The 56,461-nt window shown below is 67.1% G+C and carries 55 protein-coding genes and 1 other RNA gene (2 of these 56 only partly in view); 31 read left to right on the forward strand and 25 right to left on the reverse strand.

Going from position 1 to position 56,461, the window contains the following annotated elements; all coding sequences use genetic code 11:
• Positions 1-220 carry the 3' portion of a CynX/NimT family MFS transporter gene (locus tag EV580_RS16895; protein WP_133692371.1) on the forward strand. 1,004 nt of this gene lie to the left of the window's left edge, so 220 of the gene's 1,224 nt are visible here — the last part of the coding sequence; the start codon falls outside the window, past its left edge; it ends in the stop codon at positions 218-220.
• Between the two features lie 11 nt (positions 221-231).
• Positions 232-1,161, forward strand: a complete 930-nt coding sequence (locus EV580_RS16900; RefSeq protein WP_166654753.1) for an NAD(P)H-dependent flavin oxidoreductase — start codon at positions 232-234, stop codon at positions 1,159-1,161.
• On the opposite strand, the gene EV580_RS16905 is transcribed toward EV580_RS16900, so the two are convergent.
• Positions 1,148-2,251 (reverse strand): NAD(P)H-dependent amine dehydrogenase family protein, encoded by a 1,104-nt coding sequence (locus EV580_RS16905; RefSeq protein WP_133692372.1) that lies wholly within the window; start codon positions 2,249-2,251, stop codon positions 1,148-1,150. The two genes, EV580_RS16900 and EV580_RS16905, sit on opposite strands and share 14 nt — an antisense overlap.
• A gap of 115 nt (positions 2,252-2,366) precedes the next feature.
• On the opposite strand from EV580_RS16905, the gene EV580_RS16910 reads away from it, so the two are divergent.
• The 4 genes from EV580_RS16910 to EV580_RS16925 are packed head-to-tail and all read left to right on the forward strand — an operon-like array spanning position 2,367 to position 6,506.
• Complete coding sequence (locus EV580_RS16910; protein WP_133692373.1) at positions 2,367-3,347, forward strand: LLM class flavin-dependent oxidoreductase; 981 nt, start codon at positions 2,367-2,369, stop codon at positions 3,345-3,347.
• A 2-nt stretch (positions 3,348-3,349) separates the two neighbouring features.
• Complete coding sequence (locus tag EV580_RS16915; protein WP_208114641.1) at positions 3,350-4,411, forward strand: NAD(P)H-dependent amine dehydrogenase family protein; 1,062 nt, start codon at positions 3,350-3,352, stop codon at positions 4,409-4,411.
• 5 nt (positions 4,412-4,416) lie between these two features.
• The gene (locus EV580_RS16920) at positions 4,417-5,322 is read left to right on the forward strand and encodes an LLM class flavin-dependent oxidoreductase (RefSeq protein ID WP_133692375.1); all 906 of its coding nucleotides are present in this window, start codon (positions 4,417-4,419) and stop codon (positions 5,320-5,322) included.
• Positions 5,319-6,506 (forward strand): cytochrome P450, encoded by a 1,188-nt coding sequence (locus EV580_RS16925; RefSeq protein WP_133692376.1) that lies wholly within the window; start codon positions 5,319-5,321, stop codon positions 6,504-6,506. The genes EV580_RS16920 and EV580_RS16925 overlap by 4 nt, the downstream gene beginning before the upstream one ends.
• Here EV580_RS16925 and EV580_RS16930 read toward each other — a convergent pair.
• Positions 6,493-7,716: a TetR/AcrR family transcriptional regulator gene (locus tag EV580_RS16930; protein WP_133692377.1), complete on the reverse strand. Its 1,224-nt coding sequence runs from the start codon at positions 7,714-7,716 to the stop codon at positions 6,493-6,495. The genes EV580_RS16925 and EV580_RS16930 overlap by 14 nt on opposite strands.
• A gap of 144 nt (positions 7,717-7,860) precedes the next feature.
• On the opposite strand from EV580_RS16930, the gene EV580_RS16935 reads away from it, so the two are divergent.
• From EV580_RS16935 to EV580_RS16945, 3 genes are read left to right on the forward strand one after another with little or no spacing between them, the layout of a single operon-like run.
• Positions 7,861-9,336 carry an aldehyde dehydrogenase family protein gene (locus EV580_RS16935; RefSeq protein WP_133692378.1) on the forward strand — a complete coding sequence of 492 codons (1,476 nt, stop codon included), beginning with the start codon at positions 7,861-7,863 and terminating at the stop codon, positions 9,334-9,336.
• Between the two features lie 11 nt (positions 9,337-9,347).
• Entirely contained in the window at positions 9,348-10,616 is a 1,269-nt protein-coding gene (locus EV580_RS16940) for a cytochrome P450 (RefSeq protein ID WP_133692379.1), read from the forward strand.
• Positions 10,613-11,494 carry a mycofactocin-coupled SDR family oxidoreductase gene (locus tag EV580_RS16945; protein WP_133692380.1) on the forward strand — a complete coding sequence of 294 codons (882 nt, stop codon included), beginning with the start codon at positions 10,613-10,615 and terminating at the stop codon, positions 11,492-11,494. The genes EV580_RS16940 and EV580_RS16945 overlap by 4 nt, the downstream gene beginning before the upstream one ends.
• 6 nt (positions 11,495-11,500) lie before the next feature.
• Here the strand turns inward: EV580_RS16945 and EV580_RS16950 are convergent, their stop codons facing one another.
• Positions 11,501-12,124 (reverse strand): TetR/AcrR family transcriptional regulator, encoded by a 624-nt coding sequence (locus tag EV580_RS16950; protein ID WP_133692381.1) that lies wholly within the window; start codon positions 12,122-12,124, stop codon positions 11,501-11,503.
• Positions 12,125-12,293: 169 nt separating this feature from the next.
• On the opposite strand from EV580_RS16950, the gene EV580_RS16955 reads away from it, so the two are divergent.
• Positions 12,294-13,082 carry a spirocyclase AveC family protein gene (locus EV580_RS16955; protein ID WP_133692382.1) on the forward strand — a complete coding sequence of 263 codons (789 nt, stop codon included), beginning with the start codon at positions 12,294-12,296 and terminating at the stop codon, positions 13,080-13,082.
• 4 nt (positions 13,083-13,086) lie between these two features.
• On the forward strand, positions 13,087-14,259 hold the full coding sequence (locus EV580_RS16960; protein ID WP_133692383.1) for a cytochrome P450: 1,173 nt from the start codon (positions 13,087-13,089) through the stop codon (positions 14,257-14,259).
• Here EV580_RS16960 and EV580_RS16965 read toward each other — a convergent pair.
• On the reverse strand, positions 14,246-14,866 hold the full coding sequence (locus tag EV580_RS16965) for a DUF2306 domain-containing protein (RefSeq protein WP_133692384.1): 621 nt from the start codon (positions 14,864-14,866) through the stop codon (positions 14,246-14,248). The genes EV580_RS16960 and EV580_RS16965 overlap by 14 nt on opposite strands.
• A 55-nt stretch (positions 14,867-14,921) precedes the next feature.
• On the opposite strand from EV580_RS16965, the gene EV580_RS16970 reads away from it, so the two are divergent.
• On the forward strand, positions 14,922-15,557 hold the full coding sequence (locus tag EV580_RS16970; protein WP_133692385.1) for a TetR/AcrR family transcriptional regulator: 636 nt from the start codon (positions 14,922-14,924) through the stop codon (positions 15,555-15,557).
• Here EV580_RS16970 and EV580_RS16975 read toward each other — a convergent pair.
• Positions 15,554-17,002: an aldehyde dehydrogenase gene (locus EV580_RS16975; protein ID WP_133692386.1), complete on the reverse strand. Its 1,449-nt coding sequence runs from the start codon at positions 17,000-17,002 to the stop codon at positions 15,554-15,556. The genes EV580_RS16970 and EV580_RS16975 overlap by 4 nt on opposite strands.
• A 95-nt stretch (positions 17,003-17,097) precedes the next feature.
• Positions 17,098-17,334, reverse strand: coding sequence for a hypothetical protein (locus EV580_RS16980; protein ID WP_208114630.1), 237 nt, complete (start codon positions 17,332-17,334; stop codon positions 17,098-17,100).
• A 169-nt stretch (positions 17,335-17,503) separates the two neighbouring features.
• Between EV580_RS16980 and EV580_RS16985 the strand changes: the two genes are divergently transcribed.
• The gene (locus EV580_RS16985; protein WP_133692387.1) at positions 17,504-18,898 is read left to right on the forward strand and encodes a glycoside hydrolase family 183 protein; all 1,395 of its coding nucleotides are present in this window, start codon (positions 17,504-17,506) and stop codon (positions 18,896-18,898) included.
• On the opposite strand, the gene EV580_RS16990 is transcribed toward EV580_RS16985, so the two are convergent.
• Genes EV580_RS16990 through EV580_RS17000 form a run of 3 tightly spaced genes read right to left on the reverse strand, consistent with a single transcriptional unit; the run spans position 18,895 to position 21,835 of the window.
• Entirely contained in the window at positions 18,895-19,287 is a 393-nt protein-coding gene (locus tag EV580_RS16990; RefSeq protein ID WP_133692388.1) for a VOC family protein, read from the reverse strand. The two genes, EV580_RS16985 and EV580_RS16990, sit on opposite strands and share 4 nt — an antisense overlap.
• 23 nt (positions 19,288-19,310) lie before the next feature.
• On the reverse strand, positions 19,311-21,020 hold the full coding sequence (locus EV580_RS16995; protein ID WP_133692389.1) for an amidohydrolase: 1,710 nt from the start codon (positions 21,018-21,020) through the stop codon (positions 19,311-19,313).
• On the reverse strand, positions 21,020-21,835 hold the full coding sequence (locus EV580_RS17000; protein WP_133692390.1) for an oxygenase MpaB family protein: 816 nt from the start codon (positions 21,833-21,835) through the stop codon (positions 21,020-21,022). Before EV580_RS17000 ends, EV580_RS16995 begins: the two co-directional genes overlap by 1 nt.
• Before the next feature lie 93 nt (positions 21,836-21,928).
• On the opposite strand from EV580_RS17000, the gene EV580_RS17005 reads away from it, so the two are divergent.
• The gene (locus EV580_RS17005; protein WP_286171609.1) at positions 21,929-22,843 is read left to right on the forward strand and encodes a cobalamin biosynthesis protein; all 915 of its coding nucleotides are present in this window, start codon (positions 21,929-21,931) and stop codon (positions 22,841-22,843) included.
• Here EV580_RS17005 and EV580_RS17010 read toward each other — a convergent pair.
• The 3 genes from EV580_RS17010 to EV580_RS17020 are packed head-to-tail and all read right to left on the reverse strand — an operon-like array spanning position 22,797 to position 24,779.
• Positions 22,797-23,618, reverse strand: a complete 822-nt coding sequence (locus EV580_RS17010; RefSeq protein ID WP_133692392.1) for an SURF1 family cytochrome oxidase biogenesis protein — start codon at positions 23,616-23,618, stop codon at positions 22,797-22,799. The two genes, EV580_RS17005 and EV580_RS17010, sit on opposite strands and share 47 nt — an antisense overlap.
• Positions 23,618-24,115, reverse strand: a complete 498-nt coding sequence (locus EV580_RS17015) for a low molecular weight protein-tyrosine-phosphatase (protein WP_133692393.1) — start codon at positions 24,113-24,115, stop codon at positions 23,618-23,620. Before EV580_RS17015 ends, EV580_RS17010 begins: the two co-directional genes overlap by 1 nt.
• Complete coding sequence (locus tag EV580_RS17020) at positions 24,108-24,779, reverse strand: HAD-IA family hydrolase (RefSeq protein WP_166654754.1); 672 nt, start codon at positions 24,777-24,779, stop codon at positions 24,108-24,110. Before EV580_RS17020 ends, EV580_RS17015 begins: the two co-directional genes overlap by 8 nt.
• A gap of 44 nt (positions 24,780-24,823) precedes the next feature.
• Between EV580_RS17020 and EV580_RS17025 the strand changes: the two genes are divergently transcribed.
• Genes EV580_RS17025 through EV580_RS17035 form a run of 3 tightly spaced genes read left to right on the forward strand, consistent with a single transcriptional unit; the run spans position 24,824 to position 27,680 of the window.
• Positions 24,824-25,879, forward strand: coding sequence for a Nif3-like dinuclear metal center hexameric protein (locus tag EV580_RS17025; RefSeq protein ID WP_133693101.1), 1,056 nt, complete (start codon positions 24,824-24,826; stop codon positions 25,877-25,879).
• The gene (locus tag EV580_RS17030; RefSeq protein WP_133692395.1) at positions 25,876-26,607 is read left to right on the forward strand and encodes a zinc ribbon domain-containing protein; all 732 of its coding nucleotides are present in this window, start codon (positions 25,876-25,878) and stop codon (positions 26,605-26,607) included. Before EV580_RS17025 ends, EV580_RS17030 begins: the two co-directional genes overlap by 4 nt.
• Before the next feature lie 2 nt (positions 26,608-26,609).
• Positions 26,610-27,680 carry a bifunctional RNase H/acid phosphatase gene (locus tag EV580_RS17035; protein ID WP_133693102.1) on the forward strand — a complete coding sequence of 357 codons (1,071 nt, stop codon included), beginning with the start codon at positions 26,610-26,612 and terminating at the stop codon, positions 27,678-27,680.
• 3 nt (positions 27,681-27,683) lie between these two features.
• Here EV580_RS17035 and EV580_RS17040 read toward each other — a convergent pair whose 3' ends face one another.
• Complete coding sequence (locus EV580_RS17040) at positions 27,684-28,250, reverse strand: helix-turn-helix domain-containing protein (RefSeq protein WP_133692396.1); 567 nt, start codon at positions 28,248-28,250, stop codon at positions 27,684-27,686.
• Between the two features lie 46 nt (positions 28,251-28,296).
• On the opposite strand from EV580_RS17040, the gene EV580_RS17045 reads away from it, so the two are divergent.
• Both EV580_RS17045 and rnpB read left to right on the forward strand, forming a co-directional pair.
• Positions 28,297-28,917: a class I SAM-dependent methyltransferase gene (locus EV580_RS17045; protein ID WP_133692397.1), complete on the forward strand. Its 621-nt coding sequence runs from the start codon at positions 28,297-28,299 to the stop codon at positions 28,915-28,917.
• Positions 28,918-28,936: 19 nt separating this feature from the next.
• Positions 28,937-29,337, forward strand: an RNA gene (rnpB, locus tag EV580_RS17050) — RNase P RNA component class A.
• A 14-nt stretch (positions 29,338-29,351) separates the two neighbouring features.
• Here the strand turns inward: rnpB and EV580_RS17055 are convergent.
• Positions 29,352-31,571 (reverse strand): fibronectin type III domain-containing protein, encoded by a 2,220-nt coding sequence (locus EV580_RS17055; RefSeq protein ID WP_133692398.1) that lies wholly within the window; start codon positions 31,569-31,571, stop codon positions 29,352-29,354.
• Positions 31,572-31,821: 250 nt separating this feature from the next.
• On the reverse strand, positions 31,822-33,327 hold the full coding sequence (locus EV580_RS17060; protein ID WP_133692399.1) for a CYTH and CHAD domain-containing protein: 1,506 nt from the start codon (positions 33,325-33,327) through the stop codon (positions 31,822-31,824).
• Positions 33,328-33,440: 113 nt separating this feature from the next.
• Between EV580_RS17060 and EV580_RS17065 the strand changes: the two genes are divergently transcribed.
• Entirely contained in the window at positions 33,441-34,481 is a 1,041-nt protein-coding gene (locus tag EV580_RS17065) for an ABC transporter permease (protein WP_133692400.1), read from the forward strand.
• Here the strand turns inward: EV580_RS17065 and EV580_RS17070 are convergent.
• The 3 genes from EV580_RS17070 to EV580_RS17080 are packed head-to-tail and all read right to left on the reverse strand — an operon-like array spanning position 34,478 to position 37,817.
• On the reverse strand, positions 34,478-36,478 hold the full coding sequence (locus EV580_RS17070) for a 5-oxoprolinase/urea amidolyase family protein (RefSeq protein WP_133692401.1): 2,001 nt from the start codon (positions 36,476-36,478) through the stop codon (positions 34,478-34,480). The two genes, EV580_RS17065 and EV580_RS17070, sit on opposite strands and share 4 nt — an antisense overlap.
• Positions 36,475-37,086 (reverse strand): urea amidolyase associated protein UAAP2, encoded by a 612-nt coding sequence (locus EV580_RS17075; protein WP_133692402.1) that lies wholly within the window; start codon positions 37,084-37,086, stop codon positions 36,475-36,477. The genes EV580_RS17070 and EV580_RS17075 overlap by 4 nt, the downstream gene beginning before the upstream one ends.
• Positions 37,083-37,817 carry a DUF1989 domain-containing protein gene (locus EV580_RS17080; RefSeq protein ID WP_133692403.1) on the reverse strand — a complete coding sequence of 245 codons (735 nt, stop codon included), beginning with the start codon at positions 37,815-37,817 and terminating at the stop codon, positions 37,083-37,085. Before EV580_RS17080 ends, EV580_RS17075 begins: the two co-directional genes overlap by 4 nt.
• A 148-nt stretch (positions 37,818-37,965) precedes the next feature.
• Between EV580_RS17080 and EV580_RS17085 the strand changes: the two genes are divergently transcribed.
• Positions 37,966-38,580 carry a TetR/AcrR family transcriptional regulator gene (locus tag EV580_RS17085; RefSeq protein WP_133693103.1) on the forward strand — a complete coding sequence of 205 codons (615 nt, stop codon included), beginning with the start codon at positions 37,966-37,968 and terminating at the stop codon, positions 38,578-38,580.
• Between the two features lie 10 nt (positions 38,581-38,590).
• Positions 38,591-39,373 (forward strand): enoyl-CoA hydratase/isomerase family protein, encoded by a 783-nt coding sequence (locus tag EV580_RS17090; protein ID WP_166654755.1) that lies wholly within the window; start codon positions 38,591-38,593, stop codon positions 39,371-39,373.
• Here the strand turns inward: EV580_RS17090 and panB are convergent.
• On the reverse strand, positions 39,370-40,212 hold the full coding sequence (gene panB / locus EV580_RS17095) for a 3-methyl-2-oxobutanoate hydroxymethyltransferase (protein WP_133692405.1): 843 nt from the start codon (positions 40,210-40,212) through the stop codon (positions 39,370-39,372). The genes EV580_RS17090 and panB overlap by 4 nt on opposite strands.
• Before the next feature lie 174 nt (positions 40,213-40,386).
• On the opposite strand from panB, the gene EV580_RS17100 reads away from it, so the two are divergent.
• From EV580_RS17100 to EV580_RS17110, 3 genes are all read left to right on the forward strand, one after another.
• The gene (locus EV580_RS17100; protein WP_133693104.1) at positions 40,387-41,784 is read left to right on the forward strand and encodes a WS/DGAT/MGAT family O-acyltransferase; all 1,398 of its coding nucleotides are present in this window, start codon (positions 40,387-40,389) and stop codon (positions 41,782-41,784) included.
• Positions 41,785-41,842: 58 nt separating this feature from the next.
• A complete protein-coding gene (locus EV580_RS17105; RefSeq protein WP_133692406.1) occupies positions 41,843-43,387 on the forward strand; it encodes an alpha/beta hydrolase in 1,545 nt (514 codons plus the stop codon).
• 122 nt (positions 43,388-43,509) lie between these two features.
• Complete coding sequence (locus EV580_RS17110; protein ID WP_166654794.1) at positions 43,510-45,042, forward strand: alpha/beta hydrolase; 1,533 nt, start codon at positions 43,510-43,512, stop codon at positions 45,040-45,042.
• Between the two features lies 1 nt (position 45,043).
• On the opposite strand, the gene EV580_RS17115 is transcribed toward EV580_RS17110, so the two are convergent.
• Together EV580_RS17115 and EV580_RS17120 are read right to left on the reverse strand one after the other, a co-directional pair.
• On the reverse strand, positions 45,044-45,985 hold the full coding sequence (locus EV580_RS17115; RefSeq protein WP_133692408.1) for an SPFH domain-containing protein: 942 nt from the start codon (positions 45,983-45,985) through the stop codon (positions 45,044-45,046).
• Positions 45,982-46,221 (reverse strand): hypothetical protein, encoded by a 240-nt coding sequence (locus EV580_RS17120; protein ID WP_133692409.1) that lies wholly within the window; start codon positions 46,219-46,221, stop codon positions 45,982-45,984. The genes EV580_RS17115 and EV580_RS17120 overlap by 4 nt, the downstream gene beginning before the upstream one ends.
• 96 nt (positions 46,222-46,317) lie before the next feature.
• On the opposite strand from EV580_RS17120, the gene glnA (EV580_RS17125) reads away from it, so the two are divergent.
• Genes glnA (EV580_RS17125) through EV580_RS17140 form a run of 4 tightly spaced genes read left to right on the forward strand, consistent with a single transcriptional unit; the run spans position 46,318 to position 52,147 of the window.
• Positions 46,318-47,658, forward strand: coding sequence for a type I glutamate--ammonia ligase (glnA, locus tag EV580_RS17125; protein WP_133692410.1), 1,341 nt, complete (start codon positions 46,318-46,320; stop codon positions 47,656-47,658).
• Positions 47,659-47,676: 18 nt separating this feature from the next.
• Positions 47,677-50,652, forward strand: coding sequence for a bifunctional [glutamine synthetase] adenylyltransferase/[glutamine synthetase]-adenylyl-L-tyrosine phosphorylase (locus tag EV580_RS17130; protein ID WP_166654756.1), 2,976 nt, complete (start codon positions 47,677-47,679; stop codon positions 50,650-50,652).
• Between the two features lie 5 nt (positions 50,653-50,657).
• Positions 50,658-51,284: a PaaI family thioesterase gene (locus EV580_RS17135; RefSeq protein WP_133692412.1), complete on the forward strand. Its 627-nt coding sequence runs from the start codon at positions 50,658-50,660 to the stop codon at positions 51,282-51,284.
• A 2-nt stretch (positions 51,285-51,286) separates the two neighbouring features.
• Positions 51,287-52,147 (forward strand): TIGR03619 family F420-dependent LLM class oxidoreductase, encoded by an 861-nt coding sequence (locus EV580_RS17140; protein WP_133693105.1) that lies wholly within the window; start codon positions 51,287-51,289, stop codon positions 52,145-52,147.
• On the opposite strand, the gene EV580_RS17145 is transcribed toward EV580_RS17140, so the two are convergent.
• The 3 genes from EV580_RS17145 to EV580_RS17155 form a co-directional block, all read right to left on the reverse strand.
• Positions 52,144-52,557: a DoxX family protein gene (locus tag EV580_RS17145; protein WP_133692413.1), complete on the reverse strand. Its 414-nt coding sequence runs from the start codon at positions 52,555-52,557 to the stop codon at positions 52,144-52,146. The genes EV580_RS17140 and EV580_RS17145 overlap by 4 nt on opposite strands.
• An 84-nt stretch (positions 52,558-52,641) precedes the next feature.
• On the reverse strand, positions 52,642-53,220 hold the full coding sequence (locus tag EV580_RS17150; protein ID WP_133692414.1) for a class I SAM-dependent methyltransferase: 579 nt from the start codon (positions 53,218-53,220) through the stop codon (positions 52,642-52,644).
• A gap of 49 nt (positions 53,221-53,269) precedes the next feature.
• Positions 53,270-53,992 carry a helix-turn-helix domain-containing protein gene (locus EV580_RS17155; protein ID WP_166654757.1) on the reverse strand — a complete coding sequence of 241 codons (723 nt, stop codon included), beginning with the start codon at positions 53,990-53,992 and terminating at the stop codon, positions 53,270-53,272.
• A gap of 106 nt (positions 53,993-54,098) precedes the next feature.
• Between EV580_RS17155 and EV580_RS34075 the strand changes: the two genes are divergently transcribed.
• Positions 54,099-54,362 carry a hypothetical protein gene (locus EV580_RS34075; protein ID WP_183518289.1) on the forward strand — a complete coding sequence of 88 codons (264 nt, stop codon included), beginning with the start codon at positions 54,099-54,101 and terminating at the stop codon, positions 54,360-54,362.
• Positions 54,363-54,451: 89 nt separating this feature from the next.
• Here the strand turns inward: EV580_RS34075 and glnA (EV580_RS17165) are convergent, their stop codons facing one another.
• Complete coding sequence (gene glnA / locus EV580_RS17165; protein ID WP_133692416.1) at positions 54,452-55,888, reverse strand: type I glutamate--ammonia ligase; 1,437 nt, start codon at positions 55,886-55,888, stop codon at positions 54,452-54,454.
• Positions 55,889-56,068: 180 nt separating this feature from the next.
• Here glnA (EV580_RS17165) and EV580_RS17170 point away from each other — a divergent pair, with 180 nt between their 5' ends.
• A protein-coding gene (locus tag EV580_RS17170; RefSeq protein ID WP_133692417.1) for an RDD family protein crosses the window boundary here: on the forward strand, positions 56,069-56,461 show its 5' portion. 72 nt of this gene lie beyond the right edge of the window; only the first 393 of its 465 coding nucleotides appear in the window; it begins with the start codon at positions 56,069-56,071; the stop codon falls past the right edge of the window.

Consider the following 56,461-nt stretch of genomic DNA (forward strand, 5'->3'; position numbering starts at 1 on the left):
GACCGTGATCGCATTGCGGTCGCGCACACCGGAGGACACCGTGCAGTTGTCGGCAATGGCACAGGGTTTCGGCTATCTGCTGGCCGGTATCGGCCCGTTCCTGTTCGGCACACTCCATGATGTGACCGGTGGCTGGACCGTACCGTTCATCATGGTGCTCGCCGTCTACTCGGTGCAGATCGTGCTGGGCGTGCTGGCCGGTCGCAACCGCTACGTCTGAGGGGAGGCACAGTGTTGTCGACGGATTGGTCGCGGTCGATCGGAATCGACGTGCCGATCGTCAATGCCCCGATGGGCGGCGTGGCCGGCGGCGCTCTGGCCGCCGCGGTCTCGCGTGCCGGCGGCCTCGGCATGATCGGGATGGGCAGTGCCGGCACCGCCGAACGGCTTACCGCCGAACTCGGCCACGTGTCAGATCTGGATCGTCCCTTCGGGATTGGGCTCGTGGACTGGGTGACCGCCAGCCAGCCCGACCTGCTCTCGACGGCGTTGGCGGCCGCCCCGACGCTGCTGTGCATCAGCTTCGGCGAAACCTGGGAGTGGGTGCCGCGCGCCCACGACGCCGGCGTGATCGCCGCGACCCAGGTGAGTGATCTCGCCAGTGCGCAGCGCGCGGTCGCGGCGGGCATCGACGTCCTGATCGCCCGCGGAGCCGAAGGGGGCGGGCACGGCGAACCGCTGATCGGCACACTGCCGTTGCTGACCGCACTACTCGATCATGTGTCCGTTCCGGTATTGGCCGGTGGTGGAATCAGTTCCGGACGCGGGCTCGCCGCGGTGCTCGCCGCCGGCGCGTCGGCGGCATGGATCGGCACCGCGTTCTGCGCCTGCCCCGAATCGCTGTTGTCCGACAAGGCCCGCGACGTGATGTTGGCGGCGGGGGAGACCGGCACCGTCGTCACCCGGGTCTTCGATATCGCGCAGGGCTACCCCTGGCCGGCGCAGCTGCCAGAACGCGTGCTGCGCAACAGCTTCAGTGACCGCTGGGACGGCGAGGAAGTAGCACTGGCCGAAGATCCCGGTGCGGTCGCCGAACTGGCGAAGGCCATTGCGGCCGAGGACTATTCGCTGGCGCCCATCAACGCCGGACAGGGTGTCGGGGAGCTGGTGGAGGTTCGGTCTGCCGCCGAGGTGATCGAAAGGCTGGCTACGCGGGAGTGAATGCGTGCCGCGGGATGGTCAGTGGCAGGTCCACCGAACTCACCAGACCCGGCTCAGCGGCGACGACATAGGGCACCGCATTGACCACGCGCATCGCGGTGGCCACCATCGCGCCCGCGCCCGATGTCATCGATTCGATGCCGGCCTTCTTGCGGTCGCGCAGCGTCACGTCGAATGTGCAGTCGATATCCGGTGTGCCCGTGACCACCACGCGATAGCCCAGGGCATTGGGCAGCGTCGGCCAGTGCGGTGCGACATCGGGAGCCAGCCGGGTGACGTGCTCGATCACGATCGCCTCGCGGCCGTCGACGATGCCGATCGCCTGCATCCGCAACGCACCGCAGGTGCCCGCCTCGACGGTGCCCATCGCCACCTCGAGCGTACGTTCGGTCGCCGCGCGGTCGAATGTCTCACGCACCTCTTGCAATTCGACGCCGAGCGCCTCGGCCACCATGCGGATCTGACCGTGCCATTCGCCCGCGATCGCGCCGGGAAAGCTGATCCACGGGGTGTAGTCCATCGGCCGGCCGAATCCCAGTGCGTCACTCATGATGTCGGGTACGCCGTAGTCGTCGTACAGGCCGATCTCGTAGGAGTGGATCTTCTCGATCTGCGACGACTGTGTGGTGAGGACAAGCGGCAGATAGTCGGCCGCGAAACCCGGCTCGATGCCCGACGCGTACAGGGTGGCCTGGCCCTGCTTCGCCGCGACGGCAAGCTGATCCCGCCACTCGGCCGGTTCGTAGGCATGCGGGTTGACCAACCGGGTGGTGCTCGTCGTCACCACGTTGAGCCCGGCACTCAGCAGCTTGACGTAGTCGGGGATATGGCCGGCATCGCGTTCGGGCCCGCTGGCCGCATAGATGACGCAGTCCGGCTTCAGCGCGATCAGCGCGTCGGCGTCGGTGGTGACGGCCAACCCGATCGGGTCACCGTTGGCCAGCTCACCGGCGTCGCGGCCGTCCTTGTCCGGCGAGTGCACCCACACGCCGACGAGGTCGAGATCGGGGCGCTGGTGGATGGCCCGGATCGCGATCGATCCGATGCCACCGGTCGACCAGACCACCACGCGGTATTGACCTTCAGCCATCACGACCTCCGAAACCTAACGTTTGATCCGGAACGTAACAGTCGTTCGTCGACAGGGTCAAGGAATCGGGGGATCTGAGGCTGGAAGGAACAAAGTTTAGGTTATTGTGAGGCCGATGTTCACCCTGCGGTTCGACATGCGCGCACCGGCCGGCTCTGCGCCGCCACGCGATCTCTATGCGGCCGCCATCGACATGTGTGAGTGGGCCGAAGACCGGGGCGCTGTGGTCGCCGTGCTGTCCGAACATCACGGCACCGAAGACGGTCACCTGCCCGCGCCTCATCTTCTGGCGGCCGCGATCGCCGCCCGCACCAAGCACCTGGCGATCCTGCTGGCCGCTGTGCCCATCACGTTCTGGGATCCGGTCCGGCTCGCCGAAACGATGAACGTCCTCGACATCATCAGCGCGGGCCGGGTCTCGTGGGCCTTCGGCATCGGCCACCGCACCGAGGAGTATGAGCATTTCGGCATCGATCCGCGTGGCCGGGGACGACTCGCCGACGCATCGCTGGATCTGGTGCGAAACCTGCTACGCGGGGAACCGATCGACCACGATGGTAGGCGTATCCAGGTGACACCACCGCCGCTAACGCCGGGTGGCCCGTACACGTGGATCGCCGGCGGAAGCCAGGCAGCGGCGCGGCGGGCGGCACGACACGGCCTGGGGTTCATCTCCCAGACCGCCACCCCCGGCCTCAAGGAGTTCTACGAGAACCAGTGCCGTGCCAATGGTTTCGAGCCAGGGCCGGCGCAGTTCCCGGCGCCGGGCGCCCCGACCACCGTCTTCGTCGCCGACGATGTCGACGCCGCGTGGCGCGAGCTCGGTTGCTACCTGCTGCACGACGCGACGATGGCCGCGTCCTACCGGCATGGCGACGATTCGGTGGCCAGCATCTCATGCGCAACGACCGTGGCTGAGCTCCGCGATGCCGGCGGGCCCTACCGGATTGTCACGACCGGTGAAGCGCGCGAGTACATCCGCGCCGGTCGCCCACTTCCGTTGCTGCCGCTGTGCGGCGGACTGCCACCGGATCTGGCGTGGCCGTATCTCGAACGGGCCGCGGCGGCGAGCCAGAGCGCATTGGAGGATCAGTGACACTGCGAACCGTGGTCTGGTCGACCGGCGGCGTCGGATCGATCGCCATCGACGCGATCCGGGGCAGGCCCGATCTGGAGCTGGTCGGCGTGTGGGTGCATTCGCACGAGAAGGCCGGCCGAGATGCGGGGGAGCTGGCCGGTGGCGACCCGATCGGCATTCGGGCTACCAGTGATGCCGCTGAACTCCTTGCGCTGCAGCCTGATTGCGTGGTGTACGCCGCGAGCGGTCCCGACCGCGACGCCGGGGCGGTACCCGACTACCTGAAACTTCTGGAGGCGGGCATCAACGTCGTGTCGACATCGTCGACCAGCCTGGTGTATCCGCCGGCGTACTACTCGCCGCAGTGGCGTGAGCAGCTGGAGCAGGCGGCCGAGGCGGGCCATGCGTCGTTCTACGCGTCCGGCATCTTTCCCGGCTTCGGCTCCGACCAGCTAGCGCTTCTGCTGTCGACCCAGTCCAAGACGATCCGCCAGGTGAAGGTCAGCGAGGTGGCGCTCAACGACCACTATCCGGTGGCAGACGTGATGATGAACGGCATGGGTTTCGGTCACCCATTGGACTTCGAACCGATGCTCAAGACCCCTGGCTTCATCGAGATGGCCTGGCGGGCACCGATCTATCTCATCGCGGCCGGGCTGGGGGTCGAGGTCGACGAGGTCCGGGGCACCCTCGACCGGCGACTGACCGACCGGGATATCGAGGTGGCGTTCGGCACCATCAAGGCGGGTACCTGCGGCGCGGTCAGCACCAGGGCGGCCGGAGTGGTCAACGGGCGCGAGGCGATCGTCGTCGAGCACATCATCCGGATGGCCCGCGATGTCGCACCCGACTGGCCCGCATCGGATTTCGACGCCAGCTACCACGTGGACATCGAGGGTGATCCCGATATCCACTGCTCGATGAACGTCGGTGCCGCCGAAGGCCACGGCGCGGGGCATGCCGCGATGTCGGCGACCGCGATGCGCGTGGTCAATGCGATTCCCTATGTGGTGGCCGCACCGGCCGGTCTGCTCAGCTCACTGGATCTGCCGAACACCCTGCCACGGTTCGCGATCGGCTGACGGGCGTGTTCTCGATCCGATTCGACATGCGCGCCCCGGCGTTCGGCGCCTCGACCACTGACCTCTACGCGGCGGCGATCGAGATGTCCGCGTGGGCGGAGAATCACGGCGGCCTCGCGGCGGTGCTGTGCGAACATCACGGTTCCGAGGACGGCTATCTGCCGGTACCCATGGTCCTGGGGTCGGCGATCGCGGCACGCACCGAACGGCTGCTGCTCACCTTGGTGGTGATCCTGCCGCTCTACGATCCGGTCCGGTTGGCCGAGGAAATTTCGATACTCGACATCATCAGCAGAGGGCGAGCCGCTTACGTCTTCGGACTCGGCTATCGCCCAGCGGAATTCGAGCACTTCGGCCTCGACGTGTCACGGCGTGGCCGACTGGCCGACGAGAAGCTGAGTGCGCTACGCGCACAGATACCGAACGGGCCGACGATGATGTGGGGTGGCGCGAGCCTGGCCGCCGCGCGCCGCGCGGGACGCTACGGGCTGGGTCTGCTGGCCAACGGCGCCGTCCCCGGCATGCAGGAGGCCTACGAGGCCGCCTGCCGGGAGCACGGCCACGAACCCGGCCCCACCCTGCTGCCGCCCGCGGACACGCCGACGGTCACGTTCGTCGCCGACGACGTCGATGCGGCGTGGGACGAAATCGGGGAGTACCTGTTGCACGACGCCCGGATGTACGCGCAGTGGAACGAGGGCAATGACACCTCGGCAGGTATCTCCGATGCCCGCACCGTTGCGGACCTGCGCGACAACTTCCCGTCCCACCGCATCATCAGCGTCGCCGAGGCCGCTGAGATCATCGGCGGCGGTGGGATTCTCAACCTGTCGCCGCTGTGCGGCGGGATCCCACCCGCCATCGCGTGGCCCTACCTGAAACGGGTGGGCGCACTGAGGAGCAGCCAATGACCGCCGTCGATCTGTACTACGACCCGTTCGATTTCGCGATCGACGACGACCCGTATCCGATCTGGAAGAGGATGCGGGACGAAGCCCCGCTCTACTACAACGACAAGCACAACTTCTATGCACTGAGCCGGTACGACGACGTCGCCCGGGATCTGCACGACTGGAACACCTACCGATCCGGTCGCGGCACCACCATGGACGTCATCACGAGCGGTCTCGAGGTACCGCCCGGGGTGATCCTGTTCGAGGACCCGCCGTTGCACGACCTCCATCGCCGGTTGCTGTCCAAGGTGTTCACGCCGCGGCGGATGGATGCCATCGAACCGCTGACGCGGCAGTTCTGCGTGCGGGCCCTCGATGCGCTGGCCGGGACGTCACGTTTCGACGTCATCGGCGATTTCGGCGCACTGATCCCGATGCGGACGATCGGCTACCTGCTCGGCATCCCCGAGGAAGGACAGCAGGAGATCCGCGACCGTACCGATGCTCAAATCACGTTGAAGGACGGCACCTTTCAGACCGTTTCGGCGAGCTCGTTCGAGAACGCGTATCAGCTGTTCGCCGACTACATCGAGTGGCGGGCCGAGCATCCCTCCGATGACCTGATGACGCAGTTGCTCAACGCCGAGGTCGAGGAGCACGGAACGCTACGGCCGCTCACCCGGATCGAAGTCCTGACCTACACCAGCATGATCGCGGGGGCGGGCAACGAGACGACCACCCGGCTGATCGGGTTCATCGCCCAACTGCTGGCCGAGCACCCCGATCAGCGTCGCGAACTCGTCGCCGACCCCAGTCTGATTCCCGGCGCCATCGAGGAGGTGCTGCGCTACCAGGCGCCGTCGCCGGTCCAGGCCCGCTACGTGGCCCACGACACCGAATGCCACGGCCGGCGGATCCCGGAGGGCTCGGTCATGTTGTTGCTCAACGGTTCCGCCAACCGCGATGAGCGGCACTACCCGCGCGGCGAAGAGTTCGACATCCACCGCACCGGCGGACACCTGTCGTTCGGGCAGGGTCTGCACTTCTGCCTCGGCTCGTCACTGGCCCGCATGCAGGCGCGGGTGGCGCTCGAGGAGATGCTCACGCGCTGGCCGGAGTGGGACGTCGACCTCGACAACGCCGCCATGGCTCACACGTCGAGCGTTCGCGGTTGGGGAACGCTACCGATCATCGTCGGGTGACGCCGCGTATCGAGGTGTCGCGAACATGAATCTGCGAAGCCCTGGTCCCGATGGCGCGCAGGATGTTCTCCGGGATCCAGCTGATTTCGATGACCGCCCGGGCGAGCATCTGGTTCGACGGGCTGTCGATGCTGATCTCGCCCGATCGAATACCCTCGGCCAGAATCGATTTCATCTGGCTGACGCGCGTCGAAAACAGCCAGCCGGGGCTCGAGGTATCCGGCGGGGACTGGCGCATCCATGCCAGCTGAATGCGGAATTCGTCACCGAAGCGATCCAGCACGTTGGTGTGAATCCACGACATCGCATCGATCTTTTCCAGCGGTGACGAGTCCGATTGCAGCACCTGGGTCCACCCGGGCGAGATCTTCTCGCCGAATTCTCGCATGATGTCGGCCAGCAGCTGATCCTTGGATCCGATCAGCCGGTACACGGTTCCGGTGCCCAGCCCGGACGCCGAGGCGATATCCCTGATCGTGGTGAATTCGAAGCCCTTGCGGCCGAATTCGGCTCGGGCGATGGCCCGGATCCGCTCACCGTCGTCGGCGGGGTCGGTCCGCTCCTGCCACGATCGCACCACCTCGTCGGCCGCGCGGTAGGCGGCCGACGCGTCGAGTGCGGCGTCGGTGACTGCCTCAGCGGCCAAACCCTCCAAGAGGATTCGGCAGAACAGCGCGGCGAGTTTGTCGGCGCCCGCGTTGTGCCGGATGACGTCCAGGCCGACGTGCAGCATCGTCTGGACGAAGCGGTCGGCGAAAACCGGAAGGTCGACGTCCGGGCCGACGTATCCACTCCACCGCGCGGCCCGCAAGGTCTGCAGGGTGGCCTGAAGGATCGCCGTCGGCCGCTGCTGGGCGAGAGCGGTCAATTCCGGATCCGGCGACGGGAACTCGTAGAACGTCATCTGCAACGCGGCGCGGTGGGTCACCGCGCACTGGGCGATCGCCGAACCGAGATCGACGAGGCGGTCGAACATCGACGATGTGGCCTCGTCGTCGAGCCGGCTTTCGGCCTGTGCTGCGGTCCGATCCAGATCGTCGTGATATCGGCGGAGCAGCTCGACGAGGATCGCTTCCTTGGACTCGAAATGGTGGTACAGGCTGCCCGCCTGGATGCCCGCCGCGTCGGCGATCTCCTGCAGCGACGTTCGCAGTCCGGACACGGCGATCAGCGCGGCGGCGGACTGCAGTATCTCGGTGCGCCGTACCATGGCACCTCCGCCCGGCTGACCAGATGTTTGGTAAACGGTAGCAGAACGATGGCCACGCGCAGTGCGCTCTATCGTTGACGACGGCTGAGCGACTGGGTAGGGTCCGAACAAAAGTTAGGTTTGGTACCCGGATGGGCAGAAACAATGGCTGACACCCGCTTTGAGCCGAAGATGATGATCGACGGCAAGCTCGTCGACGGCGAGGCAGGCGCCTTCGCCAACATCAACCCGGCCACCGAGGAGGTCCTCGGTGAAGTGGCCGATGCGTCGACAGCCGATATGCACCGCGCCATCGACGCGGCGCGTCGTGCGTTCGACGACACCGATTGGGCGACCAACCACGCCTTCCGGCAGAAGTGCCTGCTGCAGTTGCAAGAAGCGCTGGAGGACGAACAGGAAGAGCTTCGTGAGGAACTCATCCGCGAAGTCGGCTGCCCCCGCGCGATCACCCACGGACCGCAGCTCGACGCGCCGCTTGCCGATGCGCTGCGCTACCCGGCCCACCTGATCGACGACTACGCCTGGGAGACCTCGCTGGGCGACACCGTCGTGTCGGTCACCGGGGTCAACACCACCCGCAAGGTCTGGCGGGAGCCGGTCGGCGTCGTCGGCGCAATCGTGCCGTGGAACTTCCCGTTCGAGGTCACCATCCAGAAGATCGGCCAGGCGCTGGGAACCGGCAACACCGTCGTGCTGAAACCGGCGCCCAACACGCCCTTCAACGCGACCCGGCTGGGCAGGCTGATCGCCGAGAACACCGACATCCCGCCGGGCGTGGTCAATGTCGTCACCGCGTCCGACCATTTCGTCGGCGAGGAACTCACCCTCTCGCCGAAGGTCGACATGATCTCGTTCACCGGATCGACGGTGGTCGGGCAGCGGATCATGGAGAAGGGCGCCGCGACGATGAAGCGGTTGTTCCTCGAACTCGGCGGCAAGTCGGCGACCATCGTGCTGGAGGACGCGGACTTCGCGATCGGCTGCATGATGGGCATCGCCCCCTGTATGCACGCCGGTCAGGGCTGTGCCAATCCGACTCGGCTGCTGTTGCCCCGGTCGCGCTACGACGAGGGTGTCGAGATTCTGCGCGGCATCTATGAGGGGGTGGCCGCCGGTGACCCGCAGGACCCGGGAACCCTGTGCGGCCCGGTGATTTCCGATCGGCAGCGCAGCCGGATCCGCGGCTACATCCAGAAGGGTGTCGAGGAGGGGGCGACGCTACTCGTGGGTGGCGCCGAGGCGCCCGACGGACTCGACAAGGGATATTTCGTCAAGCCAACGCTTTTCGTCAACGTCGACAACTCGATGACGATCGCGCAGGAAGAGATCTTCGGCCCGGTGCTCTCGGTGATTCCGTTCGACGACGAGGACGACGCGGTGCGCATCGCCAATGACAGCCCGTACGGTCTGGCGGGCAATGTCATGGCGGGCACGCTCGACCGCGCACTGTCGGTGGCCAGGCGGCTGCGGGCGGGGTTCATCGGGTTGAACGGCACCGCCGGATACGGCGCCGACACACCGTTCGGGGGATACAAGGCCAGCGGCGTGGGCCGGCAGAACGGCACCGCCGGATTCGACCAGTACACCGAGATCAAATCGGTTGCCTACCCTGCGATTTGAGAGGTTTTGCTTTGCCCGATTTCGACGCGGTGGACTTCTTCACCGACGCGACCCTGGTGCCCGACCCGTATCCGTACTTCGATCATCTGCGGTCCAAATGCCCGGTGACGCAGGCGACTCCGTTCAACGTGCTGGCGGTTACCGGCTATGACGCGGCGCTCTCGGTGTACAAGAACCCGGCGTTCTCGTCGTGTGTCTCGGTGGCAGGCCCGTTCTCGGGTATGCCGATCACGCCGGGGGAGAGCGACGACGTCGGCGAGCTGATCGACAAGCACGTCCGGGGCATCCCGATGGGTGAACACATCACCTCGCAGGACCCGCCCGTGCACACCCGCACCCGTAGCTTGATGAACACGCTTCTGACGCCCAAGCGTCTGAAGGAGAACGAAGACTTCATGTGGCGGCTGGCCGACCAGCAGCTCGACACGTTCCTGGCCAAGGGCGGGTGCGAGTTTCTCGGCGACTACGCAAAGCCGTTCTCGCTGTTGGTCATTGCCGACCTCCTCGGTGTACCCGCCGAGGACCACGAAGACTTCAAGGCCGTCTTCTCCAACGAGACGGTCGGCGAGATCGGCTCCGAGGCACCCACGTCGCACAACCCGCTGGAGTGGCTGAACGAGCGGTTCCACCGGTATCTGGAGGATCGCAGGCGCACCCCGCGCGAAGACGTGCTCACCGGGCTCGCGCAGGCCAAGTACGAGGACGGGTCGACGCCCGATCTCGAGGACGTGGTGAACCTGTCGACGTTCCTGTTCGCCGCGGGCAGCGAGACGACGACCAAGCTGGTGAGCTCGGCCATCCGGTTCATGGGCGACAATCCCGGGGCCGAGGAGCGGCTGAGGGAGGACCGCAGCAAGATCCCGGCGTTCCTCGAAGAGACCCTGCGGATGGAAAGCCCTGTCAAGGCCCACTTCCGGATGGCGCGCACCACCACCACGATCGGCGACGTGACCGTTCCGGCCGGAACCACGGTGATGATGCTGCCGGGGGCCTGCAATCGGGATCCCGGCAAGTTCGAGCAGCCCGACGAGTTCCGCGCCGACCGGCCGAATGTGCGCGAGCACATCGCGTTCATCCGCGGTGCACACTCCTGCCCGGGTGCACCGCTGGCCAGGGCCGAGGGGCGGATTTCGCTGAATCGGATCCTGGATCGCATGAAAGACATCAGAATTTCGGAATCCCACCACGGTTCTGCCGAGAACCGGCATTACCAGTACGAGCCGACGTTCATCATGCGCGGGCTCAGCGAACTGCACATCACGTTCAAGGAGATCTCATGACTGGAAAGCTGTCAGGCAAGGTCGCTTTCATCACCGGCGCCGCACGCGGGCAGGGCCGGGCGCATGCGATCGCGATGGCCAGGGAGGGTGCCGACATCATCGCCGTCGACATCTGCCGTGACATTCCCTCCAACCCCTACCCGTTGGCCACGCCCGACGATCTGTCCGAGACCGAGCGCTCGATCAAGGAGATCGGCCGCCAGGTCCTGGCGAAGGTCGGCGACGTCAGGGAGCGTCACGAGCTGCGCGACGCCGTCGAGGCCGGTGTGGCGCAGTTCGGAAAGATCGACATCGTCGTCGCCAATGCCGGAATTCTGCCGATGGCGATGGGCCGGCCGCACGACGCGATGTCCTTCGTCGACGCCAGCGATGTGGATCTGCTCGGCGTGATGAACACCGTCGCGGTGACGGTCCCGCACCTGCCCAATGGATCGTCGGTCATCATCACCGGATCGACCGCGGGGATGATCCGGGGCACCACCGACAATCCGAACATGGGGCCCGGCGGCCGTGGCTACGGCTGGAGCAAGCGGGTCATCATCGAGTACGTCGAGGAGATGTCGTTGGCGTTGGCGGACAGGATGATCCGTGTCAACGCGATCCACCCGACCAACTGCAACACCCACCTGCTGCAGAACGACGGGATGTACAGCATGTTCCGGCCGGACCTGACGCAGGCGGGCAAGCAGGCCAGCCGCGAGGACGCCGAGCCGTTGTTCACGCTCTTCCAGGCGATGCCGATCCCGTACATCGAGCCCGAGGACATGGCCAACCTCGGCGTGTTCCTCGCCAGCGACGACAGTCGCTACATCACGGGTCAACAGATCCGGGTGGACGGCGGCTCACTGCTGAAGTGGCCCAACGGCCCTGGGGGATAACGGTACTCAACCGGGCCGGTGCAGGAACCCGTGCAGGGTCGCCTGCACCAGCTCGTCGACGATCGCCTCGCGTGACGGCGGGTTGCTGCCGAAGAAGGTCGATCGCATGGCCACCATGCCGACGATCATCGCGACGGTCGAGTGTGCGGGCATATCCGGCTGATCCGACCGCAACCCGCGCAGGCTCATGCCCTCGGCGCTGATCTGGCCGAGCACGGACAGCGCTCGGCGGATGTCGCCGATGCCGGATGCCTCGATATCGTCATCGCTCAGACCTTCGGACGCCACGAGGGTGAGGACCAGCCCGCGATGCTCGACGAGCACGTCGTAGAGCGGGCCGACGAACTGGCGCGACAGTTCCTCCTCGTCGGTGTCCTCGGGGACGATCGCCTGCCAGGTCTGGCGGAACTCGTCGAGGAAGCTCGTGAAGGGCACCACGAGGGCTTCGCGGAAAAGCCCCGCCTTGGACCCGAAGTGGCGGAACAGCAGGTACTCGCTTACCCCGGCGGCTTCAGCGATCTCCCGGGTGGTGGTCGCGCGATAGTCCTTGCGCGCGAACAGATCACGCGCGGCTTCGAGGAGCAGGACGCGCGCCTCGCCGCGAGGCCGCCTGGAAGAGTTTTGAGGCACCGGGTTTCACCATAGTCGGGTCTTGACCCGGCGCGATGTAATAGTGTCCACTATTACTGATTGCGGAAGGGGCCACTGTGGGCGCGGTAATCATGCTTGGCACGCTGTTCGGTCTGATCGTGCTGATCTTCGGAGTGGTCATCTACTTCGATCCGGAAGCGCGGGGCAAATGAGCACCGGACTGACGCCGGTGATGATCGCCGGACTCACGTTCGCCTACGTCGGCGGGCTGGTCTTCCTGCTCGTCGGGGTGTACCTCAGCATTCGTCGCGGCCGGATCCATCCGCTGTTGTTGGTGTCGATCTCGGCGATCTCGTTCTCGTGGATCGAGGCGCCCTACGACTGGGCGATGTATGCCCAGTTCCCGCCGGCACTTCCGCGCATGCCGTCGTGGTGGCCGATGAACATGACCTGGGGCGGCGGTCTGCCGTCCTCGGTACCGATCGGCTACATCTCCTACTTCGTCTTCCCGGCGCTGATCGGCGCGGCCGTCGGCCGGTGGCTGGTGAAGCGATTCGGATGGCGACGTCCGCAGACCCTGCTGATCACCGGCTTCGGTGTCGGCTTCTGTTGGGCGCTGTTTTTCAACGCAGTCGTCGGGGCCCAGCTCGGAGTCTTCTACTACGGCTACGTGATTCCCGGCCTGGCGATTTTCGAGGGCACCAAACACCAGTACCCGATCTACGACTCCATCGCCATGGGCGTGCAGATGATGGTGTTCGCCTACCTCCTCGGCCGCACGGATGACCAGGGCCGCAACGCGATCGAAGTGTGGGCCGACAAGCGCTCGTCGAGCCGGGCCGGTTCCGCGGCCCTGTCGATCGTCGCGGTCGTGATCGTGGGCCACCTCCTGTACGGGGCCGTCTTCGCGCCGCACCTCGCGACGAAGCTCGGTGGCTACGTGACCGTCGGCCCGACCGAGCAGTTCTTCCCCGGCGTGCCCAACCAACCCCGATAGGCACATGTACTACGACCCTTTTGATTTCGCGATCGACGACAATCCGTACCCGGTGTGGCGGTGGATGCGCGACGAGGCCCCGCTGTACGTCAACGACAAGCACGGCTTCTATGCGCTGAGTCGCTATGACGATGTGGCGCAGGCCCTTCCGGACTGGCAGACCTATCGGTCCGGCCGGGGCACCACCCTGGACATCCTGGCCAGCGGCATCGAGGTGCCACCGGGCATCCTGCTGTTCGAGGATCCACCTCTGCACGATCTGCACCGGCGCCTGCTGTCCCGGGTGTTCACCCCGCGTCGCATGCTGGCCGTCGAAGACCTGGTGCGTGGCTTTTGTGCACGGGCCCTCGAACCGCTGAGGGACAGTGACGGTTTCGACTTCGTCGTCGATCTCGGGGCGATGATGCCGATGCGGACGATCGGCTATCTCCTCGGCATCCCGGAAGACAGCCAGCAGGCGATTCGCGATCGCAACGACACCCGCATCAGCGTCGACGCGTCGGTGGGCGACGTGAGCCCGACGATCTTCGCCGATGCGATCGCGGAGTTCGCCGAGTACATCGAGTGGCGGGCCGCGCATCCCTCCGACGATCTGATGACCGATCTGCTCAACGCCGAGGTCGAGGAACCGGACGGCACCCGCCGGCGGCTGGAACGCACCGAGGTGCTCGCCTACACCGCGATGATCGCCGGGGCGGGCAACGAAACCACCGCCCGGCTCATCGGATTCATGGGTCAGCTTCTTGCCGAACATCCCGAGCAGCGCCACGAACTCGTCGCCGATCCGTCGCTGATCCCCGGCGCGGTGGAGGAGACCCTGCGCTACGAGCCGCCGTCGCCGGTGCAGGCGCGCTACGTCGCGCGCGATGTCGAGTGGTACGGACAGACCGTGGCAGAGGGCTCGCACATGCTCCTGCTCAACGGCTCGGCGAACCGGGACAGTTCGCACTTCACCGACCCGGACCGCTTCGACATCCACCGCACCGGCGGGCATCTGAGCTTCGGCCAGGGCATCCACTTCTGCCTCGGATCGGCGCTCGCGCGCCTGGAAGCCCGGGTGGCCTGCGAGGAGGTCCTCAAGCGGTGGACCGACTGGGATGTGGACTACGAGAATGCCAGCAGGGGAAGGACATCCAGCGTGCGGGGCTGGGCGCAGCTGCCGGTCAGGACACGGTGACCGGCCGGCGACCCAGCCACCGCCGGACCGTGAAGAACGGGATTGTCCAGCCCAGCCAGGCACCCAGACCCGCCGCGAACCACAGGTAGTGGTCAGTCTTGCCATCAAAGACACTGTCCTGCAACGGTTGTAGCGAAATGAAGATGATCGGCGTCCAGATCCGGTTGCTGATGATCGACAACGCGAGGGTGGCGGACAGCACCATCTGACGGCGATGCTCGCCGAACCGGCGCTGGCGGGCCAGCAGGTACCCGGTGGTCGTGAACCACAGCCAGACGCACGCCAGTACGACATTGCTCACCGCCAGGAACGGCCCGAACGGGGTCGCCGCCCCGATGACGAGGGCGCACAGCGCCGCAGGGATGGCGGCGGCCACGTAGACCCGGCCACAGCGACGATGCAGGGCGGCCCGCCGCGCACGCAGCCCCGGCCAGATCTGGGCGACCGCCATCACCATCGCCACCGCGGCGAACATCACGTGCGCGACCAGCAGCGGATAGTGCAGGCCGAACGTCGCAGGCACCCGGGTGTGGCCGGTGAGGTACGGCGGCAGGGACACGGCCAGGAACACCACGACGACCGCCGCGAGGATTTTTGCGTACGTCATACGCAAAAGCGTACGCTATACGCAACTGAGATGTTCGTCGTTTAGGCTGACGGCGATGCCCAACGAGAAAACGCGCCTCAGCCGCGACCGGATCGTCGCGGCGGCCATCGAGCTTGCCGATGCCGACGGCCTCGGAGCCTTGTCGATGGCCAGGCTTGCCGAGCGGCTGGGCTGCGGCACCATGTCGCTATACCGGCACGTCGCCAACAAGGACGAATTGGTGGTGCTCATGCTCTCGGCCGCGTCCGGGCCGCCGCCGGTTCCGGCCGCCGGCACGAATTGGCGCGTCGCCCTTACCGATTGGTCCGTTGGGCTTTGGGACGTCTACCACCGGCATCGGTGGATCCTGGCGGCATCGGCCGCCGGGCCGCCCAGCGATCCGGGCCAATTGGCGTGGCTTGATGCCGGGTTGGCCGCACTCGGCGGGACCCGGATGGGCGAGCGCGACAAACTGGCCGCAGTGCTGGCGGTGCTGCATTTCGCCCGCGGTGCCGCGGCACTGGCAATCGAGGCACCCGCTGAGGGCCCGAATTACCCAGCACTGCTGCGCGAGGTGGTCGACGGGGATCGGTTCCCCGCGTTGGCATCCGCGCTCGACGCCGGCGCATTCGACGACGGCGACGACAGCCATGCCGGGGAATTCCGCGCAGGGCTCGATCAGCTCCTCGACGGCATCTCGCTGAAGGTCTAGCCCGCCGGCTGATAGATCGACTTGGTCTCCAGGTAGGCGGCAAGCCCCTCGGGCCCGAGTTCGCGGCCCAGGCCACTGGCCTTTACACCGCCGAACGGCGCCGTCGGGTCGGGCAGGTAGTGGTTGATCCCCACCGTTCCCGACCGGACGCCCTTGGCGACGGCCATCCCACGCTGCGGGTCGGTGGTCCACACCGAACCACCAAGGCCGTACGCGCTGGCGTTGGCGATGCGGACGGCGTCCTCGTCGTCGTCATAGCCGATCACCGCCAGCACCGGCCCGAAGATCTCCTCCCGGGCGATCGCCGAGTCGTTGGAGACGTCGGCGAAAACCGTGGGCGCGACGAACCATCCGGTGTCGAGCGGACGAGTGCCGCCGGTGGTCAGGCGGGCACCGCTGCTCGCGGCGGCGGCGATGGCGGCCTCGACGCGGTCACGCTGACGCGCACTCACCAGTGGCCCGATCTGGGTTGCCGGATCCAGTGAACTGCCGACCGTCAGCGAGCCCGCCAGTGCGGTGATGACGTCGACGACGTCCGCGTAGCGGCTTCGCGGCGCAAGGATTCTGGTGCCGATGAAGCAGGTCTGGCCGTTGTTGAGCAACGTTGCGGCGAACAGCTTCTCGCCGATCACGCTCAGATCCAGGTCGGCGTCGTCGAGGATGATCGCCGCGGACTTGCCGCCGAGTTCGAGCGTGACGGGCCGCAGCAATCCGCCGCAGACCGTGGCGATCTCGCGGCCGACCTGGGTGGAACCGGTGAACGCGACCTTGTCGATTCCCGGATGCGACACCAGGTAGGCGCCCGTCTCGCGGCCGCCGGGCACCACGTTGATCACGCCGGGCGGGATATCGGATTCGGCGACCGCCTCGGCGAACAGGACCGCGTCGAACACCGTCTCGGGTGCGGGCTTGATGACGAACGTGCAGCCCGCGGCCAGCCCGGGGGCGTACTTGAACGCGCTGAGCACCTGCGGGAAATTCCACGGCACGATCGCGCCGACGACACCGACCGGTGTCCGGGTGATCGTGGTGTGCCCGCCGAGCAGGCCGGGGCGCTCGGTGCTGAACTCCTCGGCGCAGGCCAGTTGGGCGTAGTAGCGGAGCAGCACCTGGGGGAACACCGCTTCGAGCTGGCCGGCGATCGCGACCGGCATACCGTTCTGCGAGCTGACGGCCTGTGCGATCTGCTCACTGCGCCGATCGAGGGCGTCGGCGAGGGTCTCCATCGCGGCCGCGCGCTTGTCGGCCGGCCACTGCGGCCAGCCGCCGGGGGCGTCGAACGCGGCCCGGGCCGCGGCCGCCGCCGCGTCGATATCGGCATGGACGCCCGCGGCGACCGTGCCGAGGCGTCGCTCGTCGTTGGGGGAGACCACGACGATCTCCTCGCTCGAGCTCGGTGCGGTCCACCGGCCGCCGATCAGAAACGTGTCGTAGTGGGTGCTCATGGGGCCACAACGTATTCATCCCGGTACCGCAGCGGTACCGGGATGAATAGCAATGCGCCCGAATGAGCGCCGGAAATATCCCTTCCGGGAGGGGGTTACGGGGCGTAGCAGCGCTCGTCGCCGTTGATGTTGATCCAGCAGTTGGGGCTGATGAAGTGGGCGTTGGGTCCGGGTACGTTCAGCACGCAGTTGGGGCCTTCGAGGTGGAAGCCGATCCCGCAGCCGTCGGCTGCGTTCGCGGCGGGAGCGAAGCTCAGGCCGAGGGCCAGCGCGCCGGCGGCGGCGACACTGGCGACAAGTCCTGCGGCACGCTTGGTGATCTGTGCAGTCATGGTGTCCTCCGAAGTTCTGAGCCTTGCCCTGGTTGAGCGAGGCACGAAAGGAATAGTGCGCTCGACGAAAGCGGCCGTCTGTCCGCCAAGCGGACCGTGTACCGGCCGAATTGCCCATCCGCCGATCGGGGGACGCCTAAAATATGACCGGCGAGCAACGGGGGTGGCCATGCGTACAGCGGCCTATATCGGTGGACTGGGTGGATTTGCGGTGGCACTGGGCGTGGGCGCCGCGGTGACCGCCGGGTGTGGGGTCGCGTCGGCCGACGCGACCGATTCTGGATCGTCGGCCAGACAATCAACGTCGAGCACTCACTCGAGTGTTGGTCGCTCGCCACGGTCAAAACCCAAGGCCAACAACATATCCCGGGTCACGACGGTGCGGCCCAAGTCGGCGGCCGCCGTCGCCTCCTCGCCCGTCACCACCAAGGTCGGCCAGGTGACCGGCCCCACCACGTCGACCCCGAGCCGATTCGGCATCTACGGCACCGACCTCGGCATCATGTGGGACAACGGCATGACCGGTGATAACCGCCAGGTCCTGATGATTTTCGGGGACACCTTCAGCGGCCCGAACATGACCGGCGCCTGGCGCTCCAACGTGCTGCTGCGCACCACCGATCCGATCAGCCGCGTCTTTGCTCCCGGCTCGACGATCAACCCGTTCGCTGGATCACCACTGAATTCGGCAGGCATCTCCAAGCAGGTGATCGCCGGCAGCCCACGGTATCTCGGCCCGTTCGGCTCCGAGGTCACGGTCATCCCTACCGCGGCGATCTCAGTGCCCTATGACAACCAGTACGGCGCACGGCAATACGTCAACTTCATGTCGGTGCGATCCTGGGACTTCGGCGGCGCGTGGACCACCAACTACTCGGCGATCGCCTACTCCGACGACAACGGCCAGAACTGGACCGTCGCTCCGGAGACCATCCGCGCGGCCAGCTGGCTGCGGTCGAGCACGCCATTCGTCTACGGAAATCAGAACTTTCAGCAGGGTGCGTTCGTCAAACCGCCCGCAGATTCCGAAGACGCCGGGTACGTCTTTTCGTTCGGCACCCCGTCCGGCCGGCTGGGGTCGGGTTACGTGTCCAGGGTCAAAGAGGCCGACATCCTGGACCTGACGAAGTACGAATACTGGGACGGCGACACGTGGGTGGCGGGTAAACCCGGTGCGGCGGTCCCGATCTTGCCTGCCACGCGCAGCAACCAGTACGCCGGCGGCATCCTCGGTCAGCTCGGTCTGTTCTTCGGCAGCTGGGTGGCCGGCATCTTCGGGGTGGGTGGCCCCAGTGGGCACGTCAGCGAGCTGTCGGTGCAGTACAACACCTACCTGAACAAGTACGTCGCGATGTACTCCAGCAGCGTCGGCAGCGTGATCATGCGGACCGCCGACTCGCCGGAGGGCACCTGGTCGGCGCCCACGACACTGGTGACCTCGGTGCAGTACCCGGGGCTGTACGCCCCGATGATGGATCCGTGGTCGACCGGTCAGGACATCTATTGGAACCTGTCGATCTGGGGCACTTACAACGTCCAGCTGATGAAGACGACGCTGACTTAGGCGCCCGCGAAGAACTCCAGCGTGATGCCGTCGGGGTCGCGGAAGCTCAGCCCGGAACCGTAGGGCGCGTCGACTATTCCGCCGTGGGCGATGCCCAGCTCGTCCAGGCGCGCCTGCCACCGCTCCAGCTCGGCGCGATCCGCACAGCCGAATCCGACGTGGTCCAGGCCGACGTTGTACTCGCTGAACGGCTGATCCGACGGTGCGGTGGTGTGCTGGTGGATGCCGAACAGGGTGCCGTTGTCGAGGAGCCACACCGCGTGGTGGAAGCCGGCGTCGGTGTCCTCGTCGAGCACCGGATCCGAGCCGATCAGGGTGCGGTACCAGGGCGTGCTGACCGAGAGGTCACGCACCGTGACCGCGACGTGGGCAAGAGCGGGAAAAGCCATGGCACACCTTCCTGGTGGGGGTTCTAACAACAGGTATTACGAGGATGGGTGGCCAGATGTTCATGCTGGCCGGTATCTGAGCCACTGATCGCGTTGACGAACATGGCCAGATCGATGCGCTCGCCGCTGAGCCAGGTGCCGCTGACACGGCTTTTCTCGGCCAACTCGGTGGGATCCACGGTGTAGGGGTCCGCGGTCAGCTCGGTGAAATCGGCGAGCTTGCCGACTTCGATCGATCCGATCATCTTGTCGCGGTGCAGGGTTCGTGCGGCGTCGATGGTGTGGGCGCGCAGCGCCTGGTCGAGGGTGATCGCCTGGTCGGCGCCGTGGACATTACCGGCCCGGGTGCGCCGGGTGACCGCGGTCTGGATGTTGAGCACCGGTGTCGGCGGTGACACCGAGCCGTCGTTGTGTAGCGAGACCACCGCGCCGGAAGCCACCGCATCGGCGAACGGCGCCCACCGGCTGCCGTGTTCATGGTCGAACATCTGGCCGTCGAGCAGGTCGCCCCAGTAGTAGTACTGGAACGGCGCCAGTGAGACGTGCACGCCCAGGCGCGCGGCCCGGTCGAACAGCGCGCGGGTGCCCGCCCCGAGATGTTCCAGACGCCACCGATGGTCGGTGCCGAGGAGGTTGTGTCGCGTCAGGGCGTACTCGTACGCGTCGAGTGCCCGCTCGATGGCCAGATCGCCGTTGGCGTGAAAGGCCATCTGCCAGCCGGTCGGTGCGGCGACGTCGAGGATCGCGTCGAGCTCCTCGCGGCTGTAGTTCATCGATTGCACGCCACCGGCCACCGCGATGTCGATGCCCGCGGTTCGGGTGGCCTCGGTGCTCAGATACGGGAACGAGATCGCGATGTTGCCGATCCACGGGGAGCCGTCGGTCCACAGCTTGACGCCCTGTTTGACCAGTAAAGCCTTTGGGACACCGAAGGTTTCGGAGTCGTTGTAGGTGTCGGTGGTCGACATCTCCCACATGCTGATCCGCAGCGGGGACGACGGTGCGGCGGCCAGCGCCTCGTAGGCGGCCTTGAACTTCGGGTCATAGGTCATGTCCGAGGTCGACGTGTAGCCCCCGCGTGACATCCACGCGTAGTACTCGGCCGCGCTGACCAACGGATTGCCCAGTTGGGCGAGGATCGGTCCGGCCACGGCCAGCAGCACCGCCGTCTCGAACCCCTGGCCGTCCAGGCTGCCGTCGTCGTTTCGGCCGAAATGGGCGCCAACCGGATCGGCCGGGGAATTGACGTCCCAGCCGTGTTGCTTCATCACCGCGGTGTTGAAATACACGCCGTGCCCGGAGTTGTCGGTGACGACCGCCACCCGCTCGCCGAAGATGCGGTCGAGTTCGGGGGCTTTCGGTGACGGCCGCTTGTGCAGCAGCGCGTCGAAACCGGCGAACAGCAGGGGTGTGCTCGGGTCGGTGTTCGCGATGGCGTCGGTGAAGATCGTCTCGATATCCGACCACGTCGGCGCGTCCCACGGTGCGATCGAACGGGCCGGGGGCTGGGTGGCGATCCCACTCATGATCGGATGACTGTGCGGCTCAACGAATCCCGGTACCAGCGCCGCCGCACCGGAATCGATCAACTCGGCGTCCGGATAATCCGCCCGGCATTCCGGCACCGAGCCCACCGCCGCGATCCGGCCGTCCGCTATCACGACGGCCTGCGCGCGCGGCCGTTTCGGATCCATCGTGATGACGGTCCCGGCCGTGACAATCGTCGTCGACATCAGACGATCCGGTGTCCGCGGCGGGCCCTGGCACGCATGTCCCAGAGATACAGCTGATACCCGAGGATCCACGCCTGGTGCGGGATCAGCTTGTCGGCCAGTCGCAATGCGGCGAGCAGCCATTCGAACCGGCGCTGCTGATCGGCACCCCACCGCAGCCGCATCATCGAGCGGAACTCGGGCGGCAGGAAGCCGGTGGTCGCGAACAGGTTGAACCGGCCCAGCGTCGCGCGCACCGGCCACGGCATAAAGGCCATGCCCGCAACGCCTTTGAGATGCTCGCGCACCGGCGGGTCGATGGTCAGGTCGTCCAGCGCGTTCTTCCAGTACTCGTCGAACGCGGCGCGGTCGGCAGGCCACATGCTCTCGCGGACCTGCAATGTGGTGCCGAGCCGGCTGGCGTCGGCGTACACCGCGTCGGCCGCGGCGTCGTCGAGTGGGCCGTAGAGGAACTCGTGCTGGTCGATGTAATAGCGGTACAGGCACGCCGCCACCCACAGCTGCAGCTGCGGATCGAAAGCGCGGTACGACACCGGGCTCGCCGGCGTGGAGCGCACCTGGGCGTGCGCGGTGTCCACCGCGGAACGGATCAGCGCGCGGTCGGCGTCCGTCCCGATCGTGGCCGCGGCCAGATAGGTCCCCGTGGTGCGGGCCCGCTTGATCGGATGCTTGTAGACGTTGCCGCTGTCCACCGGGCTCTCCAGCACGCCGTATCCCACACCCGGGTGGGCGAGCTGCATGATCACATTGGCCGCGGGTGCCAGCGCGGCGGCGGGATTGAGCAGGTCAGAGACCCGCGTCGGATGTCGCATCATTGCGGCCTCATGGGGGCAGTACATCACGTGTGAGAGAGTGCCGGGGTGTTTGCGCGCAGACGGTGGCGGGGTGTCGGCATCCTTGCCGCCCAGATGGCGGACGTGGCTCTCGGCGATCCGGTCCGTGGCCATCCTGTCGCGGGGTTCGGTTGGTGTGCAGCCGCACTCGAAAAGCTGACCTACCGCGACAGCAGGGCCGCCGGTGCGGTGCACACCGGTGTGCTGCTGGGCGGGCTTGCCGTCGCGGGTGTGCTGGCGCAGCGGGGTACGAGCGGGCCCGGGCTGGCGGTGGCGACGGCCTCGGCCACGTGGGCGGCGCTGGGCGGAACGACGCTGGGCCGCACCGGTGATGGGGTGGCCGACCTGCTGGCCGCCGGTGACATCGACGGTGCGCGGGCGCTGTTGCCGTCGCTGTGCGGCCGCGACCCGTCGGCACTCGACACCGACGGTCTGGCCAGGGCGGCCATGGAATCGGTGGCCGAGAACACGTCCGACGCCCATGTCGCGCCGCTGCTGTGGGCGGCCGTCGGGGGAGTGCCGGGGGTCATGGTTTACCGCGGTGTCAACACCCTGGATGCGATGATCGGACACAAATCTCCGCGCTATGCCCGGTTCGGTTGGGCGGCAGCGCGTTTGGACGACGCCGCCAACTACGTCGCCGCCCGGGTGGGTGGCGCGCTGGTGGTGGTCTGCGCGCCGGTGGTCGGCGGTTCGCCGGCGGGCGCGCTGCGGGCCTGGCGCGGTGATGCGGCGCGGCACCCGAGCCCGAACGCCGGCGTGGTGGAGGCGACGTTCGCCGGTGCGCTGGGGGTGCGTTTGGGCGGGCCCACCCAGTACCACCATCAGCTGGAGATCCGGCCCACCCTCGGTGACGGCCACATCCCGGGGATCGACGACCTGCGCCGGGCGGTGCGGCTGTCACGCGCCGTGCAGTTCGCCGCCGCGGCGGTCGCGATCGGCCTTACTGCCGTCGGCCGTAGCGGTCGGCGAGCTTGTCCTCGACGGTGACCGGGGCTGCTGCCTGCTTCCCGGCGGCCGCCGCAGCATCGCGCCGGCGGGCCTTGATCTCCGAATAGGCGAAGTAGCCCAGCCCGATCGGGGCAACGATGCCGAACGCGATCCACTGAATGCCGTACGACAGGAACGGCCCCGGGTCCAGATGCGGGAGTTCGGCGACGCCGAGAACGCCGGGCTGGTTCTCCACCAACTGCAGATACGAGCCCGCCAGCGGCACCCCGGTCGCCCTCGTCACTTCTTTGGTGTCGATGGCATAGACCTGGGTGAAGCCGTCTTCGCGCAGCGGCGGCTTGTCGGCGGGTGCGGTTTCCGAATCACGCAGCCGCGCCGTGATCGACACCGTGCCGGACGGAACCGGCGCGACGTCGGGCACCTTGTTGCCCTGGATCGGGAGAACATAGCCGCGGTCGACCAGCACCGTCGGGCCGCCGTCGACCGTGAACGGCACCAGCACGTTGAAGGCAGGTGACCCACCGACCACCCGCAGCCGGGCCAGCACCTGCGCGGCGGGCAGATAGTGCCCGGTGGCGGTCACCCGGTGCCATTGGGCATCCGGCGCCGACGAATCCTGGTGCGGCAGAACAGTTGTCACCGGAACCGGATCGGCCTTCAGCGAATTCTCGATCTGGGAGTTCTCCCGGTTGGTCTTGGTGTTCTTGCCCAGCTGCCAGGGGGCCAGCACGGTGAAGCAGAGGTAGGCGAACGCGACGACCACCAACGCCAGGGCGATCCAGCCCGGGCGCAGCAGGAACGTCAGCCGCTTCATCAGCCGGTCAGACCCTCGTCGGCCAGCCGCTCGTCGACCCAGGCGTGCAGGCCCGGCAGGGCCGCGGCGATCACGGTGAACGTCTCTTCGAAGTCGGCGTGGCTGCCGTAATAGGGGTCCTCGACGTCGTCGGCGTGCTTACCCGACCGCGGGTCGAACGACCGCAGCAACCGCACCCGCTCGGGTTCCACCCCGAGGTGGGTCAGCATGCGCACATGGTTGCGACCCAGCGCGATCACCAGGTCGGCGCCAAGGTGGTCGTCGTCCACCTGGGCCGCGGCGTGCTCGGTCGGATAGCCGTGCTGGCGCAACACGGCGTTGGCGCGCTCGTCGGCGCCGTCGCCGACATGCCAGTTCCCCGTCCCGGCGCTGCTCACCCGGACCACGCCGGCCAGGCCGCGCTGGTCGATCTGGTGGGCGAACATCTTCTCCGCCATCGGTGACCGGCAGATATTGCCCGAGCAGACGAACGTCACATGCAGCGCAGGTTCAGACACCAAGCACCTCCCGCAGCGCCGGCACCGTCGCCACATGGGCGGCCGCGGCGTCGGCAAGGTGCGGCTCGGTGAAATCGGCCGCGCCGTAGCCCCAGCCCACCACGACGGTGTCGATCCCGTGCTCGGCGGCACCTTCGACGTCGTGGGCGCGATCGCCCACCATCAGAATTCGATCGGGCAGCGGCTGGAGCTGGCCCAGTGCGTGCGCCAGCACGTCGGCCTTGCTCGAGCGTGCTCCGTCGACGCTGGCGCCGGCGATCACGTCGAAGTACTCCGCCAGTTCGAAATGCTCGAGGATCCGCCGTGCGGTGGGCTCGGCCTTGGAGGTGGCCACCGCCATGCGCACCCCCGCCGCGCGCAGGTCGCCCAGCAGCTGCGGAATGCCGTCGAACAGGCTGTTCATCGCCCAGCCGCGGCTGGTGTAGTCGGCGCGATAGGCCGCGATCGCCTCGTCGGCGCGCTCGCCGAGGCCCAAACCGGACAGAGTCAGATGCATCGGCGGTCCGACCACCCGGGTGGCCAGGTCACCGGCGGGAACCTCGGCGCCGACCGCGGCCAGCGCGTGCCGGAAGCTGGCCAGGATGCCGTCGGCCGAGTCGGTGAGGGTGCCGTCGAGATCGAAGATCACCAACTGGGGGCGGGTGTCGGAGGCCGTGCTTGTCACCGGTCCATTGTTGCCGATCGCCGCGCACTACTGTTCATGACGTGGTGGAGGGCGTGAAACTGGCTGAGGTCATCGCCGTGCTGGACGCCGCCTACCCGCCCGGGCTGGCACACAGCTGGGACTCGGTGGGGCTGGTGTGCGGTGACCCGGACGACGTCGTCGGGTCGGTGACGGTGGCCGTCGATGCCACCGCCGAGGTCGCGGCGACGGTCGGACCGCGCGGGCTGCTGCTGGCCCACCACCCGCTGCTGTTGCGCGGCGTCGACACGGTGGCGGCCAGCACCCCGAAGGGCGCGCTGATCCACAGGTTGGTCCGGAGCGGCTCGGCCCTGTTCACCGCGCACACCAACGCCGACTCCGCCAATCCCGGGGTGTCCGACGCGCTGGCCGACGTGCTCGGCCTGACGGTCGACGCCGTCCTCGACCCGGCCGCGGGCCAGGACACCGACAAGTGGGTGATCTTCGTGCCGACCGCCGACGCCGAGGGGGTCCGCGCGGCGGTGTTGGCCGCGGGCGCGGGAGATACCGGCACGGTCGGGTCGGTGGAGCAGGTCGCCGAGGACCGCGTGGAGGTGGTGGCACCGGCCCGGCTGCGCGCCCAGGTGCTGGCGGCGCTGCGCGCGGCGCACCCGTACGAGGAACCGGCGTTCGACGTGATCCAGCTGGCCGCGCTGCCCGCCGGTGTGGGCATCGGCCGGATCGGGACGTTGGCACAGCCGCTGCGGTTCGCCGATTTCGTCGCGCGGGCGAATGCGGTGCTGCCGCAGACGACGTGGGGAGTGCGGGCATCCGGTGATCCAGATGCCCCGGTCGAGCGGGTCGCGGTATGCGGTGGCGCGGGTGATTCACTGCTCGGTGCGGCGGCCACCGCGGGCGTGGACGCCTACCTGACCGCCGATCTGCGTCACCATCCCGCCGATGAGCACCGGCGGGCCAGCGGCGTCGCCCTGGTCGACGTAGCGCACTGGGCCAGCGAGTATCCGTGGTGCGCACAGGCGGCGTCGCTGCTGCGGAATCATTTCGGTGCGGCGCTGCCGGTCGACGTGTGCGATCTGCGCACCGACCCGTGGAATATCGAAATCGTGAAAGGCATGTCGTGAAAGCTGAATTGGCACAGCAACGTTCGCTCCTCGAGCTGGCTGAGCTGGATGCCGAGCTGGCCCGGCTCGCCCATCGGGCGGCCAACCTGCCCGAGCAGCAGAGCTTCGACGCGGCGCAGGCCGACCATCGCGAGGCGGGGGACCGGCTGGCCGCACTGGCGATCGCGCTGGAGGATGTCGACGCCCAGGTGACGCGGTTCGAAGCCGAGATCGATGGGGTGCGCCAGCGCGAGGACCGCGACCGCAAACTGCTCGACTCCGGCACCGTCAATCCCAAACAGCTCGAAGAGTTGCAGCACGAGCTCGAGACCCTGGAGCGCAGGCAGGCCAGCCTGGAGGATTCTCTGCTCGAGGTGATGGAGCGGGTCGAACAGCTGACCGGCGAGCAGTCCGCGGAACGTACGAAAGCCGAAGCGCTGCAAGCGGGTTTGACCACCGCCGGTCACAATCGTGATGAGGCGCTCGAGGAGATCGAGAAGCAGCGCGGTCAGCGCACCGCCCAGCGCGACGGGATCGTGGCCGGGCTGGATTCGGCACTGGCCCAGCTCTATGAACGGCAGCGGGCCTCGTCGGGCATCGGTGCGGCGCGGCTGCTGGGCCGTCGGTGCGGCGCCTGCCGGATCGAGCTCGATCGCGGTGAGGTGGCCAGGATCTCGGCCGCCCCAGAGGACGAGGTCGTCCGCTGCCCCGAGTGCCAGGCGATCCTGCTGCGCCTCGGCGGGGCGTGACGGTGAAGGTCCTCATCGAGGCCGACGGCGGATCGCGCGGCAACCCCGGGCCTGCCGGCTACGGCTGTGTGATCTGGTCGGCCGATCATCAGAGTGTGCTGGCCGAACACAGCGCGGCGATCGGGGTCGCGACGAACAACGTTGCCGAATACCGCGGGCTGATCGCGGGGCTCGAGGAAGCACGCCGCCTTGGCGCCAATGAGGTTGGCGTGTCGATGGATTCGAAACTTGTCGTCGAGCAGATGTCCGGGAGATGGAAAGCCAAGCATCCCGCGATGGCCGAGCTGCTCCAGCAGGCCCGCGCGCTGGCGTCGACCTTCGACTCGGTGACCTATCAGTGGATCCCGCGCGAGCAGAACAGCCACGCCGACCGGCTGGCCAACGCGGCGATGGACGCCGCCGCGGATCCGCCGTCAGAAGCGGTTGCCGTACCGCCCGCGGTGTGGACCGGCAATCAGGGAGCCCCGACCCGCATGCTGCTGTTGCGCCACGGGCAGACCGAATTCTCCCGGCAGCGGCGCTATTCCGGCCGCGGCAATCCCGAGCTGACCGAAACCGGCCGCGGCCAGGCCGACGCCGCGGCGCGCTACCTGGCCGAGCGTGGCGGTATCGACTCGGTGATCTCCTCACCGCTACGCCGCGCGTATGACACCGCGGGCGCCGCGGCCAAGGCGCTGGGCCTGGACGTGACGGTCGACGAGGATCTGATCGAAACGGACTTCGGCGCCTGGGAGGGTCTGACGTTCGGAGAGGCTCGTGAACGTGACCCTGACCTGCACGGGCACTGGCTGCGCGACACCAGTCTGCGCCCGCCGGATGGGGAGAGCTTCGACGATGTGCAGCAACGGGTTCAGCGATTACGGGCGCGAATCCTCAACGATCATCCCGGCCAGACGGTGTTGGTGGTCTCGCACGTGACGCCCATCAAGACCATGCTGCGCCTGGCCCTGGACGCCGGTACCAGCATCCTGCACCGGCTGCACCTGGACCTGGCGTCGCTGAGCATCGCCGAGTTCTACCCCGACGGCAACGCGTCGGTGCGGTTGGTCAACCAGACTTCGTATCTGGCCTGAGCCTCACTGCCGCAGGTGAACTCGCTCACCGTGCGGGCCGAACAGGATGATGGCCTCCACCGGGCCGTCGACGGTGCCGAACCAGTGCGGTGTCCAGGTGCTGAACTCCACCGCCTCGCCGGGTTCGATGACGAAATGCTGTTCGCCGAGGATCAATTGGAGCCGACCGGACAGCACGTAGAGCCACTCCTGGCCCTCGTGGGTGGGTAGTTCGGCGGGTGGGGTTCGCCGCCGCGCGCTGATGCGAATCTTGAAGGCCTGCGGTCCGGTTCCGCTGTGCCGGGTCAGCGGCCAGTAGGTGACCAGATGCCGGGTGTGCGATGGGGCGCGCACTCGCGGGTCGACCGTCTCCGGTGCGCCGAGTAGATCGTCGGTGCTGACCGACAGCGCCGCGGCCAACCGGGGCAGGTGATCCAGGGCCAGGCGGCGCTTGCCCGATTCCAGCCGGCTCAGCGTCGACACATCGATGCCTGCCCGCGAGGCCACGTCCTCGAGGGTCAGGCCGAGTCGGCCGCGCAGTTCGCGCAGCCGTCTGCGCACCCTGGAATCGACATCGTCGTTTGCCTGCATGGCAAAAGACCTTGCCACTGGCGCTCGGCGTCGGCAAGCTCGAGACATGGACACCGATCACCACACGCACTGGGAAACCCGCTACGCGGAGAAGCCGCGAATCTGGAGCGGGCGCCCCAACGCCCGACTCGAAGAGATCGTCGGTGATCTGACCGGTTCGCGCGCACTGGATTTGGGCTGCGGCGAGGGCGGTGACGCGATGTGGTTGGCCGAGCACGGCTGGCAGGTCGTGGCCGTGGACGTCTCGACGACCGCGCTGGCCCGGGCGGCCGAGGACGCCGAGGCCCGAGGAGTGCTGGGCCACATCGACTTCCAGCAGCACGATCTGACGAAGACCCTGCCCGACGGCCCGTTCGATCTGGTGTCGGCGCACTTCTTCCACACCACCCTGGAGATGGACCGGCTGGCGATCCTGCGCCGGGCCGCGGCGACTCTGAATCCGGGTGGCACGTTGCTGATCGTGGACCACGGTGGCGCCCCGCCGTGGGCGTCGGAGGAAGTGCACCACCACGAATTCCTGTCCGCCGACGAGGTACTGGCAGGCCTGGCGCTGGACGACACGCAGTGGGAGACGGTGCGGCTGGGGCCCGCCGAGCGCGACGCGGTCGGGCCCGACGGCCAGCAGGCCAGCCTGGTCGACAATGTGATCCAGCTGCGACGCAAATGAGCTACCGTGTTCAGGCGAACGAGTTGGCCGGGCGGCCGCGGCTCACCGTGGAAAGTGAGTCGAGGAAAGTCCGGACTTCACAGAGCAGGGTGATTGCTAACGGCAATCCGAGGTGACTCGCGGGACAGTGCCACAGAGAAGAGACCGCCGGCCGTCAGGTCGGTAAGGGTGAAACGGTGCGGTAAGAGCGCACCAGCATCCCGGGTGACCGGGATGGCTCGGTAAACCCCACCCGAAGCAAGGCCAAGAGGCCGCACCTGGTGCGGCTGCGCAGGTGTTAGAGGGCTGCTCGCCCGAGCCTGCGGGTAGGCCGCTCGAGGCACCCGGCGACGGTGTGCCCAGATGGATGGTCGCCGCCGCCCTGCCACGGTTACCCGGGGCAGGGCGGGACAGAATCCGGCTTATAGGCCAACTCGTTCGCCTATAGCAAATGCTTAACGCTCAAGGCGATTCCTGGTCGCGTCGTAGATCAGTGAGGCCAGATGGAAAGTGATGCTTTCGGACAGTTCTTTCACGGGCTTTGCCACGGGTCGTTGAGCTATTGCGTCAAGGACCGCTGCGAAGCGAACGTCAACGGCCTTGACGAACGGGATGAAGGCGATGATGTCGCCTCCGAGGTCCTTGATCTCTTCGTAGATCTGGTGCTTGTCTCCCGTGGCGATCGCGTTAAGTAGGCTGCCTATGTCTATACCGGTGCTGATCGCGGCAAGCACATCGCCGACCACCGGAATCCACCCGACGTACTGATTGAACTTCTCCCACTGCTTTTCCCAGAAGGAGTCCGGCTTTCCGTGTCGATACGCCCATTCCTCGCTTGAGTACGTGGTGATCGCTACCGACCTGGTCAGGTCACCTCCGGCGTACCCGGCATCAAGGCTCTTTGCCGTGTAGTTGTAGGTGACATCAGAGTCCAAATTGTCGTCGGTGTACGAATTATCGTCTTTGTCCAACGTGGCGATCAGCTGGCCGTCGCGGTAGAGGAAGTAGCGGACTACTCGACTGTCGTCTTTACCGAGCGATACCGTGATCGTGACCGAGTGGTCTGTGAGGTCGGAGGCTTTGATCCGTGGTATCGGTAGCGGGGCGACTTCTCCACCACCACCGTTGTCTCCGCCGCCGTTGTCTCCGCCACCGGTGCTGCCCGTCGTCGTGACGACGATGGCTACGCTTTGTTCGCTGTAGTTGCCTGCGGCGTCAAAGGCTTGGGCCGTGTAGTCGTACTCGCTTCCCGGGATGAGGTCGGTATCGACGAAGTTCTGACCGACCTTGATCGGTGCGACGTTGACCTGGATGCCATCACGGTAGATGTCGTAGCCGTCGACCCCTACGTTGTCGGTGCTCCCGGAGACAACCAAGGTCGCCGTTGTCGTCGTGACGTTGGTGGCTGCGATCGTAGGCGCGGTCGGCGGCTCGGTGTCTGGGGCGGGTACCTTCACCACAAGTGCTGCGCTGTCTAGACTTTCGTGCCCTGCGGCATCGACTGCGCGAGCGGTGTACACGTAGGTCGTATCTTGTTCGACTGCTGTATCGACGAACGTCGTTCCGGCCGAAGCGACCGACCCGTTGACCTTCCAGATGGTGGTGTAGGCGTAGCCCTGACCGTTGTCGTAAGAGTTGACGCGATAGAAGTTGTATCCGACAACACCAACGTCGTCGGTGCTCCCCGAAACCTTAAGCGTCACCGCCGACGTGGTGACCTTCGAGGCGGTAACCGTCGGGGCGATCGGAGCAGTGATATCTCCACCTGGGATAACCGGCACGACGTTTTTCGGCAGGATGACGACGGCATAGGAGCCCCGCCAGCTCGGATCAGTCTGAGCGCCGTTCGTCAAGATCGTGAAATCGCCATTGGCATCGGGGGTATAGGCCCAGATCGGTGCAGGGTGGACGATCGTGTCCCCGAGGACGAGTGGCTTCCCATTGATAGTGCTGATGGACGCCACGCCATCGACGGTGGTCACATCCAAGGCCACCAGCCACGCGGTGTAATTGGTCGGGGAGTAGCTCACATGCAGCGCTTGAGCCCGTTCCTTCAGCTGGGATTGGACGAACGCATTCTGTGTGTACGGCGTGGTGTAGGTAAAGGTCGCCTGGTATGCCATCGAACCGTTGCCAGACGCGCTGTCGCCAAAGGCATCCACGTGCTTGTAGTCGAGCGTCCACGATGTGTCTTCCAGCGTCCCCTGAGTATCGCCCCCGTAGATACCCGCGGTTGGACCCGTTGTATATCCGCCATACTTCAAAGCTGCCAGTGCCAAATCGTTCCACGTATTGATCGTGACCGTCGTCGTGGCGGCCGCAGCGGGTGCCGCTGCGACCGGGGCGTTGTCATCGGCTTGGCGGCGGGAGCCAGCCGTCGTCAGGACCAACAGGGCTGCCGACACGGCAGGGGTGCCGGTGCCGGAAGCCGGCAGTGCGGACACAGCCTTGGGCGCTGAGGCCCGAGGTGTCGAGATCGACTGTGACGCAACAGGAGCCGTACCGGCGGTGGCTGTACTGATGGGCTTCTTGGGTGTCTTGTTCGACTTGCCGACGCCTCCAGCGGGGGCGCGACGCTTGGAGTCAGCTTTCGCGGACGAACCGGCCGACGAGTTCGATGCCGACGAGCCACTTGCCGAGTGGCCGTCGTCGGCCCATGCCGGCGCCGCGAGCACGGTCCCGACCCCCAACATCACAGCTAGTGCACCGACACGGCCGACATAGCGCGAATACCCCACGATTCCCCCGAATCTTCGTTGCTGAAATCCTGTCTTTGTGTCGATTTGCAAGGTTTAGCGAAGACACTTGACAGCAGATGTCTACCACACGAGGTGCATGTCTCAGGGATGAATCACGCACCGCAGGCAATTTCTTAGCGAGAGGTATGCGTAATTCGCTGCGGGGCGAACGGCGGGAACGACGCGGCTAGTGCGCCTTCTTGAATGTCTTACGCAAGGCGCTCAGCGCATCGTCGAGTTGTTCGCGACACCTGTTCGCCAGGTCGTCGTCCAGCTGATACAGCAGGCCGTAGGTGAACGTGTCCTCGCCTGCCGCGTGCGCCACCTGAGACTGCTGCAGCAGATGAGCGCGGCTCACCGTGCTGTCCTGGTGATCGCCCAGCAGGGTCTGGATGGTCTTGGCCCGATCCGACACCTTGGGCTCCCCGGTGGCGGCCGCGACATAACGAAGTCGCTTGGCGCCCTTACGAATCCGGTGCAGTGCCTCGTCGCGGTCCTCGGTGGCCTCGGCGGCGTTCTTCGCCGCCTTCTGCACCCGCTTGTAGGCCGAGTCGATGGTCACCGGCTTCGGCTCCTCACCGGGCACGGCCTCGGGCGGCTGGGTGGCCACCAGCCCTTCCAACGCGTCGAGCAACCGGAAGTAGCGCGTCGAGCGCATCGCGGCCAGCGAACGCCGCAGACCGGCCTGATAATTGCGCTGCGCGCCGTCGACCAGACGCGCGTACACCGGGCCGCGGACCAGCTCGTCGGGCAGATCCTTCAGGGCCGCCTCGTAGCGTTCGGCGAGCACCTCGGCGTCGCGGGCCACCCCCAGCACGGCGGCCAGCTGGCGCAGCTCGTCGAGGATCCACGCGTCGTCGGTCAGCCCGAACGAGTCCTCGGAGGCCTGCAGCAGGCTGCGGATCTTGCGGGTGGTCACCCGCATCTGGTGTACCGAGTCGTAGGTGTCGGCCCGCACGGCGCGGTCCCACACCAGCAGCTCGGCCACCTGCTCGGCGACCGCCCGGTGCACGGGGTCGTCCGGCGCCTCGTCCTCGTCATCCGGTTCCGGGAGCGTCCCGGCGGTGTCGAGCACCTTCACCAGCTTGGAGCCGTGCCCCGCGGGCACCGCGCCGGCGTCCAGCAGCCGATTCCCGAGCCGCTTGAGCAGATCCCGGCCGCCTTCGATCTCGCTGTCGGCCAGTTCCAGCTCCCATTCGTGCCAGCGCTGTTCCTCGCCGGCCTCACCGTCGACCGGGCTCAGCGCCCACGCGCTGACCTCGTCGTCGCAGAACTCGGCCAACGCCGCTCCGTCACCGCGGTAGAGCATCACCACGTTGCGGGTCGTCGAGATCCGCGCAACCGGCTTCAGCGGGCGGTCCCGCACGATCGCCAGCACGATGTCGAGCAGGTCGGTGGGCACGGTCGTCTCGTCCGAGCCGTCCAGCGAAGCCTGGACCTCGGTGCGGGCGTCGGGGCCGGCGGGCAGCTTCAGATGCCAGCCGGCATCAGGTCCACCCGTGCGGCGACGCAGCGTGATCTTGTTGGCTGACAGGTCGCGATCGGGGGTGTCGAAGTACACCGCGTCCAGCGACTGCGCCGCCTGCCGCTCGACGCGGGCCACCGTGGCCAGGCCCTCGAAGGACGGGAACACCGTGCCCGCGGGGACGTCGAACTTCTTCTCCACCTCGACGTGGCGGTTACCAGAGCCCATGCCGGACAGCGTGTCATATCCAGGTGAACACGGCGTCTCGCCGAGATGGTGCGGCGTCGCTGAACCGATCGAGCAGGGTCGGACACGTATCCCCGCCAGTAGTCTCCTGAGCAATGAACGGCAGTCCCGACCCTGATGCGCTGCGAGAACTGAGCGATCTCGCCGCAATGCTGAGCCGTCTGGACCGAGCGATCACCGCCGCCGAGTGGCACGACGACGACGCGCTGCGCGGGATCGTGGCCGACGCCCGAGACGAAGTGGCGAGGCCGCAGCAAGGGGCACTGACCGAGATCGACGCGGCTCGGCTGTCGGTCGCGCGAGCCGTCCTGGCCGTCGATGCCACCCGATCCGAAAGCTCGCCGTCCTCCGACGCCTGGCGGTTCCCAGTACACATCGGCCGACGGGCTCTGGCGGGTCTGGGCGTCCGCGTACGGGCTGAGGTCCGCCACATCATCGTCGGCCGGCCACGGTCGATCCTGTCTCGTGTCGTGATCACTCTGGGTATCGCGCTGTCCCTGGTGGCCGGCTACCACCTGACCGGGATGAAGCGCTACGACCTCGGCGGTCTGACGTTGTACCTGTTCTCCGCTGTGGTCGGCAGCGTAATCTGCACCAACGCACTATGTTTCGATGCGCAGCGGGTGCGCCAGCGCCTGGCCGACGGCGACCGGATATGGCAGGTGCTGGCGGTCAAGAATCTGGCGATGGCGCTGATGATCACCGCCGCCGGCCTGCCGGTGGTGGCCGCGTTGTGGTGGGTCACCGAGGTCAACCCGGTCACCCTGGTCGACCAGCTGGTGACGATGGTGTTCATCTGGCTCGGGGTGGGCAACGTGCTGTCTGTGGTGTATCCGCTGCGCCATGAGCCGGTCACGGCTCGGTTGCACGACGGCACCTGGAAGCCTTATCTGTTCACCTTCGTCATCTCCTATGGCGTCGGCTTGACCGTGAATCTGACGATCTACTGGCGCTTGTGGGCACGGCAGGCCGCGAACTATCACCTGACCGGGGGCGCCTGGGTGGCCTTCATTCTCGTGTTGGCCAGCTCGGTGCTGAGCTGGCTGCTGTTGACCGTCTTCGCCGTCGCCTGCAGCCAGCAGCCGGTGCTCCGGCGTGCCCTGTCGCGCGAGATGATTCCCTATCGCGCCGGTTAGCTGGCCAGCTGGGAGGCGAATTCACCGGCCCGGTCCCAGGCAAGCCGCTCGGCGCTGAACGCCTCGGCCTGCTGGGCGCGGAAGTCCGCGATGCCGTCGGCGTTGTGGGACAGGAACTGCTCGTAGGCGGCCATCGAGAACGTGCCGTCGGTGATCTCGACGTCGCCGCGGCCCGCGGCCATGTCGGCACGCAGGTCCAGGAGTTCCTCGGCGCTGACCGGATAGAAGCCGATCCGGTCGAAGTAGCGCAGGAGCCACGGAGTTCCGGGCTCGAAAGACCGGGAGTCCTGCGGGTGCCGGTGGTTCCACACCTGGGTGGTGCGCCCGACGAACTGATAGCCGCCCGGGCCTTCCATGCCGTAGATGCACAGATACGCGCCGCCGATCCCGACGGCGTTCTCCGGTGTCCAGGTGCGAGCGGGGTTGTACTTGGTGGTCACCAGCCGGTGGCGCGGGTCCAGGGGAGTGGCCACCGGTGCGCCGAGGTAGACGTCGCCGAGGCCGAGCACCAGGTACTGGGCGTCGTAGACGATATCGTGCACCTGCTCGACGTCGGCCAAACCGTTGATCCGCCTGATGAATTCGATGTTCCACGGGCACCACGGGGCATCAGCGCGCACCCCGTGGATGTAGCGCTGGATCGCCTCGTGGGTGGCCGGATCGTCCCAGGACAGCGGAAGTCGCACGGTGCGGCTGGGCACGACGAGTTGATCGGTGGCAGGCAGTGACTCGTCGGTGCGCGCCAGCAGGTCTACCAGTTCCGGTGTGCTCACGACGGCGGGATCGAACTGCACCTGCAGCGAACGGACTCCGGGGGTCAATTCGGTGACGCCGGGAATCGCACTGGCCGAGAGGGATTCGTAGAGCACGTGCACGCGGGCGCGCATCGCCAGGTCGAGCACCATCGGTCCGTATTCGACCAGTAGACCGCCGTCACCGTCTCGGCGCACCGTCACATCGGTGCCCTCGGCGCCGACGAACCGGGTCAGCACACCGTCGTCGGCGTCACTCGAGGTGGAGATCACCAGCGGCATCGACGCCCGCCGGTTGGCGTCGATACTGCCCAGCGACGGGGCCCGGTCGGCGCGCACCGGCACGAACCGCACGGTGTCGCCCGGGGCCATCTGCCCGAGCTTCCACCGATCGCCGCGCACCACGGTGACCGGGCAGACGAATCCGCCGAGGCTCGGCCCGTCGGGACCGAGCAGGATCGGGGTATCGCCCGTGAAGTCCAAAGTGCCGACGCAGTAAGCATTGTCGTGAATGTTCGACGGGTGCAGGCCCGCCTCGCCGCCGTCGGTGCGGGCCCACTGTGGTTTGGGGCCCATCAGGCGCACACCGGTGCGATCGGAGTTGAAATGCACGGTGTAGTCGGTGCCGACGATCGTCGCCATGTCGGCGCGGGTGAAGAATTCCGGCGCGCCGTGCGGCCCTTCGGTGACCGCGACCTGCCAGCGATGGCCGATGGCCGGCTGTTCGTCGATCGCGGCACGCGCGGGCCGGCCCGATCCCGGGCATGGATCGTCGCCCGCGGTCAGTACGTCACCCTCGCGCAGCGGGCGGCCGTCGTGACCGCCGAAGCAACCCAGGCTGAATGTGGCTGTGCTGCCCAGGTATTCGGGTTCACATAGGCCGCCGGCTATCAGCACATAACAGCGCATACCGGGGCCGGGCACCATGCCGACGTCCACCACACCACCGGCCGGCACGGTGATCGACTGCCACATCGGCACCGGGATACCGTCCAGGGTCACCGGCGCGGCCGCACCGGCCACACAGATCCGGCCGCCGTCGGGAAACCGCAGGGCCGGACCGGCTTTCGTGCATTCCAGACCGGCAGCCCCCTCGGGGTTGCCGAGCACCCGGTTGCCGACCCGGAACGACAGATCGTCCATCGGACCCGACGGCGGCACGCCGACATGCCAATAGCCCACGCGGCCGGGCCAATCCTGAATGGTGGTCAGCATTCCCGGCCGCACCACCTCGACGGTTGTCATGAGGACGTGATCACCATCCGCACTTCGGTGGGGTCGAATCCGTTGCACGGGTTGTTGATCTGCGGGCAGTTGGACACCAGGACCAGGGTGTCGGTGTCGGCGCGGACCGTCACCGACTTGCCCGGCGCCGAAAGGCCGTCGACGATACCGAGTGTGCCGTCGGTCTCGACCGGGACGTTCATGAAGAAGTTGATGTTGGAGACGATGTCGCGCTTGCCCATTCCCCATTTGGCCGCCTCGGCGAGGAAGTTCTCCGCGCAGGCGTGCTGATGCACGGTGTGGTGGCCGTAGCGCAGCGTGTTGGATTCCTTGGAGCAGGCGCCTGCGATGGTGTCGTGGTTGCCCACCTCGTCGGCGACGATCGTCACCAGTGCCCGGCCATCGGCGGCACGCAGCACCGAGCCGGTGGTCAAGAAGATGTTGCGCTGCGCGGCGATCGTGGCCTGCGCGCTGTAGCGACCGGCCGGATCGACCCGGTCGCCGTCGACGGCGTAGAACAGGGTGTCTACCGCCTGATTGCCGTGCAGGTCGATGATCTGCAGAGACTGGCCGGCGCGCAGAATGGCCGACCACGGTGCGCGGGCCGCGACGATCTCGTCGGAAATCATTGTGCTGCCGCCCAAGTCGATTCGGTGTTGAACAGGGCCCGGGAGTATTCCGGGTCGGTGTTGACGGGCACGCTCAGTTCCTCGTCGGCCCGCCACGCCACGATGTCGAGGTCGGTGGTCGCCGGCGCGGGATCGAGCGGGTGAGCGGTGTTCACCACCGCGACGACGACCGGCAGGTGGATCAGCAGTTCGACCGCCGCGCCCGGGCCTGCCGAGCCGGTGAACACACATGCACCGGTGTCCTCGACTCGGACCCCCTTGAACAGGGTCGCCGACGGCGCGATATCGCGAATGTCCATGCCGTGCTTGGCCGCAGCCAGCAGCATCTGCCGCTGACCGGCCGGTGGCAAGCCGCACAGCAGGTCGTGGTGGCCCGACGTATCGGCGACGACCGTCGCCAGCAGGCGGCCCTGATCGGACAGCAGCGGATGGCCCACCCCGAGGTAAGCCTGCCACGGCACCTTCATCGTGTCGGCGACATTGAGCCGCTCCCATGACGCGTCGGCGCGGAACAGCAACAGGTGTGCGCAGGCACCGCCGTCGGGGTCGGCCAGTCGCACGCGGGTGCCCCGCCCGAGGACCCGGGCGACGTAGGACTCCGCGGGCACGGCCTCGGCCCAGACCAGTCGGGCGTCGTCGACGCCGTCGGGCAGGGTGGGCACCCGCATGCTGGCGCCACTCGCCTGAGAACGCGCATGCGAGCGGGCGCCATCGGTCGACGCGGTGGTCATCTGCTCACTCCTGTCCGGGCCTGAGCCCGATTAACTGTCAAGTGAAAGTTTTCTCAAGCGCCGTTCCCGGCGGGTGTCGCCGATGTAACGAGTGGATTGACTGCATTTCGATCAAATGACAGGTATTAGGCGGGTGCTTCAATGGCCTATGCGCAGCGCGGGCCATGAGGGGCGGGGCCGTCCCCGGCTCGAACAATCCCGGCGCCCGGGAAACACCGCACGCGAGGAGATCCTCGACGCCGCCGCTGAGCTGTTCACCACGATCGGCTACGCGGGCACGTCGACGCGGCGGATCGCCGACGCGGTGGGTATGCGGCAGGCCTCGCTGTATCACCACTTCGCCACCAAGGACGACATCCTCGATGCCCTGCTGGCCGGCACGGTCGACGAGGCCCTGCGGCTGGCCGGCGAGCTGCTCGTGCAGGGCGGTTCGGCAGGTGAGCGACTGCACGCCCTGGTGGTCGCGGACTGCTCGCAGCTGTGCACGAGTCGCTGGAACCTCGGCGCGCTGTACCTGCTGCCCGAGCTGCGGGTCGAGCGGTTCGCGCAGTTCCGGGCCAACCGTGAGGAGTTGCGCCGGCGCTACCGTCAGCTGGCGGCTCAGGTGATCGCCGAGCGCGACGGGATCGCCGAGGCTGACGACCTCCCGTTCCGCCTCGTGGAGTCGGTGATCAACCGCCGCTCCGACAACGAGGAGTGCACTCCCGAGACGCCAACAGTAATAGCCGATGCCGCCCTCCGGATCCTGGGCTGGCATTGCTAACGTTCCGGCCGTGAGCGACTACCAGACCCTGTCCTTCGAGCAGTCCGGCCCGATCGTGCGGATCGTGCTGGACCGGCCCGATGCCGCCAACGGCATGAACGACGTGATGACCGCCGAACTCGCGCAGGTCGCGGCCCGCTGCGATGTTCCGGACGTCAAGGCCGTCGTGCTCACCGGGGCCGGCCGGTTCTTCTGCGCCGGTGGCGACCTCAAGGCGATGGCGGCCTCGCCGCTGGGGCCGGGCCGCTTCGTCAAGGGCATCGCCGACGACCTGCACCGGGCCATCTCGACGCTGGCCCGGATGGATGCGGTGCTGATCACCGCCGTCAACGGGGTGGCCGCGGGCGCCGGTTTCAGCCTGGCGATTGCCGGAGATCTGGTGCTGGCCGCCGACGCCGCGTCGTTCACCATGGCCTACACCAAGGCCGGGCTGAGCCCCGACGGCAGCTCCTCGTACTTCCTGCCGCGGATCATCGGGGTGCGCCGGACTCAGGAACTGATGCTGACCAACCGGACCCTGAAGGCGGCCGAGGCGGCGGACTGGGGATTGGTCAACGAGGTCGTGCCGGCCCCGGAGCTGGAAGCGAGGGCTCAGGCATTGGCCGAGCAGATCGCTTCTGCGGCAAAGGGTTCCAGCGGAGCCGTCAAGAAGCTCATGCTGGCCACGTTCGGCAGCGGGCTCGAGGAGCAGATGGAACTCGAGGGCCGGCTGATCGCGGCGTGCGCCGACAGTGCGGATGGCCGCGAGGGTATCGACGCGTTCTTGAACAAGCGCGCGGCGGAGTTCAGCTAGAAGCTGTGCTCCTCGGCCGGGAACGCGCCGGTCGCCACCTCTTCGGCGTATTGCATTGCCGCACGGCGCAATTCGCCGCCGACATCACCGAAGCGCTTGACAAACTTGGCGGTCTTGCCGCTGGTGAGTCCGGCCATGTCCTGCCAGACCAGCACTTGGGCATCGCAATTGGGCCCGGCGCCGATGCCGATGGTCGGAATCGTGAGCTTGCCGGTGATCTGAGTGGCCAGCTCGGCGGGCACCATCTCCATCACCACCGCGATGGCGCCGGCTTCTTGGACGGCGATCGCGTCGTGGATGGTCTGCTCGGCGGCGTCACCGCGGCCCTGGACCCGGAAACCGCCGAGCCCGTTGACACTCTGCGGGGTGAAGCCGATGTGGGCGACCACGGGAATGCCCGCGGCGCTCAGCGTGGCGATCTGCTCGGCGACCCGCTCGCCGCCCTCGAGCTTGACCGCGTGCGCACCGGTCTCCTTCATGAACCGGGTCGCCGTCGCCAAAGCCTGGCGCGGGCTCTCCTCGTAGCTACCGAACGGGAGGTCGGCCACGACCAGTGCGTGCTCGGCGCCGCGGACCACACCGCGAACAAGGGGGATGAGCTCGTCGACCGAGATCGGCACGGTGGTGTCGTAGCCGTATACGACGTTGGCGGCGGAGTCACCGACCAGGAGAACCGGAATCCCGGCCTCGTCGAAGGCCCGGGCGGTGGAGTAGTCGTAGACCGTGAGCATGGCCCACTTGTGGCCTTCGGACTTCCACTTCAGCAGGTGGTGGGTGCGAACTTTGGTGCGCGAAACTGCGGGCACGCTAGCGCCGCCATAGACAGTCTGTTCAGACATCTTTGTCCCTAGATTTCGTCTCTGTCGATCCTCGAGGCCCATCCGGGTCCCCGGGTTCGTCTGACGCGTTCAAGTGTGCCACCGCGCGTGGCAAAGGTGAACGAACTCCTGAAGTGGACTTTCTCACACCCGCGACAGGTGGGCCGACATACCATCGGCCGCATGGTTCAACACCTGCAGCGACTCAGCGGACTCGACGCGAGCTTCCTCTATCTCGAAACCCCGTCCCAGCCACTGCATGTGTGCTCGATTCTGGAGCTCGACGCCTCCACGATCCCGGGTGGCTACACCTTCGACCGGCTGCGGGACGAGCTCGCGTTGCGGGTGAAGGCCATCCCGAGCTTCCGCGAGCGGCTCGCGAACAGCTTCCTCAACCTCGACCATCCTGTGTGGGTCGAGGACGAGCACTTCGACATCGACCGTCACCTGCACCGCATCGGGCTGCCCGCCCCGGGCGGCCGCGCCGAGCTCGGCGAGATCTGCGGGCACCTGGCCTCGCTGCCACTCGATCGTCGTCACCCGCTGTGGGAGACCTGGGTGATAGAGGGTGTCGGCGGCACCGACGCCCGCAACGGCGGACGGCTGGCCGTGCTCACGAAGGTCCACCATGCGGCGGTCGACGGGGTGACGGGCGCGAACCTGATGTCGCAGCTGTGCAGCACCGAACCCGATGCGCCGCCGCCGGACCCGGTCGAGGACGAGTACGGCGCCACCAACCAGCTGCGGATCGCGCTGGGCGGGCTGGGCAACTTCGTCACCCGGCCCCTGCACCTGGCTACCAAGGTGATTCCGTCGACTGTCAGCACCGTCGTCGACACCGTTCAGCGCGCGGTCGGCGGACGGGCGATGGCCGCCCCGTTCGCGGCGCCGCAGACCAAGTTCAACGCGAGCATCACCGCGCACCGCAACGTCGCGTTCGCCGAGCTGGACCTCGAGGACATCAAGACGGTCAAGAACCACTTCGGGGTGAAGGTCAACGATGTGGTGATGGCGCTGGTCGCCGGGGTGCTGCGGCAGTACCTGCTCGACCGCGACGAACTGCCCGAATCGTCACTGGTGGCCATGGTTCCGGTGTCGGTACACGACCGCTCGGACCGCCCCGGCCGCAACCAAGTGTCGGGCATGTTCTCCAAGCTGGAGACCCAGATCGAGGATCCGGCCGAACGCATCAAGGCCATCGCCGCGGCCAACAACACCGCCAAGGAACACAGCGCGGCGATCGGGGCCACCTTGCTGCAGGACTGGAGTCAGTTCGCCGGTCCCGCGATCTTCGGGGTGGCGATGCGGGTCTACGCGCGGACCAAACTGACCGAGGCCCGGCCAGTGCACAACCTGGTGATCTCGAATGTGCCCGGCCCGCAGATCCCGCTGTACTTCCTGGGCGCCGAAGTGACCGCGATGTACCCGCTCGGGCCGATCTTCCACGGCTCGGGTCTCAACATCACGGTGATGTCGCTGAACGGCAAACTCGACGTCGGCCTGATCGGTTGCCCGGAGCTGATTCCCGACCTGTGGGATCTGGCCGACGATTTCGCGGTCGGGATGAAGGAACTGCTCGACGCCACCAAATAGGCACCCCCGGCGGGTCGGTGTGTCGGGCACCCCGGCGCGACATGGCAGCATGTTTGCCATGAGGCTCTTCCACCGACCACGCGCTGTCCGCACCGCCCTGGTGCTCCCCGCCGTGGCCGCACTCGTCGCGAGCGCAGGCTGCAGCACCGTCGTGGGGGGATCGGCCGTGATCGCCGGACCGCAGATCGGGCAACCGGTGCAGTGGGGTCCGTGCCGGGTTGCCGGTGGCGGCGGGGGCAATTCGTTGCCGATTCCGGCAGGCGCGCAGTGCGGCAAGATCGCCGTGCCCGTCGACTACGCGAAGCCGGACGGGCCCGTCGCGGTCCTCGCGCTGATCCGCTTTCCGGCCACCGGCCAGAAGATCGGCTCGCTGATCATCAACCCGGGCGGTCCGGGCGAGTCGGGCATCGAAGCCGCCGCCAGCATCGTCGAGAACCTGCCCAGCACGGTCCGGCAGCGCTTCGACATGGTGGGCTTCGACCCACGCGGAGTGGGTTCCTCGACCCCGGCGCTGTGGTGCAACTCCGATGCCGACAACGACCGGCTGCGGGCCGACCCCCAGGTGGATTACAGCCCCGAGGGTGTCCAGCACATCGAGGGTGAAACCAAGGCCTTCGTCCAGCGCTGCGTCGACAAGATGGGCAAGGACTTCCTGGCCAACGTCGGCACCGCAAGTGTCGCCAAGGATTTGGACGCCCTGCGCGCCGCCGTCGGCGACGACAAGCTGACCTACCTCGGCTACTCGTACGGCACCCGGATCGGCTCGGCCTACGCCGAGGCGTTCCCCGACAAGGTGCGCGCCATGATCCTCGACGGCGCCGTCGATCCCAACGCCGATCCCATCCAGGCCGACATCGATCAGGCCGCGGCATTCCAGCAGGCGTTCAACGACTATGCCGCCGACTGCGCGAAGGACCCCAGCTGCCCGCTGGGTACCGACCCGGCCAAGTCCGTCGACGTCTACCGCGATCTGGTCGACCCGCTGGTCGACAAGCCGCTGCCGACCCAGGATCCGCGAGGCCTCGGCTACAGCGACGCGATCATCGGCACGATCATGGCGCTGTATTCGCCGAACCTGTGGCGGCATCTGACGCAGGGCCTGACCGAGATGACCAACGGCCGCGGCGACACCATGCTGGCGCTGGCCGATATGTACATGCGCCGGGACGCGCAGGGGCACTACACCAACGCGACCGACGCGCGCATCGCGGTCAACTGTGTCGACCAGCCGCCGATCACCGACCGCGACAAGGTGATCGCCGAAGACAAGAAGATGCGTGAGGTCGCGCCGTTCATGAGCTACGGCGACTTCACCGGGCACGCCCCATTGAGCACGTGTGCGTTCTGGCCGGTGCCGCCGACCAGCACGCCGCACGCGGTCAATGTCAGCGGGCTGCCGCCGGTGCTGGTGGTGTCCACGACCAATGACCCGGCGACGCCGTATCAGGCGGGTGTGGACCTGGCCAAGCAGCTCGGCGGCGCGCTGCTGACGTTCAAGGGAACGCAGCACACCGTCGTGTTCCAGGGCAACACGTGCGTGGACAACTACGCGGCGGCCTACCTCGTCGATTTGAAGCTGCCTCCGCCCGGCGCCACCTGCTGACGCGAAACCTGCGGGGCCACAACGCTTCTACGCGGGCGTCAACAATTGTTACCGATTTCGCTGACATCTGAGATCGGAGTGTGACCGCCTCGCCGCCGCACCCAGCGCGTCCCCATGCGACGATGGCGGGCATGGGACGCGCGAGTCGGATCGGCTCGGTGCTCTTCTTCTGTACTGTGCTGACGGCCGGAGTCACGGCCCCGTCGGCCGCGGCCACCGGCAACGGCGGGGCCGGGCAGACGTCGGCGCCGCAGGTCATGTGGGGGAGCTGTCAGAAGTTCCTCGGTGACAACGCGCGTGACATCCCCACCGCGCAGTGCACAACGGTGCCGGTACCGATCAGCGACGCGGATCCCACTGGGCCGCAAGCACAGTTGGCCGTCATCAAGATCCCGGCCACCGGCCAGCGGATCGGCGCCCTGTTCGTGAACCCCGGCGGGCCCGGCGCTTCGGCGGTCGACTCCGCCGCGGGCATGGGCTACGCGCTGGCCGGCAGCCCGATGGCCGAGCACTTCGACATCGTCGGATTCGACCCGCGGGGGGTCGGCTATTCGACGCCATCGGTGCGCTGCCGCACCGACGCCGAGTTCGACGCCTACCGGCGCAACCCGCTGGTCGACTACAGCCCCGCCGGTGTGGCCGCCATCGAGAAGATCAACAGCGACTACGCCAAGGAATGCGCCGACAAGATGGGGGCGGCGTTCCTCGCCGGAGTCGGAACCGCTTCGGTCGCAAAGGATATGGACACCGTCCGCCAGGTACTGGGCGACGACACGATCAGCTATCTCGGGTTCAGCTACGGCACCGAGATCGGCACCGCGTATCTGGAGAAGTTCCCCGACCGGGTGCGCACGATGGTGCTCGACGGCGCGATCGATCCCGCGCAGGACACCGTCGACTCGATCATCCAGCAGATGACCGGCTTCCAGGTGGTGTTCAACGACTACGCCGCCGACTGCGCGAAGTCGGCGGGCTGCCCGCTGGGTACCGACCCCGCACAGTGGGTCAACCGCTACCACCAGCTGGTCGATCCGCTGGTGGCCAAGCCCGGCCCGACGTCGGATCCGCGCGGCCTCGGTTATCAAGACGCCCTCACCGGAACGTTCAACGCGCTCTACACACCGCAGTACTGGAAGTTCCTCACCAGCGGTCTGCTTGGGCTGCAACGCCAGACCGATGCCGGCGATCTGCTGATGCTCGCCGACGAGTACGACGGCCGTGATCCCTACGGGCATTACAGCAACGGCCAAGACGCGTTCAACGCCGTCCGCTGTGTCGACAGCCCGACACCCACCGATCCGGCGGTGTGGGCCGACATCGACCGGCGTACCCGCGAATTGGCGCCCTTCCAGGCCTACGGCCAGTTCACCGGATTCGCGCCGCGCGATCTGTGCGCGTTCTGGCCGGTGCCGCCGACCTCGACGCCGCATCCGGCGAGCCCGGCCCCGCCGGGCAGCGTCGTCGTGGTGTCCACGACGCACGACCCCGCCACGCCTTACGAGGCGGGCGTCAACCTCGCCCGGGAACTGAACGCGCCGCTGATCACGTTCGACGGCACCCAACACACCGCGGTGTTCAACGGCAACGAATGCATCGACTCGACGATCGTGAAGTACTTCGTCGACCAGATCGTGCCCGGCAACCTGACCTGCTGACTCAGCGGCCGCCCTGCGGAACCACATACGTGGGCTGATACGGATTCTGGCCGGCCTCGATGGCCTTGGCCCTCAAGTAATCGTCGGCAGAGGGATATCCGGCGATCTCGGCTCGCTTCTGCAACGCCTGCTGTTGGGCCAGCTCGGTTTGGGCTTTCGCGGCCACCACGTCCGCGTCAGCCTTGGCCTTCGCGGCTTCGGCGTCGGCAACGCCTTTGGCCCGCGCCGCATTCGCCTGGGCGATGGCCTGCTGCTCGGCGACGATGGCCTCCTTGAGGCCCGGGTCCACCGGATCGGGCTTCATCACCGTCACCGCGAAGTTGGAGAAGTACTCCTGGCCGTTGGTGCGGGCTCGAGTGGCTTGCGGCAGGGTTTCGCGCAGGGCGTTCTGAAACTCCACCCGCACGGCCTCGTCGTTCCAGATCTGCCGCCACGTGTACTTCTGGGCCACCGACACCAAGGTGTTCTCCAGAGGCTGGCCCACCACATAACGCAGCAGACTCACCCAGCCCTCACTGACGGTTCCGTCGTTGTTGAGCCAGCCGGAGTACTTCGTGCCGAATTCGCGGTGGAACTCTTTGAGCTTGTCGCAGTCGCTGGTCAGGTCGAAGGTGACCGAGACCGGGACCTTGAGCTCGGCCGGGGCCGAGGCGTTGGAGACCACAAGTGTGGCGGGGGCTTCCGCGTCGGGCCGGTCGAGGGCGTCCCAGGAGATCTGGCGCGACGGATAGAGATAGACCTTGAACCCGCCCGGGGGGTTGAACTCCGAGGTTTCCGGGCTGATGCAGCCCTCCACCTTCGGGTCGGTGGGAATCAGGAAGTAGTCGTCCACCTTGACGGCAGTGGTGCCCGCCCCCACCTGGGTGGTGCAGCCGCTCAAGATGATTCCACCCACGATGAGCGCCGCCGCGCCGGCGCCGATGGCGATGATTCGACCCTTCACGTCTCTTCCGTTCCTCGGTTGAAGATGATGTCGTTCAGTCGTTCCTGGCGCTCGGTCTCGTAGCGGTCCCGCTCCCGTGCGAGCAACTCACGGGCATATGCCCGGCGCTCGCGTCCTGAAAGAAATACCAGGGGATCCTTCACGCCGCGCAGGGTCTTGCGGAGTTGCTGGATGTAGATCGCCATGGCGATGATGACGATGGCGGCGATGAGAAGTATGGGAATGACCGCCCTCATCGGCTCAGTATCCACGAATGCCGCCAATTGGCCTGGTGATGCGGCTCTTACCGCCTGCGTAACACGGAATTAACACCCGCTGCATACGCTCGCGTCATGGACCGCCAGAAGGAATTCGTGCTGCGCACGCTGGAGGAACGGGATATCCGATTCGTCCGGTTGTGGTTCACCGACGTGCTCGGCTACCTGAAGTCGGTCGCGATCGCTCCCGCGGAGCTCGAAGGCGCCTTCGAAGAGGGGATCGGTTTCGACGGATCCTCGATCGAGGGCTTCGCGCGGGTCTTCGAATCCGACACCGTCGCGCGCCCGGATCCCTCGACGTTCCAGGTGCTTCCGTGGACCACGAGCGGCGGCCAGCACCACTCGGCGCGGATGTTCTGCGACATCACGATGCCCGACGGGTCGCCGTCGTGGGCGGACAGCCGCCACGTGCTGCGCCGTCAGCTGGCCAAGGCCAGCGACCTCGGCTTCTCCTGCTATGTGCACCCCGAGATCGAGTTCTTCCTGCTGGAGCCCGGCCCGTATGACGGCTCGGTGCCGGTACCCGCCGACAATGGCGGCTACTTCGATCAGGCCGTGCACGATTCGGCGCCCAACTTCCGCCGCCACGCCATCGACGCGCTGGAGCAGATGGGCATCTCGGTCGAGTTCAGCCATCACGAGGGTGCGCCCGGTCAGCAGGAGATCGACCTGCGGTATGCCGACGCGCTGTCGATGGCCGACAACGTGATGACGTTCCGCTACGTCGTCAAGGAAGTCGCGCTGGCCGAAGGCGTGCGGGCATCGTTCATGCCCAAGCCGTTCGCCGAATATCCCGGCTCGGCCATGCACACCCACATGAGCCTGTTCGAGGGCGAGACCAACGCGTTCCACAGCCCCGACGATCCGCTGCAGCTTTCCGACGTCGCGAAGTCGTTCATCGCGGGCATTCTCGAGCACGCCAGCGAGATCAGCGCGGTCACCAATCAGTGGGTGAACTCCTACAAGCGGCTGGTGCACGGCGGCGAAGCGCCGACGGCGGCCTCGTGGGGAGCGTCCAACCGCTCGGCGCTGGTGCGCGTGCCGATGTACACCCCGCGCAAGGCGTCCTCGCGGCGCATTGAGGTGCGCAGCCCCGATTCGGCATGCAACCCGTACCTGGCGTTCGCGGTGCTGCTGGCCGCCGGGCTGCGCGGCATCGAGAAGAACTATGTGCTGGGCCCGCAGGCCGAGGACAACGTGTGGACGCTGACTCCCGAGGAGCGCCGCGCGATGGGCTATAAGGAGCTGCCGTCCAGCCTCGGCATGGCGCTGCAGGAGATGGAGAGCTCCGAACTGGTCGCCGAGGCACTGGGCGAGCACGTCTTCGACTACTTCCTGCGCAACAAGCGCGCGGAGTGGGAGGAGTACCGCAGCAACGTCACGCCGTACGAGTTGAAGGCGTACCTCTCACTCTGATTACCGTGCGCTACCGTCGTGCACGTGGCCAAACCAGCGACGCAGCGCCCACGCGTTCCCAGCGTGGGCCGGCTTGGTCTGGTCGAGCCGTCCGCAGCCGCTGACCTGACTCGACTGGGCTGGGACACCGACTCACACGTCGAACTGCTGTGGTCGTTGTCGCGGGCGCCGGACGCCGACGTGGCGCTGCAGACGATGAGCAGGCTCGCCGACGCACTCGGCGGTGACTGGCCGCAGCTGAATTCCGCTCTGCTCAAGGATCGCGGCCTGCGCGGCCGGCTGTTCGCGGTGATCGGATCGTCGCTGGCGCTGGGTGATCATCTGGTGGCCAACCCGCAGTCATGGCACCTGCTCGAGGGTGCGGTGACGCTGCCGAATCCCGCCGCGCTGCGCCGGTCGTTCGACGACTGCATCGCCGAATTCGGCACCGTCCCAGCCGCGATCATGCCGCGGCTGCGCACGCTCTACCGCGACCACCTGTTGGTCCTGGCCGGCCTCGATCTGGCGCCGACGGTGGAGAACGAACCGGTGCCCGCGTTCTCCACGATCGGCGAGCACCTGTCGGATATCGCCGACGCGGCGCTGGACTCCGCGCTCAAGGCCGCCGTCGCGAACGTGTGCAAGGAAGGCAGTCCGCCACCCCGCCTCGCGGTCATCGCGATGGGTAAATGCGGTGCGCGGGAACTGAATTACGTCAGCGACGTCGACGTCATCTTTGTCGGGGAGGACGCCGACTCGGTGACCACCCGGGTGGCCGGGGAGATGATGCGGCTGGCGTCGGACACGTTCTTCGAAGTTGACGCCGCGCTGCGCCCGGAAGGCAAGCAGGGCGCCCTGGTGCGCACCCTGGACTCGCATATCGCCTACTACCAGCGGTGGGCCAAGACGTGGGAATTCCAGGCGCTGCTGAAGGCCAGGCCCGCCGTCGGCGATGCCGAGCTCGGGCAGCAGTACATCGCGGCGCTCATGCCGATGGTGTGGACCGCTTGTGAGCGTGAGGATTTCGTGCCCGAGGTGCAGGCCATGCGCCGCCGGGTGGAGGCGCTGGTACCCGCCGATGTGCGCGACCGCGAGATCAAGCTCGGGACGGGCGGACTGCGTGACGTCGAATTCGCGGTCCAGCTCCTGCAATTGGTGCACGGCCGGACCGACGAGTCACTGCACGTGGCCTCGACGGTCGACGCGCTGGCCGCCCTGGCGGCCGGTGGCTATGTAGGACGCGACGACGCGGCCAACCTGACCGCGTCGTATGAGTTCCTGCGGTTGCTCGAGCACCGGCTGCAGCTGCAGCGGCTCAAGCGAACTCACATGCTGCCGCCCGCCGAGGATGAGGAAGGCCTGCGCTGGCTGGCCCGTGCGGCGCACATGCGTCCCGACGGCACCCACGACTCGCTGGGCGTATTGCGCGAGGAGATCAAGCGGCAGAACCTGCGCGTATCGCGGTTGCACGCCAAGCTTTTCTACCAACCGCTGCTCGAATCGGTCGGTCCGTCCGTCGGGCTCACGCCGGGACTGACGCCGGCCGCGGCCGAACGGCAGCTGGCTGCGCTGGGGTACGAGGGCCCGCAGAGCGCACTGACGCATCTGAGCGCGCTGGTCAATCTGAGCGGGCGCCGCGGGCGGGTCCAGTCGGTGCTGTTGCCCCGGCTGCTGGACTGGCTGTCGGATACGCCCGACCCGGACAGCGGTCTGCTCGCGTACCGGCGGATCAGTGAGGCATTGAGCGAACAGCGTTGGTACCTCAGCACTTTGCGCGACGAAGGTGCGGTCGCCAAACGACTGATGCAGGTGCTGGGTACCTCGGCCTATGTGCCCGAGCTGTTGATGCGGGCACCGGAGGTCATCCAGCAATACGCCGACGGCCCGGCCGGGCCCAAGCTGTGCGATACCGATCCCGACGCGGTGTCTCGTGCGCTGATCGCCTCGACCGCACGCCACGCCGACCCGGTGCGCGCGATCGCGGCCGCACGAACGCTGCGCCGCCGGGAGTTGGCCCGGGTGGCGTCGGCGGATCTCTTGGGCCTGCTCGAAGTGCGTGACGTCTGTAGCGCGCTGACGTCGGTGTGGGTGGCGGTGCTGCAGTCGGCACTGGATGCGGTGATCCGTGCCAACACCCCTGCCGACGGTGTGGTGCCCGCGACGTTCGCGGTGATCGGCATGGGCCGGCTCGGTGGTGGAGAGCTGGGTTATGGCTCGGACGCCGATGTCATGTTCGTCTGCGAGGCGAATCCCGGCGTGGAGGAGTCCCGCGCCGTGAAGTGGTCGGTGACGGTGGCCGAACAGGTGCGCACGCTGCTCGGAACACCCAGTGCGGACCCGCCTTTGGAGGTCGATGCCAATCTGCGACCGGAGGGCCGACAGGGTCCGCTGGTGCGCACGCTGGCGTCATACGAGGCGTACTACACGCAGTGGGCGCAGCCGTGGGAGATTCAGGCGCTGCTGCGCGCCCATCGGGTGGCCGGTGACATGGATCTTGGTCATCGCTTCCTGCTGATGGCGGACAAGACGCGCTACCCGGCAGGCGGGGTGTCCGCCGAGGCCGTCCAGGAGATCCGGCGGATCAAGGCCAGGGTCGATGCCGAGCGGCTGCCCCGCGGCGCCGACCCGAACACACACACCAAGCTCGGCCGCGGCGGGCTCGCCGACGTCGAATGGACTGTGCAGCTGCTCCAGTTGCGTTACGCCCACCAGATTCCCGCGCTGCACAACACGTCGACGCTGGACACGTTGGACGCGATCGGAGCTGCCGAACTACTGGCCGAAGACGACGTCGATTTGTTGCGGCAGGCGTGGCTGACGGCGACCAGTGCGCGCAATGCGCTGGTGTTGGTGCGTGGCAAGCCGACCGACCAGCTGCCGGGCCCGGGGCGTCAGCTCAACGCTGTCGCGGTGGCGGCGGGCTGGCACAGCGACGACGGCTCGGAATTCTTGGACAACTATCTGCGGGTCACCCGGCGCGCGAAAGCCGTGGTGCTCAAGGTGTTCGGAGGCTAGGCGCGATGGATTTCGAATTCGGCGTCATCAGCGCTGACGAGCACGACCGGATCGGCGCGCTGCACGAGCCGCTGGCCGAATCATTGCGCAAGCTCATCGAGGCCAGCATCCACAGCGGAGCCGACGCGGACACGATCATGGCGGCTCAGCAGACCATCGACGAGGTCACCGAGATGCTCGAGCGAACGCCCAGCGATCGGCCGCGGGTGCTGCGCCACGAGGAGACCGGCCTGCCGGTGGTGTGGCGCAATCCCGCTGTCGGGCGGCACAATCCGCTGGCACCGCCGATGAACACCCACCACGAAGAGGGCCGGGTGTGGACGGAGTTCACCCTCGGCCCGGTCTACGAGGGCCCGCCCGGCCTGGTGCACGGCGGTATCTGCGCGCTGCTGCTCGACCAGCTGCTAGGTGAGGTCGCCACGCGGCAGCTGAGCAAGCCCAAGTTCACCGGCACGATCACGCTGAAGTACCTGCGCGGCACGCCGCTCGGGCCGCTGCGGGGCGAGGCGTGGGTGGAGCGGACCGAAGGTTTCAAGACGTATGCGCGCGGGTTTCTCGGCGACGCACAGGGAACGACTGTCGAAGCAGAAGGGGTTTTCATCATGCCGGCGTGGGCGAGGGACACAGAGTGAAGTTGAAGTTCTACGTCAGCGTCGCGTTTCTGGAGACGAGTGAAATCGTCGAAATCGCCAAGGCCGCCGACGAGCTCGGCTATGAGGGGCTTGGCATTCCCGACCACGTGGTGAACCTGGAAACGCTGGCCACCCCGTACCCGTACACCAAGGACGGTCAGCGGCGCTGGCAGCCGTTCACCGATTGGCCGGACCCGTGGGTGCTGGTCGGCGCGCTGGCCCAGGCAACGCAACAGATCAAGTTCGTGACGACGGTGTACATCCCCGGGATGCGCGATCCGTATTCGGCGGCCAAATCCATTGGCACCGCGGCATACCTGGCGGGCGGCCGGGTGGAACTCGGGATCGGGGTGGGCTGGTGCGAAGAAGAGTTCACGCTGATGGGTCAGCAGTTCGCCAAGCGTGGCAAGCGCACCGACGAGATGATCGAACTGATGCGGGCGCTGTGGCAGCCCGGGTGGACGGAATTCGACGGCGAGTTCTATCAGACCCCTCGCTTGGAGATGATGCCGACGCCACCGCACATTCCGGTCTACAGCGGGGGACTGTCCGATATCGCGCTGCGGCGGGCGGCGCGCCTCGACGGCTGGATCGGCGACCTGATCAGCCTCGACCAGGCGATCCTGCGGGTCGAGAAGCTACGGGAGCTGCGGGCCGAAAACGGTTTGACGATGGACGGTTACGAGATCCTGACACCGCTGACCGATGCGTTCACGATCCCGCACTACGAGAAGGCCGCCGCGGCAGGCATCACCGGCATCGTGACGATGCCGTGGATGTTCTACTCCGGGCCGGATGCATCACTCGCCGACAAGATCGACGGAATGCGACGGTTCCGCAAGGACTTGGCGCTGGACGCCTAGCGTTTACCGCGGGCGGCATCCAGCGCGTAGGCGCCGCCGCCGGTGAACACCAGCAGCAGGAACCCGAAGCACAGCGCGACCGCAAGCTCGCCGCCGTTGACGACGGGCCAGAAGCTCTTCTCGATGTGCTGGGTGAAGTAGGCGACGGCCATCTGGCCGCAGGCGATGAAGGCCGCGATGCGGGTGAACAGTCCCACGGTGATGAGAGCGCCCAGAACGATTTCCAGGACGCCGGCATACCAGTAGGGCCAGGAGCCGGTGGTGATTCCGGCCTGTTCGCCGATCGGCGCGGGCCAGCTGAAGATCTTCGAGAGTCCCTCGAATCCGAACAGCAGTCCGAAGAAGATCCGGAACACGCTGAGGGCGGCAGGTGCATTGCGGTCGAGGCGAGCGTCAAGTCTCTGCGTCATGGTGACCACCCTACTATTCGGACTGCGGTCCGGATAGCCGACCTGTGAGGGTTGGAGCTTTCGGCTGGTCGGGCTGGCGCACGGTCATGCCGCCGCTCGCACTTCGAACCGCAGGACATGGCCCCGCAGTACGGTTCTGGCGTCCAGATCGAGTCCGCCGTCGGCGCAGTGCGCTTTGAACTCGTCGGGGGCGAACAACCGGAACGGCGACCGGTCGACGCGATGGATCGCCGTGGCCAGGGGCGTGCGGACGAGGTCGTAGCCGACGAACACCCCGCCGGGCCGCAGCACCCGGGTCGCTTCACGCACCGTCGTCTCCCAATCGATCACGTGGTGCAACATCAGGCAGCTCACCACGGAGTCGAAGGAGGCATCGGGAAACGGCAACGCGGTGGCGTCGGCCAGATGGACCGCGGCGTTCGGCACGCCGCGCAACCGGTCGGTGGCGGCCGCGACCATCACGGGGTCCAAGTCGGTCGCCGTCACGGAGGCGTTCGGGTGTTCGCATGCCAGCTGTTCGGCCACAGCTCCACTCCCGGAGCCGATTTCGAGGACGTCGCGTCCCAGTACCTCGGTGGGCAACGACCGCACCGTCGTTCCCGTGCTGGTACGCCACAGCGCTCCGCAGCAGAATGCTCGTTCGACTCTCGACATCACCGACATGGACCCAGCTTGTCGTGTGGCGGCTCGGATGCGCTTGTACAGATCCGTTCTATTCGGACAGGGCGCGGGCCAGGTCTCGGGGCGAGCCGCCCAACATCTCCCAGCAGGCACGATTGGCGTGGGCGCCGTCGGTGAATCCGGCCGAGTGGGCGGCGTCGGTCACCGACCCGCCGTGATTCAGGTACTCCATGCCCGCGAGGAGTCGAATCCACCGGGTGGTGGCCGAGAACGACGTACCGGTCTGCTTCTTGAACAGCCGACCGAGATAATCGGGGGACAGCGCTACCGCTCGGGCGATCGTGACGATGTCGGCAGGATTGGCCGGGTCGGCCCGAACCAGGTCGACGGCCTGCTTCAGTTGTGGATGGCCGGGTTGTGGCGGGGTGTCGGCGATCAGTTCACCGATCAGTCGACGCGCGGCTCCCTCGAGGCCCTGATCGGCGAAAACTGTTGCGATGCAATCGGATAGGTCGTCGTCGGCAATCCACACCCCGCCCGCCGCGCGTGCGTTGATCGCGGCGCCGGGTGCGGTCTCGGGTCGCAGGTACAGCGACATCGGTGTCACGCCGTCCGCGCAGCCGAGCGCGTGGCGGGTACCGCTGGCGATGACGACCGCACGGCAGTTGCGAATCACGCCGTCGGCCGTGGTCAGTTCGAGCGGTCCGTCCAGACCGACACCGACCTGCACCGCGGGGTGGTGATGCATGGCGACGTCACCGAAGGCGCCGGCCACCGCGAGCTCACCGTCGGGGCCGATCCAGGTGCTGTGCACGTCGCCATCGTAAGCAAGAGCACTCGCTGCGGAAAGGCCTTGGAATGCCTGTGAAGGTGCTTGCGGCCCGGTCGGTTGACGTCGACGGCGATTAGGGTTCCGCACTGTGCGGGGGTACACCGTCGCCAGGATGAAGCGGCGCACGTCAATTCGAGGCATCGTGATGCTGGCGTTCGCCGCCGTCGTCGTCGGCCTGTCGATCGCGACACTGCGGCATCACTTCACGCCACCCGTCGACGTCCCGCTGTCCCCACGGCCACCGGCTACGGTGGCCGCCGTTCCGCCGCCACCCCCGACAATGCACGCGCCTACCGCGCCACCGCCGCCGCCAGCGCCACCTCCACCGCCGCCGAAGGTCAAGACGCACTGAATATGGCTGGCTGCCAACGCAACTGGTGCTGACAGACAAAACCACCCGTGCGCGCGAGGAGCGCGACACGGGTGGTTTCGTCAGACGACTTAGACGTCGTAGTAGAGCGAGAACTCGTACGGGTGAGGACGGATCTGCACGGGCAGGATCTCATTCTCACGCTTGTAGGAGATGTAGGTCTCGATCAGATCCTCGGTGAACACGCCACCCTCGGTGAGGTATTCGTGGTCCTCTTCGAGCTTGTCGATGACGGCCGACAGCGACGTGGGCGCCTGCGGGATCGCGGCGGCCTCGTCCGGCGGCAGCTCGTAGAGGTCCTTGTCGACCGGGGTCAACGGCTCGATCTTCTTCTTGATGCCGTCGATACCGGCCATCAGCATCGCCGAGAAGGCCAGGTACGGGTTGCCCGAGCTGTCCGGGCAACGGAATTCGAGACGCTTGGCCTTCGGGTTGTTGCCGGTGATCGGGATACGGACGCACGCACTCCGGTTGCGCTGGCTGTACACCAGGTTGATCGGGGCCTCGTAGCCGGGCACCAGACGCTTGTAGGAGTTCACCGTCGCGTTGGTGAACGCCAGCAGCGACGGCGCGTGGTGCAGGATGCCGCCGATGTAGTGGCGGGCGATATCCGACAGACCCGCGTAGCCGGCCTCGTCGTGGAACAGCGGCTTGCCGTCCTTCCACAGCGACTGGTGGGCGTGCATGCCCGAGCCGTTGTCGCCGAAGAGCGGCTTCGGCATGAAGGTGACGGTCTTGCCGTTCGCCCACGCGGTGTTCTTGATGATGTATTTGAACAGCAGCACATCATCGGCAGCGGCCAGCAGGGTGTTGAACTTGTAGTTGATCTCGGCCTGGCCGGCGGTGCCCACCTCGTGGTGACCGCGCTCCAGCGTGAAGCCGGCGTTCTGCAGGTTGGTGGCCATCTCGTCGCGCAGGTCGACGTAGTGGTCGTACGGGGCGACGGGGAAGTAGCCACCCTTGGGGCGGACCTTGTAGCCCCGGTTGGCCGAGCCGTCGGCCTCGAAGGGCTCGCCGGTGTTCCACCAGCCCGACTCGGAGTCGACCTCGTAGAAGGTGCCGTTGATCTTCGAGTCGAACGACACCGAGTCGAAGATGTAGAACTCGGCCTCGGCGCCGAAGTAGGCGGTGTCGGCGATGCCGGTGCTGGCGAGGTAGTTCTCGGCCTTGCGGGCGACGTTGCGCGGGTCGCGCGAGTAGGCCTCGCGGGTGAACGGGTCGTGCACGAAGAAGTTCAGGTTCAGCGTCTTGGCGGCCCGGAAGGGGTCGATACGCGCGGTGTCGGGATCCGGCAACAGCATCATGTCGGACTCGTGGATGGACTGGAAGCCGCGCACCGACGAACCGTCGAACGCAAGGCCGTCCTCGAACACGCTCTCGTCGAACGCGGAGGCGGGGATGGAGAAGTGCTGGACCACGCCCGGCAGATCGCAGAAGCGGATGTCGACGTACTCGACTTTCTCGTCCTTGATCAGCTTGAACAGGTCGTCAGCGTTCTTTTCTGCCACTTACTAACTCCTTCGATGCAGCCGGTTTAGCGCAGGTCTCGGCACAGGGGTTTGTTAACCCGCGGCTGACGCTATGGATCTGATGTTGCACTCCCGTCAAGCTCATGTTGCGCCGACGTTACGCGTCGGGCCTCATGGAGCGGATCGGGGCGTTGCCGCAGCCACGCATATCCTAGGACGATGGCGCGCGAGATTGGATCTTGGCTGTCCGGACCGGAACCGGTGACGCCCGGTGACGAGTCGGGGTGGCCCGGCCAGGCCCTGGGCCTGCCGGAATCCGGCCCGCGTTCGCTGGCGCGGATGGGCCGGCGCTTTCTGGGGCTGCTGATCGACTGGCTGATTGCCTACGGGCTCGCCGCGCTCGGGATGTCGCTTGGCATCGTCAGTGTCGCCACATTGTCGACGGCGGTTTTGGGGATCTGGTTCGTGCTCGGCGTGCTCTCGGTGCGCTTGTTCGGGTTCACGCCGGGGCAGTACGCGCTCGGCTTGATGGTGATTTCGGTGGACAACCGCCAGCACGTCGGCATCGGGCGGGCGATCGTGCGCGGGGTGCTGCTGTCCCTGGTGATTCCC

The organism is Mycobacterium sp. BK086, from assembly GCA_004362315.1.
GTDB lineage: Bacteria > Actinomycetota > Actinomycetes > Mycobacteriales > Mycobacteriaceae > Mycobacterium.

Coding starts and splice junctions, on each gene's coding strand:
- EV580_RS16905 (WP_133692372.1), bottom strand. CDS start 2,251: ATGGCTGAAGGTCAATACCGCGTGGTGGTCTGGTCGACCGGTGGCATC.
- EV580_RS16910 (WP_133692373.1), top strand. CDS start 2,367: ATGTTCACCCTGCGGTTCGACATGCGCGCACCGGCCGGCTCTGCGCCG.
- EV580_RS16925 (WP_133692376.1), top strand. CDS start 5,319: ATGACCGCCGTCGATCTGTACTACGACCCGTTCGATTTCGCGATCGAC.
- EV580_RS16930 (WP_133692377.1), bottom strand. CDS start 7,716: ATGGTACGGCGCACCGAGATACTGCAGTCCGCCGCCGCGCTGATCGCC.
- EV580_RS16935 (WP_133692378.1), top strand. CDS start 7,861: ATGGCTGACACCCGCTTTGAGCCGAAGATGATGATCGACGGCAAGCTC.
- EV580_RS16945 (WP_133692380.1), top strand. CDS start 10,613: ATGACTGGAAAGCTGTCAGGCAAGGTCGCTTTCATCACCGGCGCCGCA.
- EV580_RS16955 (WP_133692382.1), top strand. CDS start 12,294: ATGAGCACCGGACTGACGCCGGTGATGATCGCCGGACTCACGTTCGCC.
- EV580_RS16960 (WP_133692383.1), top strand. CDS start 13,087: ATGTACTACGACCCTTTTGATTTCGCGATCGACGACAATCCGTACCCG.
- EV580_RS16965 (WP_133692384.1), bottom strand. CDS start 14,866: ATGACGTACGCAAAAATCCTCGCGGCGGTCGTCGTGGTGTTCCTGGCC.
- EV580_RS16970 (WP_133692385.1), top strand. CDS start 14,922: ATGCCCAACGAGAAAACGCGCCTCAGCCGCGACCGGATCGTCGCGGCG.
- EV580_RS16975 (WP_133692386.1), bottom strand. CDS start 17,002: ATGAGCACCCACTACGACACGTTTCTGATCGGCGGCCGGTGGACCGCA.
- EV580_RS16980 (WP_208114630.1), bottom strand. CDS start 17,334: ATGACTGCACAGATCACCAAGCGTGCCGCAGGACTTGTCGCCAGTGTC.
- EV580_RS16985 (WP_133692387.1), top strand. CDS start 17,504: ATGCGTACAGCGGCCTATATCGGTGGACTGGGTGGATTTGCGGTGGCA.
- EV580_RS16990 (WP_133692388.1), bottom strand. CDS start 19,287: ATGGCTTTTCCCGCTCTTGCCCACGTCGCGGTCACGGTGCGTGACCTC.
- EV580_RS16995 (WP_133692389.1), bottom strand. CDS start 21,020: ATGTCGACGACGATTGTCACGGCCGGGACCGTCATCACGATGGATCCG.
- EV580_RS17000 (WP_133692390.1), bottom strand. CDS start 21,835: ATGATGCGACATCCGACGCGGGTCTCTGACCTGCTCAATCCCGCCGCC.
- EV580_RS17005 (WP_286171609.1), top strand. CDS start 21,929: ATGGCGGACGTGGCTCTCGGCGATCCGGTCCGTGGCCATCCTGTCGCG.
- EV580_RS17010 (WP_133692392.1), bottom strand. CDS start 23,618: ATGAAGCGGCTGACGTTCCTGCTGCGCCCGGGCTGGATCGCCCTGGCG.
- EV580_RS17040 (WP_133692396.1), bottom strand. CDS start 28,250: ATGCAGGCAAACGACGATGTCGATTCCAGGGTGCGCAGACGGCTGCGC.
- EV580_RS17045 (WP_133692397.1), top strand. CDS start 28,297: ATGGACACCGATCACCACACGCACTGGGAAACCCGCTACGCGGAGAAG.
- EV580_RS17060 (WP_133692399.1), bottom strand. CDS start 33,327: ATGGGCTCTGGTAACCGCCACGTCGAGGTGGAGAAGAAGTTCGACGTC.
- EV580_RS17065 (WP_133692400.1), top strand. CDS start 33,441: ATGAACGGCAGTCCCGACCCTGATGCGCTGCGAGAACTGAGCGATCTC.
- EV580_RS17070 (WP_133692401.1), bottom strand. CDS start 36,478: ATGACAACCGTCGAGGTGGTGCGGCCGGGAATGCTGACCACCATTCAG.
- EV580_RS17075 (WP_133692402.1), bottom strand. CDS start 37,086: ATGATTTCCGACGAGATCGTCGCGGCCCGCGCACCGTGGTCGGCCATT.
- EV580_RS17080 (WP_133692403.1), bottom strand. CDS start 37,817: ATGACCACCGCGTCGACCGATGGCGCCCGCTCGCATGCGCGTTCTCAG.
- EV580_RS17085 (WP_133693103.1), top strand. CDS start 37,966: ATGCGCAGCGCGGGCCATGAGGGGCGGGGCCGTCCCCGGCTCGAACAA.
- panB (WP_133692405.1), bottom strand. CDS start 40,212: ATGTCTGAACAGACTGTCTATGGCGGCGCTAGCGTGCCCGCAGTTTCG.
- EV580_RS17105 (WP_133692406.1), top strand. CDS start 41,843: ATGAGGCTCTTCCACCGACCACGCGCTGTCCGCACCGCCCTGGTGCTC.
- EV580_RS17110 (WP_166654794.1), top strand. CDS start 43,510: ATGGCGGGCATGGGACGCGCGAGTCGGATCGGCTCGGTGCTCTTCTTC.
- EV580_RS17120 (WP_133692409.1), bottom strand. CDS start 46,221: ATGAGGGCGGTCATTCCCATACTTCTCATCGCCGCCATCGTCATCATC.
- glnA (WP_133692410.1), top strand. CDS start 46,318: ATGGACCGCCAGAAGGAATTCGTGCTGCGCACGCTGGAGGAACGGGAT.
- EV580_RS17135 (WP_133692412.1), top strand. CDS start 50,658: ATGGATTTCGAATTCGGCGTCATCAGCGCTGACGAGCACGACCGGATC.
- EV580_RS17145 (WP_133692413.1), bottom strand. CDS start 52,557: ATGACGCAGAGACTTGACGCTCGCCTCGACCGCAATGCACCTGCCGCC.
- EV580_RS17150 (WP_133692414.1), bottom strand. CDS start 53,220: ATGTCGGTGATGTCGAGAGTCGAACGAGCATTCTGCTGCGGAGCGCTG.